The organism is Dyadobacter beijingensis DSM 21582, assembly GCF_000382205.1.
Taxonomy (GTDB): domain Bacteria; phylum Bacteroidota; class Bacteroidia; order Cytophagales; family Spirosomataceae; genus Dyadobacter; species Dyadobacter beijingensis.
In genome coordinates, this window is sequence record NZ_KB907788.1 from 57,672 (window position 1) to 115,342 (window position 57,671).

Consider the following 57,671-nt stretch of genomic DNA (forward strand, 5'->3'; position numbering starts at 1 on the left):
CGACCCAAAAGGAATGGACCGCTCGGAGCGTCGGCGGATGCTCGACAAGCTGGCCAAACTCAACCAGGGGACTTTCGAGGAGTTCGGCGACCCGGAGGTGACGGCAAAGATCGAGCAATATGAAATGGCCTTTCGCATGCAAACGGCCGTGCCGGAAATCACCGATATGAGCCGGGAACCCGAATCGGTGCTGAAAATGTACGGCCCCGAATGCCTCAAACCGGGCACCTATGCCGCCAACTGCCTGCTGGCGCGGAAGCTGTCGGAGCAGGGCGTGCGCTTTATCCAGCTGTACCACCAGGGTTGGGACGGGCATGCGAGTCTGCCAAAGGAAATAGCGGGGCAATGCATGGACGTGGACCAGGCATCGGCCGCGTTGGTCACCGATCTGAAACAGCGCGGCTTGCTCGACGAAACGCTTGTGATTTGGGGTGGTGAGTTTGGCAGGACGAATTTTTGTCAGGGCAAATTCACGAAAGAGGACTACGGCCGCGACCACCATCCGCGGGCGTTCACGATCTGGATGGCCGGGGGCGGGATCAAGCCGGGGCTCGTATATGGGGAAACGGACGATTTCGGATACAACATTATCAAAGATCCCGTACATGTGCACGACCTGCACGCGACGATCCTCCATCAGCTGGGCTTGGACCATGAGCGGCTGGTGTTCAAGCACCAGGGCCGGCGCTACCGGCTCACCGACGTGGCGGGCAAGCTTGTCAAAGACATTATCTCTTAACCTAGCCATTACCGTGCGCCGCTATCTGTCTGATTGGAAGGGATTTGTATTGAATTCGGCCTTCTTCCTGAATGGCTTGCTGATTTTCCTGCTATTTTTCGAGGAACGGGTAGTTGCCCCGGCCTGGATGTTTCCCATCGGCCGGCTACACCCGGCGGTACTGCATTTCCCGCTGGTAGTGCTGCTGCTTTATGGTTTTTGGGTATTGATTGTCGAAAAAGAAGGGTCGGCGCGGTGGAACGCGGAGCTGGCCGATACGCTGCTTTTGCTGGGTGCGTTTACGGCCTGCACGGCCGCATTTTCGGGGTTTTTATTGTCCAGGGAAGAAAGCGATGCCTCTCAGACCCTGCAATGGCACAAATGGCTGGGCACCGGTACTTCCATCGGGAGCCTCGCATGGTATGCTGCTTCCAAATATCTGCCGGCGTGGCGGATACCGGCCAAATTCGTCGCAGCCGGGTTCTCCGCATTGCTACTGGTTACCGGGCATATGGGCGGGAATCTCACCCACGGCGAAGATTTCCTGGCATGGTCGCCGGCTGGCGCCTATGACCCCGTCCCGCTCGTCTCCATCGACCAGGCTGTCGTCTACGACCATCTCGTGCAGCCGGTGTTGCGGCAAAAGTGCTACGCCTGCCACAATGCCGACAAGGCGAAAGGCGGGTTGCAGATGCAAAGCGTGGCGCTGCTCACCAAAGGCGGCAAAAGCGGTATGCTCTGGGATACCACAAGCCCGGATTTGGGCCTGATGATCAGCCGGGTGCATTTGCCTTTGGAAGACAAAAAACATATGCCGCCAAAAGGGAAGGCGCAGCTCACGGAGGAGGAAATGCTATTGCTCTCCGAATGGGTGAAGCTTGGGCCGGATTTTACACAAAAAGTGAATGCATTACCTGCACAAAACCCGCTATCCCGCTATGCCGCGCAGGTACTCGGCGGCAACGAAGCCGCCGAAGCGTACGATTTCGAAGCGGCGGACGCAGCGAAGGTGAAGGAGCTGAATACCAACTACCGGGCGGTGCGGCATTATGCGGCTGGTTCACCGGCGTTGTTTGTGAACTTTTACAATCAGGCCGTATTCAAATCCGGGGACATCGGCGATTTGTTGCCTCTCAAAAGCCAGATCGTGGCGATGGATCTCAGCAAAATGCCGGTGAAGGATGAAGACTTGAAAACGATCGCGCAATTCACGGAACTGCGGAAGCTGGTCCTGAACTTCACGGATATCAAAGGAAATACCCTCGCGGAACTGGCGAAACTGCCCAAACTGAAAGAGCTCGCATTGAGCGGCACGGCGGTCGGTCGCGTGCACATGGAACCGCTTAGCCGCATGGCGTCGCTGCAAAAGGTGTACGTGTGGAGCACGGCGATGACGGCGGACGAACTGGCTGCATTGAGACAAGACAAAAAGATCCGTTTCGAAACGGGTTTTACCACTGACACCACCCTTACATCGCTGCGGTAATGTACATTGTAGCCATCGAAACAAAGGATAAAAGGTTCGATCTGGCCGATGGGGTCGGGTCGGATGCGACACATACCAACCCGCAATATGCCTATGCGGTATGCTGCCTGAAAACGGACGGGGCCACAACGGGCGTGGGCCTGGCATTCACCCTGGGCGCCGGCACGGACCTCGTTTGTAAGGCGATCACCTATCTTTCCGAATCGTTAGAGGGGCGCGAAATCGAAGAACTGATGGCGGATTTCGGTACGGTTTACCGCAAAATGGCCGATTCGCCGTCGCTGAGGTGGCTCGGGCCACATAAGGGTATCATACATCTGGCATTGGCGGCCGTGGTCAATGCCTGCTATGACCTTTGGGCGAAATCGCGCGGGGTGCCGCTTTGGAAACTGCTGCTGGACCTCACGCCGGAACAGCTATTGGATACCCTCGACCTTAGTTACCTGGAAGAAGTTCTCTCCCGCGAGCAGGCGCTGGACCTGTTACGGGCGAATTATGCCACGCGCGAGGCGCGCACGAACATTTTGCAAACGGGTTATCAAAGCTACGACACGTCCGTCGGCTGGTTCAATTTTTCGGATGAGGAAATTGTATCAAATACAAAGAATGCGATCGGCCAGGGATTTACCGCTTTGAAACTGAAAGTCGGGTCGGATGATCCGGCGCGCGACATCCGGCGTGCGGCTTTGATCCGCGAGGTGGGCGGAGACGATGTCAAAATCATGGTGGATGCGAACCAGAAATGGAACGTTCCGCAGGCATTGACCATCTGCCGCCAACTTGGCGGCATTAACCCCTTCTGGATCGAAGAACCGACGCACCCCGACGATGTAATCGGGCATCAAACCATCGCCCGCGCCATCGCACCCCTAAAAGTGGCGGCAGGCGAGCATATTCCGAACAAGGTCATTTTCAAGAATTTCCTCCAAGCCAAAGCCCTGGACTTTTGCCAGGTCGATGCCGTTCGGGTAGGAGGCATTTCGGAGTTTTTGACGATCAGTTTGTTAGCGAAAAGTATGGGCGTTCCCGTCGTGCCGCATATCGGCGATATGGGCCAGATACACCAGCACCTGGTATTGTTCAATCACATCGGCATGGGGCACGAGCATCTGTTTTTGGAGCATATCCCGCATTTGAGGCAGTTTTTCGTACATCCGGCGGAGATTGTCGATGCCTTTTACCAGGTTCCGCAGGTAGCCGGAAGCAGCAGCGATCTTAAGGGATAATAGCTGCCGCCAGGCAACGGGCAATTTTAATCATCATGGGAGTATTAAAAGGAAAGGTCGTATTCATTACCGGTGGTGCCTCGGGTATCGGCAGGAAATGCGTGGAAGCATACCTCGCGGCAGGGGCGAGCGTGTCGGTTATGGATAATGACCCGGCTGCGCTGGAAAGCCTTGCGGCAGCGCTTGCCGGAACGCCGCTCGTCGCTCGTGCGGGCGATGTGCGGGCGGGTAACGACGTAAAAGCAGCCATTGAAAACACCGTGGCCACGTTCGGCAAAATCGACGTCATTCATAACAATGCCGGCATTGCCAGTCCTTCGAAGCCGCTGGACGAAACTTCGGAAGCGGAGTGGGACAACCTGTTGGCCGTCAACCTGAAAAGTGTTTTCTGGACGACGAAATACGGGATCGGCTATCTGAAACAAACCCGCGGCTGCATCCTCCATACAAGCAGTCTCGTCGGGGAAATGGGGCAGGAAAACCATGCGGCGTACGTGGGTACCAAAGGCGGGATGAATGCGCTCACCAAGGCGATGGCGCTCGATTATGCGCCTTTCGGCATCCGGGTGAATGCGCTTTGCCCCGCGGGCGTGTGGACGCCCATGCTCCGGAAATGGTCGGAAGAGCAACCGGAGCCGGACCGTATTGCTCGGTACCTGGACGATATCCATGCGCTGGGCTATTGCCCGGAAGGCGACGTCATTGCCGACGTGGCCGTGTTCCTCCTTTCGGAAGCGGCGCGGTTTGTGACGGGGTGCATCATGCCCGTCGGCGGCGGTGCGGAGCTGGGTTACCGGAGATAGAGAGGCTCAGCCCTTACGCCGGTTCCGCGTTTCTAGTGAATCGCGGAATTCTTTAGGCGACATTTTATTGATTTTCTTGAAACAGCGGTTGAAATACGAAATGTTGCTGTAACCGCATTCTAGGGCGATCTGCGTAATCGGGAGATCGGACTGGTGCAGTAGTTTGCAGGCGTAGCCGATGCGCACGTCGTTCAGGAATTCCGAAAATGTGCGGTTGGTCAATGCCTTGAAATACCGGCAGAATGCGTGGATTTGCAATCCGGCCACCGACGCGGCGTTTTCCAGGCTGATATCTTCCTTGAAATTCTGATGGATATAGTACATCAGCTTGGGAATCCTTCCATGCGGCTTGATCGAATAGGTGGAGATCGGGTCGGGCGCATTGAGGTAAGTGAGCTCTTCCGGGTCGGACAGGTGTGCGAGGATGCGCAGGAAGGACGATAGCAGATGGATTTCCTTCTGTTCGAGCATTTCCTGCAAAATATCGACTACCTGCTCCTTTTTATTTCCATGAATTTTCAGTCCGCGCTGCGATTCGTTGAAAAAGCCCTGGACTTTTTTGACATCCACCAGCCCGCTCATCTGCTCGCACAACAGCTCGGAATCGATGTAAAGCGCCAGCGAAATAGCTTCCAGCGTCTCCGGATTCCCCGATTCCGACTCACTGTACCAGACGTGCGGGACATTCGGGCCCACGAACGTCAGATCGCCTTTTTCAAACCTTTCGACCGATTGTCCGATAATGCGCACGCCCGAGCCGGAAACGACATGCACGAGCTGGCATTCCTTGTGAAAGTGGAAATCGGTAGAGAAGGACGAGCGCGCAATTTTCTTCACCACGAACGATTTCCGGGCATGGGCGAGGTCGGACAGTATCGCAAAGTTGGGCTTCATGATAAAGTTATTTGGGTTGCAAATATAGTACTACAAAATATCAACCTAAAATCATTTTTTTGAACTAAATCACTATTTATTTGTCTGAAAGTATGCCACTTCATCAGGGACCACATGCTCGGTCTATTTGTAAAAAAGTGATTTCCGCCCTCTTTAGTGATCAATTGCCCGTAATGACCATTCCCCTGATGACAGGTAAGCCGCCCTGCACATTTGGTATTAGTTGTCACCACTGCACAGTTCAACAGTTCCCACTTAAACCTCGGAAAATTTATGGATCAACTTTGCTATCCTGAGTCCCGGACGACATCAGGCAGTTGCCTTGCCCGGCACCTGCTATTCGTCGTCATTTTACTCATTTGCAGTACCGTTTCCCGGGCGCAGAACCGCCAGGTTTCGGGTACCGTTTTCGACAACAACGGAGCCCCGCTCCCCGGTGCCAGCGTGCAGCTCAAAGGCACCACCACCGGTACTATTACCGATAGCGAGGGTAAGTATGCTTTGCAGGTACAAGCCAACTCTGTACTGGTTTTCAGTTACATAGGGTATATCAAACAGGAAGTGCCCGCCGGTAACCTCGCCACCGTGGACGCTACGCTGAAAGCCGAGGAATCATCGCTTTCCGAGGTGGTGGTGGTCGGGTACGGAACGCGCACCAAGGCCAATTTGTCGGGGTCGGTCACGACGGTGTCCGGGAAGGAGCTCACCGAGCGGCCGGTACCCAATGTGCAGAACCTGCTGCAAGGCCGGGTATCGGGGCTGGACGTGATCCAGTCGACCGGCGAGCCGGGGCGCGATGATGCCGCGTACCAGCTACGGGGATTCGGTTCTTTCGGCGCGTCGAATGCGCCCCTGATCCTCGTAGACGGCATTATCGCGTCGATCAAGAACCTCTCACCGCAGGATATCGAGAGCGTTACCGTGCTGAAAGATGCCGCGTCCGCGTCCATTTACGGCGCGCGGGCTGCGAACGGTGTGATCCTGATCACGACCAAGAAAGGGAAAGCGGGCTCTTCGGAGATCGAATATGCGGGCAGCTATGGCCTCAGCGAAGCCACCCGCACCCCGGAGCTGATCACCAACTCGGTGCAGTATATGGAAATGTACAATTCCGCACGGGCCAGGAGCGGTCAGGCGCCGATTTACACCCAGGCGCAAATTGACCTGTACCGCAATAACCCGAACAGTAACCAGTACCCCAATTTCAACTGGCTGGATTATGTGCTCGATAAAGGCCCGATCCAGAACCACCACCTGGGTTTCAGCGGCGGTAATGAAAAGACGCTTTACAATGTTTCCTTCAACTACCTCGACCAGGAGAGTATTACCAAAGGCTATTTGTACAAACGCTACAACGGGCTGGTCGACTTCTCGACGCAGGTGCACAAGCGCGTACGTGTGGGTACAAACATGAACCTGTCGTACCAGAATGCGAAAGCGCCCTGGCTCGTCAACGACGACCTGCTGCTGCTCGCCTACGCTTCGGCACCCACATTTATGCCCTTCCTCCCCGACGGGAGCGGGCGCGTCACCAACCGTGATTTTGTGACCAATGGATCGGGCAACCGGAGCGTGGAGGAAGTGTACGCGACGGGCGGGCAGTTTACCAAAACCTATAATGTCAATGCGCAGGCCTTCGCCGAAATCGAGATTTTAAAAGGGTTGAAATGGCTTAACAAGGCGGGAATTACATTTTTGAACGAGCAGTTGAAAAACCGCCAGTTCGGCTCGCCGTCGTTTGCCTACCAGCCCGATGCTTCCGGCAATTACGTGCAGGTGGCGAATGGTAACCCTACATTCTTCGGTTTGCAGCAGCGGGAAGACCGGAGCATTACGAAAACGTTTTTCAGTACCCTGAACTACACCCGGCAATTCGGTACCAACCATAACCTCGGCTTACTGGCCGGGTTTGAGCAGCAGAATAACCTTACCGAACGCATTTCCGGCAACCGGTTCGACTTCCCCAACACGAGCATTATGGTGCTGGATGGCAGCGGGCCGAACAACCAGGCAACGGGCGGTACGGCCTCGGAATGGGCACTGCGGTCGTATTTCGGGCGGGTTAACTATGATTTCAAAGGTAAATATTTCCTCGAAGGGAACATTCGCCGGGATGGTACCTCGCGCGTGAGCTCGCGCTGGGGGACATTCGGGGGCGGCTCCGCGGCATGGCGGATTTCGGAGGAAGGTTTTGTTAAAAATTCGCTTTCCTGGATGGATAACCTCAAACTCCGGGCTTCCTATGGTGTGCTGGGCAACCAGGAAATCAACGTCGGTGCCGCCGATAGGCTCAATCTGTCGGGGAACTATCCCTACCAGGACATTCTCAGCCTGACGTCTTACCCGTTCACCAACTCGCTGAGCTCCGGTGCGCAGCTGACGCGCCTCGTTACCAAGGATTTGAAATGGGAAAAAACGGCCATGCTCGATTTCGGGCTCGACATCGATATTTACCGCGGCCTTTTCGGCGCGACGATCGACTGGTACCAGCGCAAGACTTCCGACATTCTCTCCACCCGCGCCGACCTGCCGAACAGCGTAGGGCTGTCCGCGCCGATCGTGAATGCGGGCGGGATGCAGAACACGGGTGTGGAACTGGAGCTGCGGCACCGGAAGAGCTTCGGGGAGTTTAACTACGGCGTCAACGTGCTTTTTCACCGCTATAAAAACAAGGTTACCAAACTGCTCGCGCCGACATTGGGTACCATCGAGGTAGGGCAGCCTTACAACAACTTTTTCGTGTACGACTGGATAGGCGTTTTCCAAAGCCAGGAGGAAATCAACAATTCGCCCAAACAGCCTTCTTCCGGCACCCTGAAGCCGGGCGACCTGAAAATCAGGGACGTGGATGGTAACGGGACCGTCGGGCCGGAAGACCGCATTCGAATCAGCCGTTTTCCGAAATACAACTACTCGTTCAGCCTGAATGCGGGTTGGAAGGGCTTCAACCTGAATGCATTCTTCCAGGGCGTGCAGGGCGTGAGTACCCAGGTGACGGGCTGGGGATATGAGCCGTTCCAGCAGGGATCGGCGCCGCCGAAACGGTTCCTGAATGCCTGGTCGCCCACGAACCCGAGCAACACCGTACCGGCGACTTACCTGACGGGCTACGCGGGCGTGGCGGGCTATTCGTCCACCTATTTCATTCAGGACGCGTCCTACCTGCGGTTGAAGAACCTGTATTTGTCCTATGCATTCAATGAAAAGATGCTCAGCAAGATCCGGTCGAAGGGGCTGACGATCTACGTCTCGGGCGACAACCTCCTTACCTGGACCAAATACGAAGGCAACGACCCGGAGCGGGCAGGTTCCGGCCGGTTTGCCCAGTTTCCCCAGCTGCGGATCTACACGGCAGGGCTGAGTATCAAGTTCTAAGCATTGGTTCAAGACCTATTCAAAACATCGACACGATGAATATCAGACATCAATCTATTTTCACCGCCATGCTGGCCGCCCTCGTATTGGGAGGCGCCAGTTCGTGCGACGACAGCTTTCTCGACAAGGAGCCGCTGCATGCCATCTCGGGCGAAACATTCTGGAAGACCCAGACGGACGTGGATATGGCGCTGGCCGGCGTTTACCGGAGATTGCAAAGTGCTGTTTTTGGTTATCGCAAGCCCTATCTGGACACTTATTCGGACAATGCGCTGGACCGGCACGGTTACTTCAATTTCAACAATGCGACGATCGGCGTGATTAACCCGTCCAATGTGAACACGTCGCTGTACAACGAACCTTATGCCGGGATCGCGGCTTGCAATTATTTCCTGGAAAATGTGGGTACGGTGGCGGTCGTACCGCAGGCGACGAAGGATCTCTATTCGGCGGAAGTGCGGTTCCTGCGGGCGATGTTCTATTTTGAGCTCGTGCAATTCTTTGGGGATGTGGTGCTGTACAAAACCGCGCCCAAAACGGCAGAGGATGCCAAAATCGCGAAAAGTCCGAAGGCCGATGTGCTGGCGTTTGTGATCGAGGACCTGGACGATGCCATTGCGAAGCTGCCCGCCACCGCGTACACGGGGCGCGCCGTGAAGGCGAGCGCGCAGATGCTGAAGGCGAGGGTGAGGCTTTACCAGCAAAACTGGGCCGACGCCATCGCACTGACCAGCGCGATCATGGCCACCAATACCTATTCGATTTTTCAGGGAGGTTATGCCAATCTGTTCCTCCAACCGACGCAGCAGGGGAACCCGGAAATAATCTTTTCCACCAAATACCTGGCACCGAACAATCCGCAGGGCGGCGAGGGAATGCTCGTCGAAATCGGTTGGTATGGCGGCATTCAGCCGTACAAGGGCCTGGTCGACGAGTATGAAATGACGAACGGAAAGATGATCACCGACCCGGCATCGGGCTACGATGCGAATAATCCGTACTTGAAGCGCGACCCGCGGCTGAAAATGACCGTCCTCGTGCCCGGCGACCCGTACATCAACCCGGATGGCTCCACGTTCGCCACCACCGATCCCATTCTGACGGGCTTTGTGCAAAAGAAATACATGGATATTTCCAAGCTGCCCTGGGACCGTTCGAAAATCACCGTCACGGATATGAATGTCGTGCACATGCGCTATGCGGAGGTGCTGCTGGCTTATGCGGAGGCCAAAAACGAAGCATCCGGCCCGGACGCGACAATCTACGACGCCCTGAACAAGATCCGTTCGAGAACCGGCGTAAACCTGCCGGCGGTGGAGCAGACCTTGTACAATACGAAGGAAAAACTCCGCGACTTCATCCGTCACGAGCGGCGCGTAGAGCTGGCGATGGAGGGCCACCGCTATTTCGATCTGAAACGGTGGGGAATTATGGCTGAAAAACTTGCATTGGTGAAAAATCCGGCGGGCGTAACCTTGTCATTCGGAGAAAAAAACAATGTGCTGCCGTTCCCGCAAGCCGAAATCGACCGGAACAAAAGCCTCGTGCAGAATACCGGTTATTAGTTTAAAATACCAATTCCTAAACCCTTTTTATGATTTACCGATTTCTCAGCATTTCGTCTGCCCGGCTTCGGCACGTGGGTTGTATCTGCCTTATTCCGGCATTGCTGGCTGCCCAGCCGAAGCCGGGGCATAACCTGCATTTTGAAAAACTGGCCAACACATGGGATGAAGGTTTGCCGCTCGGCAACGGCATTGTAGGTGCGCTGATCTGGGAAAAAGAGGGGAAACTGCGGTTGTCTCTCGACAGGGCCGATGTTTGGGACATGCGGCCGATGGCCGGCCTGCACCGGGCGGAATTCAGCTACAAGTGGGTGCAGGAACAGGTCCGCAAGAAAGATTACAAACCGGTGCAGCAGTACCTCGATGCGCCCTACGACCGTGAACCGGCGCCTTCCAAGATCCCGGCGGGAGCGCTGGAGTTCCGGATGCCGGACGGTGCACAGGTCAGAAGAGCGGACGTCGGGCTTGCCGATGCCACGGCGGTGGTGGAGTGGTCGAACGGGATGGTGCTGAAATCGTTCGTGCATGCGACGCGGCCGGTGGGTTGGTTTCGGTTCGAGGGCGTCACAGGTGATTTTGTGCCGGAAATGATGGCGCCGCAGTACGAGGGGAAAGTCGATCCGGGAGCGAAACCGAACCCGGTAGGCGGGGAAGACCTGGCGAGACTGGGCTACCAGCAGGGCGTCATCAAACGGGCCGGCAATAGCATCACCTATAACCAGGAAGGCTGGGGCGGGTTCCGGTACGAGGTGGCGGTGCGCTGGAAAACGGTGGCAAAAGGCGTCGTCGAAGGTGTTTGGAGCATTTCTTCCCACGAGGGAAAGGCCGTGAAGCACCCCGCTGCGGGCGATGTGACGAAGGCTGCATTAGCGGAAAACTACGCGTCGGCGCATGCCATCCATTCGGCCTGGTGGACCAAATTCTGGGCGAAATCGTCCATCCGCGTTCCCGATCCCGTCATCGAAAAGCAATGGTACCTCGAACAATACAAATTCGGTTCTGCGGCAAGGCGCGGCGCCCCGCCGATTTCGCTGCAAGCGGTATGGACGGCCGATAATGGTCGCATTCCACCCTGGAAAGGCGATTTCCACCACGACCTGAACACCCAGCTCAGCTACTGGCCGGCATACAGCGGCAACCACCTCGAAGAAGCACTCGGCTACCTCGATCACCTCGACGAAAACAAGAACAATTACCTCCGCTACACCCGCGATTACTTCGGCGTCGACGGCCTGGCCGTTCCTGGTGTGACGACCCTGGACGGTACGGAAATGGGTGGCTGGATTCAGTATTCGCTTTCACCGACGGTATCAGGCTGGCTGGCGCACCATTACTACCTGCAATGGCGCTACGGCATGGACAGACAGTTTTTGAAAGACAGGGCCTATCCCTGGTTCCGGCAGGTGTGCACGTTTTTTGAAAATATCACGATTAAAAATGCCACGGGGCAGCGCCAGCTACCGATCAGTTCGAGCCCGGAAATTCATAACAACAGCCTGGAAGCGTGGTTCTCCGAGACGACCAATTATGACCTTGCATTGATCCGGTTCGCCTTCGCGGCAGGCGCTGAGCTGGCGGCGGAAATCGGCGACAGCGTGCAGGCGAAGAAGTGGCGTGCGATCCTCGCAGAATTTCCGGACTATGCCAAAACGGCCACGCACGAGCTCATGTTCGCACCCGGGCACCCGTACAACGAATCGCACCGGCATTTCTCGAACGTCATGGCCATTCATCCGCTGGGATTGATCAAATGGGAGGACGGCGAAGAAGCCCGGCAGACGATCCGCAATACCCTGGCACTGCTGGACAAGATCGGCCCCGATTACTGGTGCGGCTATTCCTATTCCTGGCTCGCCAGCCTCAAAGCGCGCGCCAAAGACGGTGCCGGTGCCCGCGACGCGCTCGGCATTTTCGCCAGCGCATTCTGCCTGCCGAACAGCTTCCACGCCAACGGCGACCAGACCAAATCCGGCCTCTCGAAATTCACCTACCGGCCATTCACCCTGGAAGGCAACTTCGCCTTCGCGGCAGGATTGCAGGAAATGCTGCTCCAAAGCTACGCCGGCCGCATCCAGGTGATGCCCGCCATACCCGCCGACTGGCAGGACGCCGCATTTCATTACCTCCGGGCCGAAGGAGCCGTGCTGGTCAGCGCCGAGAAGAAAGCCGGGAAGATTGTCCATATTAGTCTCAAAGCCGAAAAAGCGGGAGAAACAGCCATTGAGCTGGATTCGAAAAGCTACAATATTACTTTTTCAAAAGGCGCGAGGAAGACCAGCGACGATGGCAAGCTGGTGAAATTCAGTTTAGCGGCAGGTGGAGAGGTGGAGTTTAATTTGAAATGAGGAAAGGCGCTCGGCATGAACCATTGGCTCAATGATTTTGCTTATAGGGTAACCGGCCGCCGGTGGATTCTGACGGACGCCTATTTCAACTTTTTGCTTAAAAAATGGCCGAAAAAAACGAGATCATTGCCGACTATCTGAGAAAGTTCGCGGGGCTTACCGATAAGGATATTGCTGAAAGTCAGCCGTTCTGGAAGCCGCGGAAGATAAAAAAGGGTGATTTTTTCAATATGCAGCGCATGGTTTGCAATGACCTCGGGCTGGTGATCAGGGGGATTTTCAGGATCTACTACCGCGACCCGGAGACGGAGCGGGACAAGAACCTCTTCTTTTTCTCGGAAAATCAATTTGTCGTCTCGTTCAGGAGCTTCATTTCACGCAATCCGTGCTGGTATTTTATCGAGGCGATGGAGGATTCCGAAATCGTTTTTATTTCATACAAAGACCTGAACGGCCTTTACGAAACCAATCCGAACTGGGGCAAATTCGGGCGGCTGCTGGCGGAGCTTTTCTTCTCCTATGCGCAGACGCGGGCGGAAGAATTCATGTTTTTCTCCAATGAAGAGCGCTATTTGCGGCTGCTGGAAGAACATCCCAACATTGTGGAGCGCATTCCGGCCTACCATATTTCATCCTACCTGGGCATTACCAACCCTTCGCTGAGCAGGATCAGGAAGCGGGTTAACAAATAGCGGCGGTGAACCGGCGTAATGAGGTTAGCCGCCGCATGAATTTACTCCAATGTGCCTTGATTGGCCGTTTTCGACAAGCGGAAGGCGGAAAGCAGGTAATAAAACGCCCCGAAAGCCGCGTAACCCGCCAGGCTGCTGATCCCCATCGTCGGGTCATGTGCGAGCAGGATGAATGAACTCCCGCCGATAACCGACTGGCCACCGCTGATGATCATCGGCCACTGACCGCCGAGCAACCTGCGACGGCGCACACCCAGAACGAGCTGGATCAGGCCAGTGAGAATGGCCCAGATGCCGAAAACGATCAGCGTTTCGGGAATCCCTTTCTGCAATGCAATGCCCACGGCGATGGTCGTGATCACGCTGATCACCGCATTCACATACTGCGGTATTTTCGATGCAGCGTGGCGGTGGGCACGGATATCGAGAATAGTACCTACCACATCCCAGGCGGGATAGATGACGAGCAAAATCGTAGCTATGCCCACCAACTGCCGGGCAAACAACGTGATCAGGATTACCCAGCATATTGAAAATGCTGCGCGGATCAAATAGAGGCTGCGTAACGAACGGGCGGTACTGACAGCCGGGGCGTCGATAGCCGTTCGGGAAAAGGATGGAGCTGACATGATTTGAAGTTTTAGTTGGTTTTGTCGCTCCAAAATTGTGCGGTCGCGCCGCGGGATTTTTTCACCTAAGTGAAAATCGGGAAAAATAATGTGAAAGGCCCGGCACAAATATGTCAAAACGCATTGCTCGCGAACTGAATGCCGAAATGTTGACGGCCCGAGCTAGTGCGAGGGCGGCGCCTGTTTTTGAAATAAAATCCGCAAGCTGCGCGGCGTGCTGAGTTCTAATGCATCGACGGCACCGTTTCGGGTTCTCTTGAAAACAACGCCTGCCTTGATTTCCGGTATCAGAAAGCGATCCCGGGCATAGCTTTCAAGTGGATGAATAGCGCCTGAGGCGAGTTTGATCTTCAACGCCTGGTCATGCTTCTGAATTTCGACGATACCTCCCACTTCTTCCGAAAAATATGCACCGGTATAATGGTCGAGCGGTGCATTGTCAGCCGTCGGATCGACTTGATAGTATTGCATCGGTTCGCCGGCCGGCGGGGTGATGGTCAGTTCACCGGCCCGGTCGAATGCTAATTTAATCCCGTAAAACCGGAATTGGCGCGCATTGACCGGCTCCAACGGCGTTTCCGACAGCATTAACCCTTGCGGCCCCAGTGTGATTTCCACGTCGCGGGCGGACTGTGCGCTTTTGTAAAAACCGGCATACGATTTCAGCGTCGCCGGATCGATTTTGACGGTATTTGCCGGCCTGGCCTTGTCGTCGGCCGCCTCATCGGGAAGCGTAAGCAAGTCGAATACCGCAGCGGCAGGGTCGATGCCGGTGCTATCGAGCATGGAAGTATTGCTGAGCCACGCAATGGAAAGGCCCTCGGCAGGGGAAGCAATCAGTTTGGCACGGTAGGCATTGGTAGCGCCGCCGTGGAAAAATACCGGCTTTCGGGCGGCGCGGTTGTCGATAAACAGTCCGGCTGCGTAGCTGCTTACGGTGCCGTCGCCGAGCGTGTCCAATGCGATTTGTTTTCGATACACGGTTTGCCCGCCCATTTTTTCGGAAAGGTAAAAGTCGTTCCATTTCAGCAGGTCTTCGGCCGCGGTGAATTGTTTGGATACTGACCCTGCTTCGATCAGACTTTCCTCTGTGAGCCGCACATTTCGTGGGAGGTCTGCCATGCCCCATGCTTTGGAATAAATCACTTTCCCATGCCGGCTCACCGCCAGCTGGCCGCCGGGCTTCTCAGCGGAGTAGAAAAGGAAAAGGCTGTCGATCTTAGCTTCCGGGCTTTGGGCATACACACTTCCGCATAGTAAGCGCATAATTAGCACGTGGACAACCGAAATGCAGGTACATAACTTCATGGAACGGGCGATTTTGGGGAGGGAAAATATACGCAGGTTTTACATGATGTAAATGCCGGTTACCCGATCAGTTGCAAAATATTTCCCCCGCGCAATTAAGGTCCCTCACTACGCACATATGGCTGAAACAGCTAGTTTTGTCTGCAGTAAGAATCACCAGGGCATGTACAGTTTCAAAAACGATTACAGCGTAGGGGCGCATCCCCACATTTTAAAGGCATTATCCGAAACCAACGATACCGTGCAGCCGGGGTATGGCGAGGATGCTTATTCGCGGCAGGCGGCGGACCTGATCCGGGAAAAGCTGCAAAGCCCGGCGGCAGGCGTGTACTTCGTTTCAGGCGGGACGCAGGCGAACCTGACGGTGATTTCGTCCGTGCTGAAACCCTATCAATCCGTGATCTCGGCGGCTAGCGGGCATATCAACCACCATGAAACGGGGGCGATCGAGGCTACGGGACACCGGATCGAGGCATTGCCGGCGGCGGACGGCAAACTGACGCCCGCATTGATCGGGGATTATCTCGGCACGGCGATGGAAGTGCATATGCGCATGCCCAAGCTCGTTTACATATCCAATTCCACGGAGGTCGGTACGCATTATACGAAGGCCGAACTGGCTGCGCTTTGGGAATTTTGCCGGGAGAAAAAGCTCTACCTGTTCATGGATGGTGCAAGGCTGGCGTCGGGGTTGGATGCGGGCGATATCGGATTTCCCGACCTGGCCCGGTATACCGACGTGTTTTACATCGGCGGCACGAAAAACGGTGCTTTGCTCGGTGAGGCGATTGTGATCAATAACCCTTCGCTCGATGAGGATTTTGCATATAACCTGAAAATGCGGGGCGCACTCCTGGCGAAAGGCCGCATACTGGGCATTCAGTTCGCGGAGCTGTTTAGGGATGATTTGTATTTCAAAATCGGCGCGCACCTGAACCGCACGGCCGCCCGGCTTACGGAAGGGATCAGGGCGCTCGGCTTCGGCTTCTCGACCGATTCAAAAACGAACCAGATTTTCCCCATCCTGCCTTTTGCCGTGATCCGTGAATTGGAGCGCAAATATGATTTCTACGTATGGGAAAAGCGCGACGACGGCAAGGCGGTGGTTCGTTTGGTAACTAACTGGGCCATTACCGATGCCATCGTCGAGCAGTTTATTGCCGATTTGGGCGAATGTGCTGCTACAACGTAGCCATTCCGCCATCGATCATCAGCTCGGTGCCGAGCAGGAACCGCGACTCGTCCGACGCGAAGTAGACGGCCGCGTTGGCAATTTCTTCCGGTGCGCCGAAGCGGCCTGCGGGGATCTGTGCGGCAATGCCTTCACCTACCTGCTTGAATTCCTCTTCCGAAATGCGCGTTGCTAGACGTGTTGAGGATAATGGAACCGCCGTCGTTCACGAGGAGCAGCAGCGCCTGGATCGTGAGATAGGCCCCTTTGAAATTGACGTCGAAAATCTGGTCGTAAAATCCTGCCGTTACCTGGTCGAGCGGTGAAAACCGGGCGATACCGGCATTGAGGAAGAGAATATCGACCTTCGGCGCCACCGCTTTCACCTGTGCTTTCAATCGCTGGATGTCTTCCAGTTTTGCTGCATCCGATACAATGCCGTGTGCCTGATTGCCAAGCGATTGCTCCGCTTCCTCATTGGCTTTCGCATTCCGACCGGTGAATACCACCGTTGCGCCTTTTACAGTACGGCGGTTTCATCGTATTTCTTGGGCCTGGCCATGATTATTTTGTATCGTTCGTTACAATAACAAAGGTAGTCGCTTTTTGTTTCCCGTAAAACGTTGGAAAATGCCTGACTGTACGTGGATTTGATGCTAAAAGGTGTAATTCCGCTTGATACCGAGCTTTTTCATTTTGGAGCCGAGGGTGGTAGGGGGAATGTTGAGGATGGCGGCGGCGCCGTCTTCGCCGCGGATACGGCCATTGCATTTTTGTAGCACCTGGATAATGTAATCCCGCTCGTTTTCGAATATCGTTTTCAGGCGCACCTCTTCGGTCTTTTCCGGAAGCTCTTTGGGTTTATTCACCGGCAGCGGGATCTGTTCGATCACATGGCCCTTTGCGAGGAGCACGCTGCGTTCGATCAGGTTTTCCAGCTCGCGGATATTGCCCGGCCAGTCATAGGCCATGAGGCTTTTGAGGGTTTTGTCCGAAACGCCGGAGATTTTCCGGCCTATTTTCCCGGCATAAACCCGCACGAAATGGTCGACGAGGAACGGGATATCCTCGCGGCGCTCGGCGAGAGATGGCAGGTGGATCGGGAAGACGTTCAACCGGTAGTACAGATCCAGCCGGAAACGGCCCTCCGCCACCTCTTTTTCCAGGTTCCGGTTCGTGGCGGCGATAATACGGATATTCACCTTCACCGGCGCCTTGCCGCCGATGCGTTCGATTTCCTTTTGCTGCAACACGCGAAGCAGTTTTACCTGTGTTTCCAGGGGCATATCACCGATTTCGTCGAGGAAAATAGTACCGTTGCTGGCTTGCTCGAACCGCCCTGTCCGCCGCTCGAATGCACCGGTAAATGCGCCTCTTTCATGTCCGAAAAGCTCGGATTCGATCAGGTTCGTCGGTAACGCGGCACAATTGACCTTCACCAACGGCTTGCCGCTTCTCGCGGAAAGCGCATGAATACTTTCGGCGACACGCTCCTTGCCGGTACCGCTTTCGCCGGTGATGAGCACGGAGGTATCCGCCGGCGCCACCTGGCTCACGAGGTCGAAAACCTCCGTCAGTTGCGGGCTATTGCCAATAATTCCTTCAAAAACAGCATTTTGGGAAGTGCTCGGAGGCGCATAAGCAGGCTTCTCCGTCGGCACATTTACCACCGGCCAGTGCAGGCTTTGGGTCGCGAGCAGCAGGAAAGGCCGCACGCGCCTGCCCAATGCCGCATGCTGCGCCGCGAATGCATCCGGGCGACGACTGTAAAATGAAAAGTAAAGCACCGGACCGCCCTTCGAAACGGCGGGAAGCGGGAGGTCCAGTACGGATTTCATGCTGAATACATCGGCGATCAAGCCCCGCAGGGTAGGGCCGCCCGGCATAGGCCTGGGATAAAGGTCGTTCCTGAACGCCACATCGGCTGGGGCGGTATGCCTGGCTTGCAGCGCCGTCAGCTCGTGGGGTTTGAGGTTGGCAATGATGGCGAACCCCTCTGGCGTAATGGTCTGGTATTCATTGAATCCAACTCTCCGCAAATGGAGCAGGTCGGTTTTCCCTTCTGCACCCGCGCAGGTCACGGCGGCAGTCACGAAATCGAAGGGGATGAATGGTTGCAGCACCTGCGCGATCATCAGCAGCTTTTGCTCGCGGCCGGCTGGCTCGGTCGTAATGTTGGCGAGTTGCGTTTGCAGCTGGGTTTCCTTGCGGAGCTGCGATTCCAGCCCGTTTTCGTGGTGATACTGGGCGATCTGAAGCGCTACCAGCAAGTCGTTCTCGCGGAATGGCTTCACGAGGAACCCGTTCGGGTGCGTCGCTTTGGCGGCATTCAGCACTTCCTCGTTGGAATTGGCCGATAGGTAAATGAAAGGGACATTCTGCTCACGCAGCTGCACGGCGAAGTCGATCCCCGTCTTGTTCCCGGCCAGAAATATATCCAGCAGCACGAGATACGGCTTTTCCTTTTCCAGCAATTCTTCCGCCTGCTCCACCGACCGCGCGACGCCGCACACCGTGTACCCGGCGCGCTGGAGCATGATCCGCAGGTGGTTGGCTTCTACAAACTGGTCTTCGACGATGAGTATATGCTGGTTCATTCCGGCAGGGCGGTTCTATGGGTGAATCGGGCTTGCGCCACGGTTGTCATGGCTTTATCATAAAGCGTACCACAAACGATCCCCGTTTCGGTTTACACGATACCTGGGGCTGTAAATGCGGAATTCGCCTGAAATACGATGGTAAATGAGATCGCCGCAAAAAAGCGAAATCCAACCGGAAACTAAAAGGCTTTTTTGCCGACGATATATCGTCGGACTAAGCGGTACGACAACGATATTCCGTTGGCAATAATAGTATTAGTTTCGTAATTAGCTGATTAACAGTGCTGTATCGACTGGTATCCTTTTAAGCCTGCATAGCCGGACTAAAAGGATAAAAGATGGGCGATCACGCGAAAACAATTTTGTTCATTACCGGTGCATTTGTGAGCAATGCCTGCTGGGACGAGTGGCGGCGGTATTTCGAAAGCAGGGGCTACCACACATTGGCTCCGCCCTGGCCGCATAAGCAGGCTTCCGCAGAGGAGCTGCGCAGCCGCCACCCCGACCCGGTAATCGCCTCGAACCGGCTGGCCGACGTGGTCGAACACTATGCAAACATTGCGGCTGACCTGCCCGAAAAGCCGATTCTGGTCGGCCATTCCATCGGCGGGCTTGTGACGCAGCTGCTGCTGCAAAGGCAGCTCGGCGAGGCGGGTATCGCCATCCATTCGGTGCCGCCGCAGGGGATTATGACGTTCCGGCTGTCGTTCCTGATCGCCGGCTGGGGGCCGCTGGGGTTTTTCACGCCGGTGAACGAGCCGTTTATGATGTCGTTCCGGCAATGGCAATACGCCTTCACGAACGGCCTGCCCATGGAAGTGCAGAAGGAAGGTTACTACCAGCTGGCCATTCCCGAGTCCAAACGTATTGTGCGCGACACGATTACGAGCGCCGCACGCGTCGATTTTCAAAAACCACACGCGCCGCTGCTGCTCGTCGCCGGCACGGCCGACCATACCATTCCCGATTCGCTCAATTACGACAACTACCGCAAGTACAAGTCTGACGGCTCCATTACCGATTTTAAAAAGTTCGACGGCCGCACGCATTTCGTACTCGGCCAGCCCGGCTGGGAAGAGGTGGCGGAGTATTGCCTCGAATGGCTGCAAACACTGGATTAATGCCCTTTGCCAAATAACCAATCTCAATGTTCCACCTTTAAATCATGCACAGATGAACACCCCATTCTACCCGAAAAACGACTTCCTGCACAACAGGAGATGGATCAAAATTCTGACATTCATCACCCTGCTGGCGACGGTGTTGGCATGTAATACCCCCAAACAGGAAGCGCAGGAGGCCGCTGCTGCGGATACTGCTTCAACTGCCCCCGCCGCGAAACCTGCCGATCCGCCTTCGAACTTCCGCCACGAGACGGCGAATGTGAACGGCGTCAATATCCATTACGTCGTCGGCGGAACGGGCGAGCCGCTGCTGCTCGTGCATGGTTTCGGGCAAAACTGGTACATGTGGAACCGGCTGCTCCCGGAGCTTTCCAAACATTTCACGGTGATCGCGCCGGATTTGCGCGGGGTAGGGGAGTCGGACAAGCCGGAGGGCGGTTACGACAAGAAAACGATGGCTACCGACCTGCACGAGCTGATGAAAAAGCTCGGATTTAACCACATTAACCTCGCCGGCCACGACATCGGGCTGATGGTGGCCTACGCCTACGCTGCGCAATTTCCTGCGGACGTGAAAAAACTCGCATTAATGGACGCCCTGCTGCCGGGTATCGAACCGGTATGGAGCCAGGTTTCGGCAGGCGCGTGGTGGTTCGGCTTTTTCGGCTGGCCGGCGTCGGGCAGCATTGTGGCGGGCCGGGAAAGGGAGTTCCTGACGAATTTCTGGCCGGTGGTAGGGCATGTCGAAAAGCCCTTCACGCCGGAGGAAACGGAAGAGTTTATCCGCGCCTATGCCGTGCAGGGCGGTACGACGGGTGCATTTCACTGGTTCGGCAACTTCCCGCAGGATGCGAGGGACAACAAGGAATTTGCCAAAACGAAGCTGACCATGCCGCTGCTGGCTATGGGCGGTGAGTATTTCGGAGCGGCATTCCTCAAAGACCATTCCAGGCTGGTGGCCACCAACGTGTCCGAAGCGAAGATCATGGGATCGGGGCATTGGGTCGTGCAGGAACAGACGGAACAGGTGCAGAAAGCCCTACTCGATTTCTTCCTCGGTAAGTGAAAATGCACTGTACTATGAAAGCTATCCAAAAAAATCAGCCATGAGATCGATGCTGACAGCCTGTTTCCTGCTCGCGGCAGTGCAATGCATGGGGCAATATGCGCCCTTCAAAATGCTCCGCTACGATGAGGATTATGCTTTTCTGAAAACGGACACGAGCAGGAACTTCTACCGGCGGATGAAATTCCTGCCGCTGACCAAAAACGGGGAAACCTACCTTAGCTTCGGCGGCGACGTCAGGTTTCAGTACTACCACGTGATCAACGAGGAATGGGGCGAGCAGCCCGACGGCAATTACGGCTACGTTTTCTCCCGTTACCTGGGCCACGCCGATTTTCACGCGGGCCGGCATTTCCGGTTTTTTACGGAATTGCAAAGCGGCATGGCCAATGCCAAAGCCAGCACGAGTCCGGCCGACGAAAACCCGCTCGATCTGCACCAGGCATTCTTCGATGTGAACTGGTTTCCCGAAAAAAAGACCAACCTGGTTTTCCGGGTGGGGCGTCAGGAGCTTTCCTATGGGTCACAGCGGCTGATTTCGGTGCGGGAGGGACCGAATAACCGGCACGCGTTCGATGGTGCCAAAGTGATGTTTTCAGGTCAAAACTTTCGCACGGACCTGCTCTATTCACATTATGTGGCTTCAAAAAAAGGCGTTTTCGATGACGGGTACAACAAGAATATCAAGCTATGGGGCGCTTATGCGGTGCTGAACGACGTGCCGCTGCTGCGGAATGTCGATCTGTATTATTTTGGTTTTGATAAAAAAGCCAACAGCTACGACGACGGCCGGGGCAAAGAGCTGAGGCATTCTGCGGGAACGCGGATGTGGGGCAAAAGCCGGGCGTGGCGTTACGACGTCGAAGCGGTATACCAGACGGGCGATTTCGCCAGCAAAACCATCCGCGCCTGGACGGCCTCGGCACACGTGGATTATATGCTTGGCGATTTGCGGTTCGAGCCCGAGCTGGGATTGAAAACCGAACTGATCAGCGGGGACAAGCGACTGGGCGACAACAGGATGAATACGTTCAATCCGCTGTTCCCGCGAGGCGGCTATTTCGGATTGGCGGCATTGATCGGCCCGGCGAACCTGATCGACGTGCACCCGTCGGTGATGTTGAATTTTACGGAAAAATTATCCGTGGATTTCGATTACGACGTGTTCTGGCGGTACAGCAGCCAGGATGGCGTGTACGGCCCGAATGCGGCCCTGATTTACGGCAGCTCGGGTATTTCCGACAAATTCATCGGCAGCCAGTACGCGATGGCGGCCGAATACGTGAGCAACCCGTTCGTCCATTTCGGCTGCGAACTGACCTATTTCGCTGCCGGTGATTTCCTGCGCCGCGCCGGGCCCGGAAAGAACCTGCTTTTTCTTTGCCTTACTACTGAATTAAAGTTTTAGCGGCTACCCATGCAACTCTTTAGGGTAGGCATAATGTCTGAGCAGTTACATCTCCGCCGCAGTGAAACGGGCAGTCCGTTTGACGGGCGGAGTGAAACTTCAAAGCCGCTTTCCCCATGAAATACCTGTATGCCGCCGTTTTGTGTTTGTTAATGTGCCAATGTAAAGAGGGCCGGACCGATTTACAACCCGCGCCCGACTCGCCTGATACGGGCAGTAAAACGGGGTTTAAGGCAGAGACGACGTTGATTTCTGCATTCAATGCGCTGGGAGGTGACGTGGCTGTGGATGATTCCAATTACGTTTATGTAACGGGGACTTTTTATGCAACCAGCCCGTTTGGCACAGCTGCGGGGAATGAAGATATATTTCTTGCCAAATACAAACCCAGCGGTGAGCTGGTGTGGTCGCGTACGCTCGGAGGGCCTGGTTACGATGAAGGCCGCGGGATCGATCTGGACAAAGAAGGCAATATTTATGTGACGGGTGATTTTGCCCAGACGATTTCCCTGGACGGGCATTCGGCAACCTCGCGCGGTAGTGAAGATGCCTTCGTTGCTAAGTTTGATCGTCAGGGCGGCTTGCAATGGCTGCGCAGCTACGGTAGCGATGGCGGAGAGCGCGGGCATGCCGTGGCAGTGGATGGTGAAGGTAATGTATATGCGACGGGAGAGTTTCAGGGAACGGGTTTCTTCGAAGGCAACCCGCTGCAATCGGCCGGGGAATTCGACGCCTTTCTTGTAAAGTATAACACCCTTGGCGACTTCCAATGGGCACGCTCAGGCGGAGGTGCGGGACGCGATACGGGTTACGGGCTCGCCGCCGACGTGCGCACGGGTGACGTGTACGTGACGGGCTACTTCACGGGCAATGCTTCCTTTGGCAGCGCCAATGTGACCGCCGCGGCCAGCGGGCCGGGGCAAGGGGACGTATTTATGGCCAAATATAGCCCGCAAGGCGCTTTCCAATGGCTGCGGCAGGCTGGAAATGGTTCTGCTGGCGGAGGCTTCGATGCGGCCGTGGATGGCTTGGGGGATGTTTATTTCCTGAAAAGGAATTCGACGGTGGGGTATTTGATCAAGTATGATGCGAACGGCGCTTCCAAATGGGAGCAAATGCTCCGATTTGGCGGCGACGGCATGGGTGTGGCAGCCGACCGGCTGGGTAATGCCTACGTAGTAACGTCCGGCGCCGCGATTTCGAAATACGACGCCAACGGCGTGCTGCAACAAGTGCAGATACCCCGCAGTACCGACGTATTATCAGCCACCGGCATCGCCGTCAACCAGAAAGGGAAACTTTTCGTGACGGGCAATTACCGCGGCACGCTTACATTCGGCGGCGTTTCCAAAACCGACGCCGGCTGGCTGAATATGTTTGCGATTGGCGGGGATTTGTAGCGCAAACAATTAAAAACCTTCAACTGTTCATGCCATGAGATACACATGCCTGCTGACGATAATGCTATTGTCACACGTCGCCAATGCGCAGAATGATGCATTTGTGATCAACGGGAAGTTGCTTTATACGAGAGCCGATAAGATTCACCTGTACATTGCGGATGTAATTACGAACACCATGCGGGTCGATTCCACGGTGGTGCGTGACGGGATTTTTACATTCAAAGGCCATGCGCCAACGCCATTGAAAGCGATCCTCTTTTCATTTCCGGACAACAACCGGCTGGACTTTTTCGTGGAACCGGGCAAAATGAGCGTGGAAAGTAAGGATTCCCTCCACGCGGCCGTCGTGCATGCGGGCAAGCTGAACGCCGATTATGTTGCATTGAAGGCCATTACGGATGTGATCGACGCCGATATGCGCCAATATAACAAGGCAATGCAGGCTGCGGTCGCCGCTTCGCCGGAGAAAGCGAAGGATGCGGAGTTTCAAAAGAAATGGAATGAAAAAAGGGAGTCCGTAACCGGGCAGCTTGCCAAAGCCAACCTCGACTTCGCGCAAAGCCATCCCGACAACATCGCAGCCGTATACGCGATCGCGAATGTGAGCCAGCAGACCGACCTGGCCGTTGTGAAGCCGCTTTTTATGGGACTGAGCGAAACGGTACGGAACAGTCCGCTGGGTAAAACATACGGGGCAAAAATCGCTAAACTGGAAGGGTTGAACGTCGGTGCGCTGGCACCCGAATTTACCCAGGCCGACACGGCGGGCCGCAACGTTTCCTTGAAAGATTTTCGGGGAAAATACGTGCTGGTCGATTTTTGGGCAAGCTGGTGCGGGCCCTGCCGGGCTGAAAACCCGAACCTGATCAAAGCCTATGAGCGCTACAAAGGCAAGAATTTTACCGTTCTCGGCATTTCCCTCGACCGGCAAGCGGCACGGACGGCGTGGCTGAATGCGATCAGGAAGGACGGCCTTCCCTGGACGCAGCTGTCCGACCTGAAAGGTTGGGACAACCAGGTAGGCAAAATGTACGGCGTCGAAGCCGTACCGAAAAACTTCCTGATTGATCCCGACGGGCGGATAGTCGCCAAGGACCTTCGCGGAGAAATGCTCAATGAAAGACTCGCGGAGATATTGGGAAACTAGGATAAACAAGCATTAAAGGCTAATTTCGGCCTTTTTGTTTATGCCTATCTGCTTATCCCAGACCCGACAACCTCAGCGAACGCACTAACCGGCACCAAGCCGCATTACCAGATACTCGACGGCCTGCGCGGCGTGGCAGCCTTGACGGTCGTGTGTTTTCACGTGTTCGAAGCCTTCGCTAGCAGTCATTTAGATCAGCGGATCAACCATGGATACCTGGCTGTCGATTCCTTTTTCCTGCTTTCCGGTTTCGTGATCGGCTACGCGTACGACGACCGGTGGGAAAGGATGACGGCGAAAGAATTTTTCAAGCGGCGGATCATTCGTTTACACCCAATGGTAGTGATGGGCGGGGTAATCGGCGCGCTGATCTTCTACCTGCAAGGCTGCGCCACCTGGGACGCATTACCCGTTCATTTACTGGTATTATGCCTGGGTCAAAAACGAAAAGCTGACCTTCGAACAATCGCTTCCCGAAGCGGCGGCACTCGTTTTCGGTTCGGTGGCATTGGCCTGCATTTGTCTCAAATGGTACGACGAATTGTCGCGGAGCGGAGGGTCAGGCACGAAGAATTCTTCCAGTACCATAGTATCCGCGGGTAATGAATCGATTGTAGCGGCGTTCATCGGCTTGCGGCGGGAGCAGGCTGTCATCGCGAACGCCGCTGCGATGAGGCAGAGAAAGGATTTTGAAAAATTCATAGTATATATAATTTTCTTAAATATAACATCAATTTAACGTTTAACAAATAGCACACCCGCACATTCGTAATTTTCAACACTTACCAATCGCCGGCACGAGCCATATGAAAACCGGGCGGGATGAATAGCAGAGAAAATTGATATATTTAACGGACGATCCTTTGCGGATAACTCTGTTGACGGCAAAACCTTGTTCCCTTGAAAATGCATAACGCGGGCCAGGAACCACTTTTTTTGAAAAATGCTGGTGAAATGGGCCAATTAATCCTTCAATACGATTGGAGCGCTTCTCCGCTCGGCCCCCTGCACGAATGGCCCGCTTCGTTGCGCCTCACCCTGGGGATCATGCTGCACTCCGCATTTCCGATGTTTCTGTTCTGGGGACCTGAGCGGGTCTGTTTCTATAACGAAGCTTTCAGGCCCAGTCTGGGCGTAACCGGCAAGCATCCGGCCATTGGTAAACGGGCGACCGAGGTTTGGCCGGAAATATGGGAAACCACCGACGCGCTGATCAACCAGGTGTATGCCACCGGCAAGCCGCAATGGTTCGAGAACCGTCTGCTGCCCATTTACCGCAACGGCAGGCTCGAAGATGTGTACTGGACATTCAGCCATAGCCCCGTGTACGGTGAAAACGATGTGATCGAAGGCGTGCTGGTCACTTCCATGGAAACCACGCCGACGGTAACGGCGCGCATGGAGATCGAACACACCGTGGCGCAGCGCACGCAGGAATTGAAACAGGCCAACGGGGCGATCATCGAGGCGAACAACTATCTTCAGGACATTATCAACTCTTTCAAACAGCCACTCCAGGTGCTGGAACCGGTTTACGAAGGGACGGAAATTGTTGATTTTCGCTTCAAATTGACCAACCAGGCCTACGCTTCTTACGCCAATACCACACCCGGTGCGATCCGCAACAAAAAGGTGAGCGAAATTTTTCCGGGCTATCTGAAGACCACCAGTTTTACCAATGTCGCCAGGACATTCCTGTCCGGAGTAACCGATACCTGGATGATCCATTACGACCAGGACGGTCTGGATTTGTATAATGAAATGACGGCCATCCGGATGGGTGACGAGGTGATCCTGCACTTTGCCGACTATACCAAACTGAAATACCTGGAATTTGAGCTGCTGCGCAAGATCGCCGAGCTGGAAAATTCCAATGAAAACCTCGAAGCCTTCGCACATGCGGCCTCGCACGACCTGAAAGAGCCGGTACGGAAAATCCAGATGTTTGCCAATGTACTGCAAGCCCAGCTGGGGGATAAATTGTCGGAACAAAACCAGGCGATGTTCCACAAAATCACCGCGGCGGCTAAGCGGATGGGAAAGCTGATCGACGACCTGCTGCTCTATTCGCAATTCAGCCTGGTACCTCCTGCGAAGGAATCAGTCGACCTGAACGATACTGTGCGGCAGGTGGCTGAGGATCTGGAAGTTACAATTCAGGAGCATGGCGCGTCCCTGGTTCTGGCGGACCTGCCCGTTGTGAACGGGTATGGCAGGCAGCTCTACCAAATGTTTCAGAACCTGATCGGCAATTCACTGAAATACCGCGACCCGGCGGTGCCGCCCGTTATCGAAATTTCCGCCACACGCACGACCGACAATGGCCGGAGGTTTCACCAGATCCTGGTGCGCGACAATGGCATCGGTTTCGAGCAGCAGTTCGCGGAGAATATTTTTCAGCTTTTTACCCGACTTCAGAGCAGCGGTTCGGGCAGTGGTATCGGGCTGTCTACCGTCAAGCGAGTCGTTGATAATCACCTGGGTATGATCCATGCGGAAAGCCAGCCTGCACGAGGGGCGCTTTTCAGGATCTGCCTTCCAGCCGGCAGCGATGAAGCCGACGTCTAATGATTCCCCCGTGACAGACTCACCGCGACAGCGGCTCCCATTACCGGGCATGGTTTTTTAAGCTTTCCCACAAAGGAAATTAATTTCCGCAGCTCACACCTTGTTTATTTTGGACCTACATTTCGGTATTGACAATGAGTTTCGAACCCTCAGAATCAAGAGACAGATTTAAAACACTCAGCAAAGCGCAAACCGGTATCCGCGGGTTGGACGAAATCACCGCCGGCGGTTTGCCTGCCGGCAGGCCGACGCTCATCTGCGGCGCCGCAGGCTCGGGAAAAACGCTGTTTTCTGTCGAATTTCTCGTGCACGGCGCAATGGAGCATGGCGAACCGGGCGTTTTCGTAGCCTTCGAAGAAAAAGCCGAAGAACTGGGTGTCAACGTGGCGTCGCTGGGGTTTGATCTGGAACAAATGCAGCGCGACAAGCTCATACGCATTGACCATGTGCATATCGAACGCAGCGAGATCGAAGAAACCGGTGAGTATAACCTCGACGGGCTTTTTATACGGCTCGGCTATGCCATCGATAGTATTGGCGCGAAACGAGTCGTGCTGGATACGATCGAAAGCCTTTTCGCCGGACTGACGAACCTCGCGGTCCTGCGTGCGGAGCTTCGCCGGTTGTTTGAATGGCTCAAAGAGAAAAAGGTCACGACCATTATTACCGGCGAGAAAGGGGAGGCTACCCTTACCCGCCAGGGATTGGAGGAATACGTGTCCGACTGTGTGATCCTGCTCGACCATCGGGTCGAAAACAAGATATCCACCCGTCTGCTCAGGATCGTGAAGTACCGGGGCTCCGTGCACGGCACGAACGAATACCCGTTCCTGATCGACGAAGAGGGCATTTCGGTATTGCCCGTTACCTCGCTCCGCCTGAGCCATCCCGTTTCTTCCGAGCGGATATCGTCGGGTATCCCGGCGCTTGATAAAATGCTCGGCGGCAAAGGTTTTTTCAAAGGCAGCAGCGTGCTGGTATCGGGGACGGCCGGAACGGGGAAAACCAGCATAGCGGGCAGCTTTATCGACAGTGTCTGCAAGGAAGGTATCCGCGCAATTTATTTTGCATTCGAGGAATCGCAGCACCAGATTGTGCGTAATATGCAGTCGATCAATATCGATCTGCAAAGCCATCTGGACAAAGGGTTACTCCTTTTTAATGCATCCAGGCCCACGCTCAACGGGCTCGAAATGCACCTGATCACCATCACGAAGCTGGTCGAAAAGTTCAAACCCGGCGTCGTCGTGCTGGACCCGATCAGTAACCTCATCACGGTAGGTTCTACCAGTGAAGTGAAGAGCCTGCTCACGCGCCTGATCGACTATTTGCAGAGCAAACAGATCACCGTGATGTTTACGGCCCTGGCGCTGAACGAAAATAAAACCGAGCAAACCGACGAGGGCGTGTCGTCGCTCGTGGATGCGTGGATTCTCGTGCGCGACATCGAGTCCAATGGCGAGCGTAACCGCGGCTTGTATGTGATGAAGTCACGCGGGATGAAGCATTCCAACCAGGTAAGGGAATTTGTCATTACCGACGAGGGCCTCAAACTGGTGGAAGTATTCCTGGGCCCCGACGGCGTACTCACAGGTTCGGCACGGGAGACGCAGCGCTTACTGGAAAAAACGTCGGAAGCGATCCGCGACCACGCAGTATCGAGAAAAGACCGCGAAATCGAGCGCAAGCGACTTATCCTTGAATCGAAGATTGCGTCATTGAAAGAAGAATTCGAGTCATTGCAGGAAGAGCTCAACAAGAATTATATCGAGGAAGAGCTCAAAAAGAGCATCATGGACGATAACCGCAAAGAGCTCATCCGCAAGCGTGACGATCAGATTTAAATTTTGGTATGGAAGTAAACGATGAAATATGGGAGCTCAGGCTATACGTGGCCGGCAAAACAACCCGGTCGGTAGCAGCGCTAGCCAACCTGAAAAGATATTGTGAGGAGTATCTCAAAGATAAATACGTCATCGAAGTGATAGACCTGCTCGTACAGCCGCAACTCGCCGAGGGTGACCAGATCCTGGCCATTCCGACGCTCGTTAAAAAAGTACCTGAGCCCATCCGCAAGATCATTGGCGACCTCTCCAATGAAGAAAAAGTACTCGTAGGGCTCAATTTACGCCCGGCAAAATAGCTATCATGAACGACGGGATACACCAGGCGCAGGATTGGAATGACGATGACGGAATGGATGACCATTTCGAACTAAACCTGTATATAGCCGGTGCTTCTTCCAACTCGGTCAGGGCGGTAGCCAATGTGAAGGAAATTTGCGAGCAGTATATCAAAGACAGGTATACGCTGCGGGTGATCGATGTGCACCAGGAAAAATCGCTGGCTTCCCGCGAACAGCTCGTGGCGCTGCCGATGCTGGTCAAGTTAAGACCTCACCCCGAACGAAGGCTGATCGGGGATATGTCCGACACGAAGAGGGTTTTGAAAGGTCTGGGCGTTTCTGGCGAGCAATATGATTGATCACAGGACTTACGAGGAACTGCTCCGGGAGAACGCCGAGCTGACCCAGCGATTGGAGGAGGCGAGCGACACCATCGAGGCGATCCGCACCGGGCAGGTCGATGCGCTGGTGGTGAACGACTCCGATAATGGGCATCAGCTGTACACACTGAAAACGGCCGACCACTCTTACCGTATTTTCATCGAAAAAATGAATGAAGGGGCCGTTTCGCTGAACGAGGAAGGCGTGATATTGTATGCCAATTCCAAGTTCGCATCCATGCTCGGGCTGGGGTTATCCGACATCGTCGGCCATATTTTTGAAACTTTCGTGGCGGATGACGTTCGGGAGCAGTACCGCGAGGTGCTCGTCAAGGCCTGGGACGACGACATTCAGATCGAGGCGAACATTTGCAGAAAGACGGGGACCGTGCCTTGCAAGCTTTCGCTGACATCGATGCAGCTGGACGAAGGCCCGTCTCTGAGCATTATTATTACCGATCTCACTTTTCAGAAAAGCATCCAGGGGCTGCTGAAAGAAAATAACCAGCAGCTCACCATTGCCAATGCGGAACTGGAAGCAAGTAACCATGATTTGCAGCAGTTTGCATCCATCGCCTCGCACGACCTTCAGGAGCCGTTGCGGAAGATACTGATCTTTGCCAACATGCTCATGGACAAGCACGGAACGGAACTGCCGGGGGAAAGCCGCCGGTTTTTGGAAAAGATCATCTCCTCCTCGCAGCGCATGCGCTCGATGGCGTCGGATATCCTGAGCTATTCCGGCCTGTCGACGGCCGACAGCGATTTCGACCAGGTAAACCTCGAAGAGATCCTGGCCGAGATCCTCGATGATTATGAGCTGCGCCTGCAAGAGCAGAAAGTGTCGGTAATCGTGGGCGAGCTGCCGTTGGTGGAGGGCAACAGGGCGCAGATCAAGCAGGTTTTTCAGAACCTGATCAGTAATTCCATCAAATTTTCGAGGCCCGACGTGCCGCCTGTGATCCGCATATTCTGTGATCGGGGAAATATGAACGGTTCGCGCCAGGAGCCGGCTACGCATTGCCATATCACCGTTGCCGACAATGGCATCGGCTTTGAAAAGAAATACCAGGAACGCATCTTTTCGCTTTTCGAGCGGCTCAACAATAAGGACAAATACGAAGGCTCCGGGATCGGGCTGTCCATTACGAAAAAAATCATCGAAAGGCACCACGGCTGGATCACCGCAGAAAGCGCGCCGGGCGACGGCGCCCGCTTCACCATTACCTTGCCATTCCGGCAACCCGAAAAACAGTTCTGACCGAATGTTTCAACAGTGAAACGCCACGACGGTGCGTGTGGCGGCATTTTCATCCCGTCAATAACCCTTTTGATCTCCACGAGTTCCGGAAAGCCGTTGGGGAGGTATTTGTAAGAAAATGTGTCCACATGCTTCCTGCCCAGCGCATCGGAAAATTGCGCGTTCACGCTATGGCCACTTTGCTTGTCAGGAAATGTGGATTTTTTAGCTTAAAAACGCGGTTAATTCAGCCGTTTTGCTGACTTTTAAGGTTATGGCAACAAAACAAACTCCCGCAGCGGGTACGAACCCGGAAACGCTGCGTTCTACACAAGACCCGCTCATGAACCGAAGGACCATGCTCGGCATGACCGGTGCGGCCAGTCTCGCAGCGTTGACAGGCGTCGGTACCGGTGCCGTGGCGCATAGCGCTCCTAAAAAGCCGCGCATTGCATGCCTCGTTTCATACTGGGGCGCTACACGCTCGCATGCGGACTGGATCGTGACCAAGCTGCTCGACGGCTACTGGTGGGAGGGCGCACATACGCCTTCGCGCGTGGAGGTGGTAGCCGTGTACATTCACCAGTTCGAGACGAGCGGGCTTGGACAGAAGATATGCCGGTCCAAGAATATTCCTATATTCAAAACAGTAGGGGAGGCTGTTACGCTGGGCGGTAAAGAGCTCGCCATAGATGGCGTCGTGATCGTGGGGGAGCACGGGGAATACCCGACCAATCTGAAAGGACAATGGCTGTTGCCGCGCTGGTGGATTTATCAGCAGGTGATCAAGGTATTCGAAGCCAGCAAACGCTCCGTACCGGTTTTTAATGATAAACACCTCTCGTACAGCTGGGATGAGGCCAAATGGATGTTTGATAAGTCACGGGAACTGAACTTTCCGCTGACCGGCGGCTCATCCATACCGGTTTATTTCCGCAAGCCGGAGATCGAACTCGCTATCGATACGCCCATCAAAACATCCGTCGTGCTGGGAGGCGCGCCCGACGAGGGGGCGCTGTTCCATTGTGTGGACGTGCTCCAAGCCTTTGCAGAGCGCCGGAAGGGGGGCGAAACGGGAGTGAAATCGGTGCAATGCATCCGCGGGCCCGAAACCTGGAAATGGACCGAAGCCAATCCCTGGGCCGGCAAGCTGCTGGAAGCGGTGCGGGTGAAATTCGACCTGAAACCGGGGCATTTCCAGTCCATTGCCCGGCCGAACGTCTGCATTGTCGAGTACAACGACGGCACCAAAGCGGCCGTGTATTCCGCGCAGGACGTAGGCTGGACCTACGCCGCCGAAATCGAAGGGAAAAATGAGCCGACGATCATCTCCATGCTGGACTGGCCGGGGCCGTTTTCGCAATACCACGCCTCCAATTCCCAGCCGCATTGGATCACCGAGATGATGGTTACCGGCAAGGAGCCGTTCAACGCCGAACGGCTGCTGCTATCTACTGGCATTACGGCCTACAATATGGAATCCAACTGGGAAAACGGCCGGTACTCACCCGTAGGGCGCCGCATCGAAACGCCCTTTATGAACATGAAGTACCGCTCCACCCGCGGCGCGCAGTTCAGTACCGGCGAGCGCCCCCCGAACGTGCCCTATATGCGAGGTTTCGCAGATTAATTTTGAATGATTGAATGACTGAATGATTGAATAGCCCTTATTCTTTCAATCGGAAAAGCATTCAATCATTCGGTCATTCAGTCATCCAATCATTACTTTTTCATGAATCGCCGAAACGCTGTTAAAAGCCTGACACTCCTTCCGGCTGCCGGAAATATACTTTCTTTAAAAAACCTCTCAGCCGCGCCCGTACGCGTCCCGAATCCACTTAATGCATCCGACAAGCCGATGCCCGATCTGCACCGCGACGCGTTCGTGATGGATGGCCATACCCATGTGATGAGCCGGGAGCTGGTGCTGAAAACGGATATTGGCCAGCGGTACAAGGACGGGACGGTGGATCTGCCAAGGGCGAAGGAAGGCGGGCTGGACGCGATGTTCTTTTCGGTTTATACCCCTGAAAACTACTATCCCGGACGGTTTGAAACCAAAAACACCTTCCGCGTCGTGAACCTCGCATTGGACCAGATCCGGAAGAACAATGCGGTAATTGAGCTGGCGCTGAATGCTTCGGATATTGAGCGGATCAATAAAAAAGGCAAGATGGCCGCGTTCCTCGACCTGGAAGGCGGCTACGACCTCCACGGCGATCTCGACCTGCTGCGTGCCCTGTACAAGCTCGGCCTGCGCGCCATGCAGCTCACCGCCCATAGTACGACCAATGCATTCATCGATGCCTGCAACGACGTGTACACCTGGGGCGGGATCAACGACCACGGTAAGGCGGTGATCAGGGAAATGAACAACCTCGGGATGGTGATCAACGTCGCACACGCTTCCAACGACGCGATCCTTCAATCGGTAGCCGCGAGCCGTCACCCGGTGATTTACAGCCACGGCGGGTTTTACAAGATCGTAGACCACCCGCGCTGCATTTCCGACGAAGCCGCAAAAGCGATCGCTGCGAAAGGCGGCGTGATCGGCGTGCATTTCGGGAGCCTGTTCAACAACCCTGCATACTGGGCATGGCAGAAACCGAACAATCCCGTTAGAAAGCAACCCGTTCCACAGCCCAAAACACCACGCATTTTAGCGACCCAGGCTACGAACCAGACCATCGAAGATGTAGACAGGGAATTCGCCCGCGAACTGCCATTTACCTATAATCAAACCATTCCCGACGAATACTGGATGCACGTGGACCAGCTGGCCAGGGTGATCGATTACGGCGTCAACCTCGTCGGCGAGGACCACATCGCCCTCGGCTCCGACCTCGACGGCGGTCCCGAACTCCCCCGCGAGATCAAAGACATCAGCGACTACCCTCAAATCACGATGGCCCTGCAACGGTTGGGCTACACCGATCAGCGGATCAGGAAGATCCTGGGTTTGAACTGGCTGCGCGTGATCAGGGAGGTGACGGAGGGGAAATAAAGAAGGGGCCGCTATTTCCCGGTGAAAAAATCGACCGCGATCCGGCTCAGGACGTCGCCTTTTTCATCGGGCATTTCATGGCCTGTATTTGGGTAAATGCACAATTGCCCCTGTTTGAGCGCTCGGTACATTTCAATACTGTGTTCCAACCGGATCATATCGCGGTCTCCCCTGATAATCAGGACGGGAACGTTGATTTTCGAAAGTTTGTCATCGGGGACCTTAACTTCGCGCGCCCACATTTTCTGATTTTCTTCCCAAAACCGCACCCATTTTTCAGGATTCGGGTTCATACTTTGATAATGCTTTAACCAATCGCCGTCTTCTTTGACCGCTTCAATGGTATACGCTTTCAGAAGGTCGCGCGCTTCCGGCGTCAGTCCGCTGGCACGGGTGTTCGAGGCCCCGCTCACCACCTTTTTAACTTTATCCGGACGTTTGGCGGCCAGCAGCAACGCAGTGTTTCCGCCGGTGCTCCACCCGAAAACATAGGCGCTATCCAGGTGCAACGAGTCGATCAGGACGGAGCAATAATCGGCCATCAGCTCGCCGCTCAGACTATCGGCATGCTCCGACCGCCCATGTCCCGGGCTATCCGGTGCAATTACCCTGAAATGCTTCGCCAATCCAGGTATAACCCCGGCCAGGTTCTCGATTGACCCAAGCCCCTGATGCAGTACAAGCAGCGGCACGCCGGTCCCGTAGGTTTCATAGTAAATCCTCGTGCCGTAAATGGATACGTATTTTCCATTGTTGGAACCATAATGGATTTCTTTGACGACGCCTTCCTGTTTTTTGGCATCGGTACAGGAAAGTATTGTCAACGAAAGTAACAGGCAACAGAGCGATCGGTTCATTTGTTGGTTAGGGTTGAATGGAATGGCAGTTTTACGGCTCTTGTACCACAAACTCAATGTCTACCAGTCGTTTTTTACCGGGCGCTTTTGGCAATGGGTAGGGGTTGATCTTAACGCTGTCGGGATTGACGAGGCCGCTTTTAGCCAGTTTTTCCTGTGATCGGATAAGCAGCGACCGGTTGAACAGCTGGCCGTTTTTAACCTCAACGAATGACTTAATGTCTTCGGTCTGCGATTTGCCGCCGCTTTTGTTGGTCAATATCACATTGTTAACCCAAACCTGCTCGTCCTCCGAAATGTCGATGGTCAGTTCCATCCGGCCATTAACCAATTTTTCTTTGATGTCCGTGTAAAAGAACAAATAGCCATTGTCCATATAAAGACTGATCACTGATTTATCCAATGGACCTTTGTACAACCGCTCGTTGAAACGGGTCTTATCGTACGGCTCGCCTACCTTGATGCCCAGCAGCTGACCGAGCTCGGCATCGGAGTGCAGCCTGTTTCCGTTCCAGGTAATTTTGGAAATGACGGGGCCGGAAATAGACCTTTCGGTGGCGTGCTCAGGCGCCGCGGGCGCTTCGCGGGTAGAATCCATACAGGCAGAAATGAGCAGCACGGCGGCGCAGGCTGGGACTAGTAAAAGCAGTTTGAACCTTTCCATGGCTTTCGTTTTGGGTTTGTTTAACATGACTATCCGACGTAAAAATTGCGAATCCGAGAAGGGGTGTGCGATGCGGTAAGCGGGAGTACTGGTGGCTAATGCAACCAATAATTCCTGATAAGCTGTACTATTCTGCCGGGCGTGTGCAGCCTGGCGATCAGCTAGGAACTCGTGTACATCCCGCAGGTGGCGGGACAGCTTTTTTGCAAAAGGATTGAACCAGAAAAAGGCTGTTATGATTTCAAAAAGTGCATTATCAACGGTGTGCCATTGCATGACGTGAACTTCCTCATGACGCTGTATGCTGGCCAGCTGGTCAGGCGCTAACGACAGGGCGTGAACGTTCAGAAAAATGTCTTTGCCAAACGAAAAAGTAGGCAGCTGGTTTTGCACCCAAACGTTCGCAATCTCCCCGCGACTCAGCATTTGTGACCGCATTCGGATTTTTCTTAACTGTACCAATGCACGAGCCGACCGCACCAGCATGGCCAAAACACCCGACCAGTACACGACTGTCATGGAAAACCACAGCCACTCAGCGGCTTGCGGCGCACTGGCCCCATTCATCGGAGTGTTCAGGGTTGCCTGCCATACGGGCATGGGCTCGATCGCAAAACGCAGGTTTGTGACAGGGCTTTCGGAAACAAACTGGCCGCCCAGGAATAGTGCCGGCGTGATCGGGAGCAGTAAACAAATACCGGTGCCGCCCAGCAAAATCCAGCGGTTCAGTGTGAAAAACGTCCATTGTCGAAAGCAATACGAATAAGCAGCCCACAGAATGGCCATTGCCAACGAGGCACTAAGCAGCCAGGTGAAGAAATCAGGGTTACTCAATTGCACTGTCATCGGTTCTGTTTTTGTTGATTTCTGCCACTGCCTTTTCGATTTCTTCCGGTGAAATATTTTCCTCTTCGAGCATGAAAGACAGCACATTTCCGGAAGCGCCGTCAAAATAATTGGCTACGAAATTTCTGAATGTGAAACTGCGATAGGAGAGTTTCGAAATCAATGGGAAGTATTCATGCGTTTTACCATACGCCCGATGGCCCACAAAACCCTTCTTTTCGAGAATGCGAATCAGCGATGATATCGTATTATACGGCGGCGCCGGCTCGCCCAGCTTATCGATCACGTCCTTCACAAATCCACTTTTCATGTCCCAGATGATCTGCATGATCTTCTCTTCGGCTTTTGTCAATGTCTCCATGCCCAAACATATAACGTATTTTTCAGTTTTACAACTAAATTATAAGTTTTATAACGGAATATTCAGTTTTTGGTATTCAAATGAAATTGTAACTGTTTTCTATTAAATGTAACCATCAATGTAATTGCCGCAATCTCTCATCGTTAAATGGCAAAGCCCTGACACGTGTTCGCGAGATATTTGCTAGTTCTCCTTCTTTTTGCCTGCACCGTCGCTGCGGATTTACATGCTCAAACTGCGCTATACGCCGCCGCAGTTGCCCAATCCGCCGGCCTCGCCTGCCTTTGCAGGAATGCGGCCTGGCTGCCGGGTAAACAAATAATTGCCGCAATCCGGTGAAATGAATGCCCGTAACGGCTTTTAAGGATTATGCCGGGCAATGTGCGCCCATCACCTTTATTCAGGATCTTAAACAGACAGGCTATGCAAATCGAAAGACGCGATTTTTTGACCACATTATCCATGGCCGGGGCGGCTACATTGTTCTCGGGCAATCCGCTCATCGGGGCGACGGCGCCGAAAAAGGACAAACTCGGCATCGCGCTCGTGGGACTGGGCTATTACAGCACCGACCTCCTCGCGCCTGCGCTGCAACTCACGGAAAAATGCCACCTCGCAGGCATCGTGACGGGCACGCCCGCCAAAGCCGAGGCCTGGAAAGCCAAATACAACATCCCCGACAAGAATATTTACAACTACCAGAACTTCGACCAGATCGCGAAAAACCCCGATATCGACATTGTGTACGTGGTTCTGCCGCCATCCATGCACCGGGAATATGTGGTGCGGGCCGCGAAAGCCGGGAAACATGTGTTCTGTGAAAAGCCGATGGCGCCCTCCGTGGCCGATTGCGAGGCGATGATCGCCGCTTGTAAAAGCAACAAGGTGAAGCTGGCAATCGGCTACCGCTGCCAGCACGACCCGAATATCCAGGCCTATATGAAGGTCGCAAAAGAGCAGAAATTCGGAAAGGTGAAAATGATCAATAGTGCCGCGGGGTATTTCGACGCGCGTACCGATCACTGGAAACAAAAAAAGGCGTTGGGCGGGGGCTGCATGGGCGACATGGGCGTGTACGCATTGCAGGGCGCGCGCCTGGCCACGGGCGAGGAACCGATTAGCGTGATCGCGCAGGCCTCGACGACACGGCCGGAAATTTACAAGGAAGTGGAAGAAACGATGATGTTCATGCTCGATTTCCCGAGCGGTGCCCGCGCCGCCTGCCAGACTAGTTTCGGCATTAATATGAACTACCTGCAAGTGAATTACGAAAAAGGCTGGCTGAAAATGGAGCCGCAGTCGGGGTATAACGGGAACAAGGGCAGCATGTCCGACGGCACGCTCATCAACTTCCCGATCAAGAGCCAGCAGGCGAAGCAAATGGACGAGGATTGCCTGGCGATCATGAACAACACCGACCTCATCGCACCCGGCGAGGAAGGTTTGCGGGATATCCGTGTGGTGGAAGCCATTTACAAGTCCGTAGCCACGGGTAAGAGCGTGAAAATCTGAAAAGGCGACCCGTAAACGGGCAGCGAAACAATTTTAAAAGTCTTGAAGAAGGCCTGTTCGACAAATTGCTTGGGCAAAATGAGAACAGGCCTTTTTGCTATACCGTCGGATGGCTATCGCCGTACCGTCACTTTCAGGAACGTGGCCGGAATGGAGGTCGCGTTAGGATCGGTGCTTTGGTTCTGGCTTTGGAAAAGCGCTTCCAGTTCACGCTGGAGGTCGGCTTCTTTGCCGTTTTTCTCCGCGGCTTCGAAAGCGTTCATCGTCGGGCCGTAGTATTTCCTGAATGTATCCAGGAATACAGCGGGTGAGAATGGCGCGCGGAAAGTAAAAGTTTCCCTTTCGAAAGAGATATTCTCCTGTAATGCGCCGGCGGCGACGAAGCGCTCGGTCACGTTGGCCTCTACGCCCCAGAGCATGGGGCTCACGAACCCTTCCGGCGGCGCGGGGGTATAAGCCGAGCTCACTTTCAGGATCTGCGCCACGAGCGTCGGGTCGCCGGGAATCCAATTGCCCATCACGATTTTCCCGCCGGGACGTGTCACCCGGAACATTTCTTTCGCCACATCGAATGGCTGCGGAGCGAACATCGCGCCGAATATGCTTACCACGAGGTCGAGCGACTCGTCGGCAATGTCGTGGAGATTGATCGCGTCGCCTTCGCGGAACGCGATGTTAGTCAATCCCTCGGCCTTTACCCGGGCATTACCGGCTGCGACGAGGTTCCGGGCGATGTCTACACCCTGAACATTGGCACCCAGCCGTGCCGCGGGGATAGCTGTGGTACCGTCGCCGCAGCCGAGGTCGAGGACTTCCTGCCCTTTCGTGATCCCTAATTTCGCTACCAGGGCAGTGCCGCTCTCGCGCATGGTTTCTGCCAGACGGGTGAAGTCACCCTTTTCCCAAAGTGCTTTGTTTGCATTCATTTTATTTTTCATTTAGAGTTAATAGATACTGTTTTAAATTTTTGAGCGGTTTGCTTGCATATCGCGAAAGAGAGGAGCAGCGCGAGCAGCAGTGTGACATAATGAAAATTTTTCATGAGCTAATAGATAAATGAGGCTGCAAAATTGGGGTGGAATGAGGCCTTGAAACTTGTAATGGCGACGCATATCCAGGTAATTATGCGCCATCCGACCTATCGGCTACGGCCGAAGTGCCTTACAAGGCGGTGTACCGCTTTGTGAAACGGGTTCTTTAAATTTTGTGGCTAATCCTCTTTCGGGGAAACTCTGGCGGCGTATTCCGTGGGGGTTTCCCCGAATTCTTTTTTAAAGCTCTTGCTGAAATACGATTGATCGTTGAAACCCACCGCATAGCCGATTTGCGTGATTGTATCGGCTTTCTGACGGATCATTTCCGCTGCTTTTTGCAGCCGCAGGTCACGGATAAAATCGTTCGGGGCGAGGCCGGTAAGCGCTTTTAGCTTCCGCAGCAGTTGCGTACGGCTCAGGTTCATTTCCTCCGCCATTTTTTCGACGGAGAAAAGCACGTCTTCCATATTGGCCTCGACGATCTCCTTGGCTTTCAATAAAAACTTGTCGTCCAGCGACATTTCCTCCGCCGAGGTCACATGCACGCGAATGCGTTCGCGGTAGCGTTCCGCGAGTTTTTTGCGGAGTTCGATCAGGTTACCGACACGGACGGTCAGTTCTTCCACGGAAAAAGGCTTGGTCAGGTAGTCGTCCGCGCCCGTTTTCAGCCCGTCGATCCGCGATTCCTGGCCGCTTTTGGCGGTAAGCAGGATCACGGGAATATGGCTAGTACGCTCGTCGGATTTGATGAGGGCGGTCAGCTCCATACCGTCCATTTTCGGCATCATCAGGTCGGTGATGATCAGGCCCGGCAGCACCTTGCGCGCGCAGGCCAGCGCTTCGGCACCATCCGACGCTTTGAAAATCGTGTATTCGCTGTCGAGCAGCGAGGCCATGTACTCGCGCAGTTCCGCATTATCCTCGACGATCAGTACGGTTTCGCGGCTGGCCCCGGAACGCGCCGGTTTGGCGTTTTTGGGTGATATGGTATGAAAAGTGTGAGGTTCCGGTTCTGTGGGCGACAATGTAAATGCACGAGTTTCACTTTCAATGACCTGGTCGCTTTGATAGGAGGCCCGGTCAACCGGCACTTCAATGGAGAAGACCGAACCATTGCCCAATTCGCTTTGGAGGGTAATATTGCCGTTATGCAGCTTAATGAGCTCTTTGGCAAAAGCAAGCCCCAAGCCGGTGCCGCCGGCCTGGTTTTCTACGGTCTGGCGCGTTTGGTAAAACGATTCGAATACCTTTTTCTGCTCTTCGGACGCGATGCCGGGGCCGTTATCCGATACGGATAGGTGCAGTGCCGGCTTGCCGCTTTCTTCCGATATGTGCGCTGCGAACCGCACTTCCCCGCCCGCAGGCGTGAATTTGAATGCATTAGAAAGCAGGTTGATGATCACCTTTTCCAGCTTGTCGGCGTCGAACCAGAAAGCGCCGTCGGGCAGGCTGATTGTTTTGTCAAAAGCAATATCCTTGTGCTGGGCCAGCGAGTCGAAAGAAGAGGAGAGCACGGTCAGGAACTGCCGCAGCCCGCCTTTTTGGACTTGAAGCTCCATTTTGCCCGCTTCCAGCTTCGAGAGGTTCAGCAGCTGGTTAACCAGTTCCAGTAACCGGTTGGCATAACGCTTCATCATCAGCAGTTTATCCTGCTCGGCGGGCGGTTTTTGGCTCAATTCTTCTTCCAGCGGAGCCAGTATCAGCGTCAGCGGCGTGCGGAATTCGTGGGAAATATTAGCGAAGAAGCGCGATTTCATGCGGTCCATTTCTTTCAGCTCTTCGGTTTGCAGCATGATTTTCTCCGTCCGTTCGCGAACGGTATTTTCCAACGCGACCTTCTCCATTTGCAGTTTCCGCTCCCGGAACCGCACCAACATCACCGCCGCACCGCCCAGCAGCAGCGCGTAAATGGCCAACGCCCACCACGTGCGGTACCAGGGCGGCAGGATCGTAAATGCCAGCCGGTCTTCCGCGCCCAGGTGCCCGTACACGTCCGTCCCGCGCACACGGAACACGTAATTTCCCTCCGGCAAATTCGTGAAATCGACAAAAGACTCGCCGGACCAGGCCGACCATTGATCGTGAAAGCCTTCGAGGAAGTACTGAAATTGATTTTTGGTAGATAAATCGTAGCTCGGCAACGCATACCGGAACCGCAGCCGCTGACCGAAAGCGATCTCCGGAGAGGACCGGCCGCCGCGGAAACTGACGAGCGAGTCGGTGTTGATGGACACCTGCCGGATCAGCGTCTTGAATGGCTTAGTAATGTTCGTTTTCAGGTTTTTATCAAACAGAACCAGCCATTTGTTCGATCCGAAAACCAGGTAACCGTCGCCGTTGTCAAGCACTTTGGAAATGAGCGCATCGGATAACCTGCCCGAAACCGGCAGTTTTTGCAGCCTGTTCCCCGCATATTCGAAAACCTGGCTCTGATAATGATGGTACAGGACAAACCGCATGGTACCATCCGGGCCCGCGATGATTTCATTAATCCATCCGCCTTTGTAGGGTGCTACGCCTGCCGTCAGCACCGAATCGATCTCAAAAACACGCCTTTGGGGATTATACCGATGCATTCCCTCGTCGGTGGAAGCGTATACCGTGTTGCCTACGCGTTCGAGCCAGCGGATTTTGTTGGACGACAGGCCATTTTCCGGCCCGTGGTGGATCAGTTTGAACGGGTCGGCGAGCGTATGCGCCGGTCCGGGCGCCTGCCAGGCCACTTCGTAGATCCCGTCGCGCCGGCTGTTGATGAAAATCGTCCCGTCGGCCCCGCGCGCGAAGCTTTCGGAGTAAAACTTCATGTCGTCGCGCCGGCCTCCCTGCACCCATCTGCCCGCCTTGAAAATAAGTTCGGTAAGCCCGTTGCCTTCCATTCCCACTAGCAAATGCCCGGGTGCCGGTACCTGCCGCGACTCTTCCACGCGCACCACGTTCTCGCGCGCCACCTGCGTACGCGACCCGTCCGGCCCGAATACAAATGCGCCGTCGTAGTTGGACACGATAAGATGGTTGCCGAATACCTGGCAATTCATCGTGAGGTTGTCGATCCCGGCGATCTTCTTGAAATAAGGCTTCAAAACGCCTTGCGAAGACGTGCTGTTCAGTTCAAAAAGTCCTTTGCTGTTTGTCGTGAACAGCTTTCCGGCAAATACCGCTATGTCCATCGGGTTCTCGTCCAGGCCGTGGTTTTCGTTCAGCACCCGCAGCGGCGAGCTGATTTCCAGCCGGCTGATGCCATTGTCGGTCGCCAGCCACACATCTTTTTCCGCATCTTCGAAAACGGCATATACGGCATCGCTGGATAGGCCTTCCTTGCGGCAGATATTATTACGGATGTTTCCCTGGCGGTCCATGAGGTAAAAGCCCGAGCCCGTCGTGGCCAGTGCGTAATCGCCGTTGCTGAGCTGTGCGCCATGGTAAACGGCGTCCCTGATGCGCACCCGCTGCCCGTTTTGCATGAGCGGCGTCACCGTGGTGCCGTCGTAGACGAAAAATTCCTTGGTAAGGCCCGTTGCCAGCAGTTTTTGTCCTTCATAAGGCAGCAGGCCCGTGAGCCCCAGGCCCTTGAATGCCTCGCCGCCATGGACCATCACAAGCGTATCCTTTTCTTTTTTGAACAAACCCTTATCGCTCACGCTCACATACAACGTCCCGTGCACGAGCCAGGCAAAACCCAGCGTGCCGATCGTACTTTTCCAAACCTTGAATTTCCCATTTGCGTATTCGAGAATATGCAGGTCGCATACGAAATAGACGGAGCCTTTGTCGGCGAATGTAAACCAGACATTGCCAAAGTTCCGGTCGGAGCCGGCGAGCTGGTTATTCAGGGAATGGAAAACCATTTTATTCTGGCTGTTGGCTGCCAGGTAACCGACCTCGCCGGAGCCACCGACGTAAATACGGCCTTTTGCGTCCTTTGCGAGCGATCGCACCGGGTTCCGATCGGCGGTAGGGATAAGGTGCCATGAGCGGCCGTCGTATTCGAGCACGCCCGAATTGTTCGCCGCATACATCATGCCGTCGCCGCCCTGGACGAGCGCCCAGTTCTGAAAAGCGGCTTTGTAGTCGTTGGTGGAATAGTTGGTAATGAAAGGAAGGCTCTGCCGCCAGATCCCCGCCAGGGGTGATTCCGGCTTTTGCGCCGTTACATTCAGGGCTAATGCCAGGGCGACAAGCAGGATTATTTTTCTCATTCGGGAACGTCGCCAGCAGGGTGATGAATAGCTGGTTATGAGGGTGCAAACATATTGCATTTTGCAAACAGGCGCAATGAATGAGCAATCGGTAAGGGCGGCGACTTATCGAACGGGCAGGCGGCCAATCGGGCCTCCGGGAACCGCGAAAGAGCCTTTGTACGGGCTTGAATTTTTTCTACATTTTCAGATGCGAAATGTATCTGGGTTTCTGCTTACTTTTCAATGCGGATTTGCAGCCCAAGTTGCTGAATGACACTGGTACCCTGCTGAATGCATGGGCGCCAAAGCCTGCTGGTATTATTGATAATGCAGAAAACGATCCCGAAGCGATGAATAACCGGTCCAGCCTGACTTTAAACACTTTTCTACGCAGGGTAACTGTGCTCATTCTGGCTTTTACCGGATGTTTAACAGGTTGTAAAAAAGCGACGGAAAGCGATCACCACGCCCGGTTGAAAATGTGGGTCGACAGCCTGGACCGCAACGCCCGCAAGATCGGTATCCCCCGAACGATTGCCAGCCTCGACTCCGTGCTGGCCACTTTGGGTAAAAAAGACATTCAGGACAGTATTGTCTATTATAAATTCATGAAGGTGCTGAGTCACCGCGACACTACGATGCGGGACGACGCACTGGCCTATACCGACAGCCTGCTCGGCTTATTTAAATCTGCACGGGTGCGGGAGGAGAACGCCGCCGACTATTCCAAAGCGCTGCTGCTGAAGGGCGACGACCTGTTGAAGCAAAAGGAGTATTACCTTGCATACCGCAATTATTACAACGGGAAAGCATTTCTGACCTCGCTCGGCGAGATCTGCGAATGTGCGCGGTACAGCAGCCGCATCGCCAATATTTCTTTTAAGGAAGAAAACTACGACCAGGCCATCGAATACTGGGAGCAGGAACTCAAAGAGCTGGGCGAATGCAAAGGGACTGATTTTCAGTTACAATTTATTGAAAAGCAGGGTAGTATGCGTAACATCGGGATTGCCTTCCTGCGGCTGAACGAGCCGGACAAGGCGCTGGTCTATTTCCGTCAGGCATCCCGGTTCATCGACCAAATGGCGGCCCGGTTTCCCCGTGAGCAGAATTTTATCCGTTTTGCACGCATCGTTATTGTCAGAAACGAGGCCGAAGCGTTCGCATTGAAAGGGAACAATGCCCTCGCGGAAAAACTGATCCGCAAATGCCTCGAACACGACCCAGGTATCGAATGGTCCGTCGATGTCGAAAAGGAGTCGCGGCAGCTTTTGACCCAAATATACATCGACCAGAAGGCATATGCGAAAGCACAGGAGCAGCTCGACACGCTGCGGCATTTGCCCGGGGCGGAGGGCGACGTTTACCAGACGTTGCAAGCATCCGTTTTTCACGGGCAAGGGGAGTATCAGGCGGCCAGTCAGCTGCTGATGGCGCATTTGGACACGGAGAAAAAGCAGGCGTTAGAAAGGAGGGTCGAGAGCAAAAGTCACGTGGGGCAGCTCCTGCAGCAGATTCAACGGGAGCATGAGCAGGAGCTTACCGCCGAAAAGGATGCGCGAGAAAGCCTGGTGCTGAAATTTGCAATACTGATTTCCCTCGCGCTGAGCGTGATCGTGTACCTGATCTGGCGGAATGCACGCAAGAATATCGCCAACCTGCGCGCCGTGACGAAACTGAACGATGAAATCACGCAAAGCAACATCGCGCTGCAAGACACGGTAAATGCATTGGAACAGGCGGAGATTGAGAAAGAAGAGGTGCTGAAAATCGTTGCGCACGACCTGAGAAACCCCATTGCCGCGATGGTATCGGGCTCGGATATGCTCTTCTGGGAACAGGTGCCCTCCGACGAACAAACCATGATCGTGGATGCCATTCAGCAGTCGGGCCGGCTGGCATTCGGGCTGATCGGGCAGATACTGCAGTCGAGCCCCGACCGCGAGAAGATCAGCAAAAACAAGGAGGACCTGGCCGAAATCGTGCGATCGTGCATCGATATGCTGACCTGTAAGGGAAAGGAGAAAAAACAGACGATTTATTACGACTACGAGGAAGCGATGGTATTGGTGGACCGCGAGAAAATCTGGCGCGTGTTCTCGAATCTGCTGAGCAATGCGGTGAAATTTTCCCCGATGGGAAGCACGATCCAGGTCAGCCTGCGTAAACACGCCGATACCATGCTGCTGAGCATTCGGGATAGCGGCATCGGGATTCCCGAAGACCTCAAAGGGCAAATCTTCCTGCCTTCCAACAATGCGCGGCGTATAGGGACGGCCGGGGAGGAATCTTTCGGGATCGGGTTATCGATTTGCAAGCAGATCGTCGAGGCGCACGAGGGTAAGATCTGGTTCGAATCCGTCGACGGAGCGGGGACGACGTTTTTTGTGGAACTGCCTGTCGGACTGGGCGAAACAGCCTTGGTGCCGGCGATTTGACAACAACTACCATTCATTTGCCATTGACGCGCCCGTGCCTTGCGGATACATTTGGCATATGCCGTTGCATTGCCTATCTTAATACGTCAATACGTCCTGCTCGCAACCTATGAAAAACTTCTCCGCAGCCTTGCTACTGGTGTGCGTCCTGGTAGCTGGTTACGCTGCCGCGCAGGACGAGTACCGCGACCTTGCCTTGTACCAATCGCAGTTTCGCCATGCGACCTCGCCCCTGGAACGGGGGAATGCCCTGCTGGCGATCGGTTTCCATTTTTTGCTCAAACCGGGCGAACGGCCCAACGACCTGAAGGCGGCGAATGCCTATTGCTCCGCGGCGGCGGGCGTGGCCGGGAAGCTGCCTGCCGATAGTTTGCAGGCCGCATCGCTATTCCTGTTGTCGCAAATACAGCGGGAAGGCGGCGACCGGGCAGCGGCTTTGAAAACGCTCGACGAGGCGATCGCGAAGTTCCGGCAGGCGGGCGAGCTGACGGGCGAGGGGAGCGCATTGATGGAAAAAAGGCACTATTTCCAGATTTCGGGCGATGAACTCACAAAACGCATTCAACTGGTTACGGATGCGCGCGATGTATTTAAAAAGGCGGGGGACAAGCGCCGGCAAGCGGACGCTTTGCAGGAACTGGGGGATTTGTACGGCAACGACGGCAAGACCCTCGAGGGCATCGACTATCTCACGCAAGCCGCGCAACTGTATAAAGAGGCGCATTTCAAGCGGGTGCAATACCTTTACAGCACGCTCAATATCGCCCATACCGTAAGCGGCGACTATCGGAAAGGACTGCAATACGGCCTGGATGCAGAGCGTATCGCATTGTCGCTGGGCGATTCGAGCATTACGTTGTGTACCATTTACAACCGCATCGGGATGACCTACTACTATCTCGGCGACCTGGAAAATGCGTTGATTTTTTTTCGGAAAGGTCTCGCCAACGCGATCGCCAACAAGTACCAGGATGGGGTGATTTATTTGACTTCCAATATTATCAATAAGATTTTGGTGAGAAATAAAAAGCTCATCGGCACCATGCTGCCCGATCTGGACCGTGCATTGACGGCGGGCCCGACGGAAATTTTCAGGGCGGTTATTTATTCCGAGATCTGCAAGACTTACCTGCTGGTAGGGAATACCGAGCGGGCAAAGTTTTTCCTGGACAGGCTATTCCTGTTTCAAAAGACGAATCAGCTGAACGACCCTGAAAATATATACGTCTATCGGGCCGCATTTGAATATTATTTCCAATTACGGGACTTCAAAACCGCCCGCGGTTTTCTGGAAAAAGAAACCGTCCTGGCCGAGCGCGTCGAGGACATCAGAAGATTACAGGCTGTTTACCGCAGCGCGTATATGCTCGATTCCATCAGTGGTAATTTTTTGTCTGCATTTAATAACTATAAGAAATTTAAGGTGATGAGCGACTCGCTGGCCGCCAATAATACGCGAAGCGAATTGCAAACGCTCACCGTGCGCTATCAACTGGAAAAGAAGAACGACGAAATCAAATTGAAGTCGGATAATATCCAGCTGCTTACACGGGACAACAAGGCACAAACGGCGCTGCTGCAACGTGCCGACACCATCCGCAATATCACCATATTTGCCGTGGCGGTGCTGGTACTGCTGCTGGCAGCGCTTTACAGCCGCTGGGCGGCCAACCGGAAGAACAGCGCCATTATTGCCGGAAAGAATACCAAACTGGAACAGCTCGTGCGGGAAAAGGACTGGCTGGTGAAGGAAATTCACCACCGGGTCAAAAACAACCTGCAAACGATCATCAGCCTGCTCGAAAGCCAGGCATTGTACCTCAAAGATGGCGCCCTGGAAGCGGTACTGGACAGCCAGCACCGGGTTTTTGCCATGTCGCTCATTCATCAGAAGCTGTACCTGGTCGAAAATTCCTCGACCATCAATATGCAGGTGTACATCGAGGAACTGGCAGGTTACCTGAACGAAAGTTTCGGTACGCGGGGTAAGGTGTTCATTTCCACGCGCATCGACGAGATCAGCCTGGATGTTTCCTACGCCATTCCCGTGGGGCTGATCGTCAACGAAGCCGTAACCAATGCGATCAAATATGCATTTCCTGGTCATCGGGACGGGCAGCTGGTGATCGTATTCCGCCAGCTTTCGACTGGTACGGTCAGCCTGACGATCCGGGACGACGGCGTGGGCTTGCCGGCCGACGTGAATGTATGGGAGGCGAAATCGCTCGGAATGCGGCTTATGGTCGGCCTGGCGAACGAAATAGGCGGGGAGCTGTCGATCGACGGCAGCAACGGCACGCTGATTTCACTGATATTCAGTTTGAAAGATATACCGATGGCGGCGCAATCATCTTTTTCAGCATTTGAACCAGCTGATGATACGTCAGCAGCCCGGTAGCCTTGATACCCCGGCCCTCGGTGGTGAATGTGATCGTCGGACAGCATACGATCTGATTGACGCGGATCTTGACCTCGTCGCTTTGCAATGCGCGGCGCGTGGAAGGGCTGCCGAAATCGCTACCGAATCTATGTAAATCGAGCACTTTACGATGGTTCCGGCTGATTTGCCTTGCCAGGTCTACGAGCAGTTGTGGCTCGGAAATGTCCCTGCCTTCGGTGAGCGCCGCTTTGCGGAGTATGTCCAGGTAGAGGTCCGCTGCCACCTGCGATTGAAGCGAGGCCGCCTTGACCGCCTGGGCCGCTTTGGTACCGGACGGTTCGCCGGCGGCGCCGAACGCGTTATTCTGCGCGGAAATGCAAAATTTGTAATTGATAACATCGCCGAACGTCGAAACGAATTCCCGCCAGGCATCCTGCATTTGAAAGCTTACCGGGCATAACGGATGGGTGTAGTAAACGACATTGATTCTCGTGAGGTCTGGTGTGGTCATTTTTTTTCCTGTTAAATCTCCCGCCGCCGGTCCTGCGAAGGTTTCCGGCTTGCTGAGACTAACCTTCCAGTACAAATGACATGCCGCAGGTGCCCCAAACGCCTGCGGCATCAAAGAGAATAGCCTCAAATTACAAGGGACCGAACTGATAACCCCGCCGTATCCCGTCCTGCCTGGCAGCTTCCGTCCAGCATATGTAGAGTTCCAGGGCCATATGCGACTCCCTGTCGGGCATGGAGAAATAAGTAACGTGGTAGCCAAGTTCCCTCAGGGTGGCTATCAGGCGTTCGGCCACTGGACGATCGAACTCTGCCGTGGGTAAGGTATAAATGAGGAATTGCTTACCGGTATTTTCTGATTCTGCGATTTCCGCAACGATTGATTTGACTACAAGTTCCTGTTTTTCAGTCGGCATAAAGGACTTTTCTGATACATCATTGGCGCCGGGAGCAAAATTCAACGTTCGTGCAGTAACTATGGTTGTAAATTGAGGCTAAGTTGCCGGGCGCATCCGGGTATAATAATTGCTGTGTCGGATCACAACAGACCCAAACCACAATGCGATATGTACATACCTGATGATGCCATAGAGAGGCTCTGGCACGTGTGCCTGCCCTACATTACCAGTATCAAAACCATGATCGCTCACAAGCACTACTGCTACAAGGTAGCCGTAAGTCTCGATCACAAAATCGAATGCCGCGTAGACGATTCCGATTACGAAGCCATGAGAGGCTTTATTATGAATAGCAATGCCTCTCACAAATGTATTTCTCCCGACGGGCCCGTCCTCAGCATCCTGATTGAACCGCAAAGTCCCTGGGGAAACAAAATCAGGGAAATACTGAACGGACGCGTATTCGTCCGTTTCGAAGAAATTATGGATGTCGGGAAACTGGGGCATATTCTGCCGGTCGACCACGCCGAACTGGGCGATATCGATCTGATCCCGCATATTTTCCAACTGATGTATACGATAACGGGCCTTGAAATCGAGGCGTCGGGCATGCTCGATCCGCGCGTGAGCCGCATTATCGATTATGTAGGCCAAAATCTTAAATCGGACATTACGAACGAGGATATTCTGAACCTCACGCATTTGTCCTTCCACCGCACCCGCCATTTGTTTGCCAGTGAAACAGGCATCCCATTGTCCAGGTACATTTTATGGCAGCGCCTGCGCGGCACACTCAAAACCGTCCTGGAAACGGGCGAGTCGCTGTCCAGGGTCGCTGCCGAATACCAGTTTACCGACCTCTCGCATTTTCACAAGGCATTCAAGAACATTTTCGGATTAAACCCTTCCACATTTCTGACGGAATGCCGGGTGGTGGTGGAGGATGACCGGGATGTGGAAGAATCCGTGTTGAATAGCGGTGACTTGTAAATTGGGGCTAATATTTCATTAAACGCCGGTTTTCTTCTCTCAAAAGGTTGTCGGGGAGGGACGTTTGTCTCATTTTAGCGTTCCCTTTTACTCGCACTGTCGGTTTCGGACCGAAACCACGCCCAACATGAATTAAACATTTTGAAAGAACCGGGTTAGCGCGTTTATGAAATTATCTGTTTCTGCTGATTCCCTGTCCAGGGAATTGCGGGATTGTAGTATCTCTTATATTGTCCAATCACTGAATCACGCTGTGCAAACGCAGAACAGGTATGGCGTCAAGATCGCAGTGGGTTTGGGTAGTACAATTGACTTGGAAATTAATGGCCTTTCCCAAAAAGGGGTCAGGGGTTTTATTATCGATCGCAATGTGCGGCATCGCTGCATTTGCGAGGGTACCATCCTGTTTATCAGTCTCATCGAGCCAGCGAGCCGATGGGGCCGCGACCTGCGGTTGCAGCTGTCGGGAAGGGAGTTTTGCGTGATCGAGGAGGTTATCGCGCTGGGGGAAATCGATGCGATAATGCCCGTCGGCGTGGAGCAAATGGAGCCCCGGGAGGTGGCCCGGCGTGTGCAGACTTTCTTCATGCGGATATTCGAAAAAGTGCAGCGCTCCCAGGCGAGGACGATGGACGACCGCATGGAACGGGTAGTGGCATACATCGACAGCAACCTGACGAAAAACATTGAGCTATCGGAAGTTGCGAACCTGGCCTACCTGTCGCCGCACCGTTTCCGTCACCTGTTTACCGAGCAGGTGGGGCTTCCTTTCACTCAATACATTATCTGGCAGCGCCTGAAAAAGTCCGTGCATGCCATCGCGACGGGCGATATGACGCTGGGCGAAGCGGTGGAGAAATTCGGGTTTACGGATCAGGCGCATTTCAGTAATGCATTTAAAAAGATGTTCGGGGTTTTCCCACGGGCTTTTTTACAAACTTCCCTGATCGTTTTGCCCGCGCCGGGCCATAAAGAATAGCCTTAATTTACAATGGGGCAATGTTTGGGAAACGCTAATTTTGAAATGAGTAAAAGGGGATTTATTCAAATAATGCCCATGCGAAACCCGATGAACGATCGTTCTGAGGGTTTTTTATGTCCGCTCCCGCGCCCTGCGCGACAGTTCAGGTTTTCTGCTGTTAAATTTTTGTAACCGATACGCGATTTGCCGTGTATTCTGTTAACTTTGTATATAGGTATCCCAAAAAAGTATAGCCGGCACCGTTCTTCTGCTGGCACCCGCTCGACGTTCCTGATGCATTTTCTTTCAACTCTTCTGACGACGCTATGAAAAAATGTCTGCTTGCATTGCTTTGCTTTTGCTCGATCCAGCTGTTTGGCCAGGGAACACTCGAAAGCGACCGGCTCGCGCTGGTAGCTATCTATAATGCGACAGCCGCCGGCGGCGGCGGTGAATATTATAACGACCTGAGCGATTGGGTCGTGCCGGGAGCGCCGGGGGATAATCCGTGCGGATGGTCGGGCGTGACGTGTACGGGCGGCCGCGTGACGCGCCTCGATTTCAGTAACGCGGAAATGCAGGGACCGATCGCACCTGAAATTGGTAACCTCTCGGCACTGACTTACCTGAATGTACAGGGATCGGGCGAAGAAATGTCCCACCTCGTGGGGGAAATTCCCTTGACATTAGGCAACCTCACGAACCTGGAATACCTGAATCTCAGCGGTAATGTGTTTGAATGGACCAATGTGGCCGTGATCGGAAACCTGATCAATCTGAAAGAGCTGATCATGGATACGCGCGGAAACTACCCGGCGGCATTTGGAAACCTTGTCAACCTGGAAAGCTGCACGCTGGGGGATTATGGCCCCTGGAGGTTCAGTAACACCCAGTTTCCGGAGGCCATCTATCAATGGACGAAAATCAAGCATTTGAAGCTGGGCGGCCTGGTGTTTACCACACCCATTACCGATCAGATCGGGACGTTGAGCAACCTGGAAACACTGGAACTGGGCGCATTGACAGGCAACCTCCCTGCCGGCATTGGCAACCTTTCAAAACTCACGCGCCTTGCCATCGAGGGCCACTACATGGTAGGCCAGCCGCGGACGATCCCTGCGGAAATTGGGAATCTGACTAACCTGACCTATTTGCAGTTCATCAACAGCGGCCTGGTGGGGCCGATACCGTCCAGTTTGACAAACCTGACGAATCTTACGGAATTGAATTTGAGCGGGAACAATTTTTCAGGCAGTATTCCTGGCTTTTTGGGCCAGATTCCCAGCCTTCGTAATTTAAACCTGGGACAAAATGAGTTCTCCGGCGTTGTCCCTGCTGAGCTGACCAACCTTCCCAATCTGGTAAATCTCAGTTTATTAATGAACCGCCTCACGGGTCCCTTGCCGAATTTCTCTGCTTCTCCGGCCAATTTGAAGATCAACCTGGTATTCAATGCATTCACTTACGCCGGATTGGAAGAGAACCTGGCGAAGCTCGACGGGTATTTCTGGCAGTCGGATGTGGCGATGTATACCAATGGCGTGAAAGCGAGCCAGACGTCCGGCCCACCGGCGATGCTGTCGGTCAATGTGGGAGGAACGCCCGCCAATAACACATATTACTGGTACAAAAATGGAATTTTACAGGCTACCAATGTCGGCAACCCGAATTTTCAGGCGAATGACGAGGCTCGGTATCACGTCGTGATCACGAACAAAGTGCTCACGAAGCTGAACCTCCAGAGCGTCAGCTACACGATTACGCGCCTGCCTGTCACGCTGGTGAGCTTTGACGGCTTTCATGAGAACGGCCGCAGCAAACTGGAATGGAAAACTACGTCGGAAACCAATAACAAAGGATTCGAAATCCAGCGCAGCGCCGATGCGCGGACTTTCGAGAATATCGGCTTTGTAGATGGCAACGGCGATACGGAAGACGACAAAACCTATCATTTCACCGATCTGAACCCGTTTGCAGTTACCTATTACCGGTTGAAGCAGCTCGACCACGACGGGAAATCTGAATTTTCGCGGGTGATCGCCTTGAAGAGCGACGCGGCGGTCCTCAAAATTTTTCCTAACCCCGCACAGGATTTCCTGACCATTTCCGGCATGCTTACCAGGCAGCGCATTTCAATCGTAGATCCCAATGGAAGGACGGTTTTGAAACGCGAAGTGTCGGATAAAGAGCCGGTTAGCATTAGCCGATTGCCTTCCGGTCTTTACACCGTCGTCATTGGTTCCGAGGTTAAAAAGCTGTTGATCAGCAGATAAATGCGTGCCCGGCCTGTATCATTATGGCAGCCGGAACGCCATTACCGAGCCTGACGGGTTCTCTTTCGTCCCGCCTACCGACAACGCCACGTACTGTTTGCCACCGCTCATGTAGGTGCAGGCGGTGGCGTTGGCTATACCCGGGAGCTGCGTCTGCCAGAGAAGTTTGCCTGTCTTTTTATCGAATGCGCGGAGCTGGCGGTCCTGGGTACCGCTGATGAAGATCAGCCCGCCCGCCGTGACGATCGGGCCGGCTGAGCCTTCCTGGCCGGTTTCGGGAGCACCTTCTGGCTGGCGTTTTTCGTCGTTGCCGAGCGTCACCTGCCATTCGTATTCACCCGTGCTGAGGTTGATCGCATGGAGCGTACCCCAGGGCGGGCGCAATGCCGGGTTCCCCTGCGGGTCGCGGAAATGGCCGTATGCGGTAAGGTTCAGGTATTTGTCGGCGCCTTTTTGAGTTTGCCCGGTTTCCTGCTTGGTCACTTTCGCCGAGTTTTGCGGGCGGTCGAAGAGGAACGCGATCATGCCTTTTTCCTTTCCCTTGATGGCCGAAGCGAATGCGGGCATTTTACCGCCGCCTTTTTTGATCTTGTCCAAAGCCGCCTCGCGCGTCATGCGGTTGCGCAGGCCGATGAGCGACGGATAATTAGGCTCGTCGCCGTTTTTGTCCTTGCCGTGGCAGGCTACGCAATAGGTCATGTACAGTGTTTTTCCCTGATCGTATACCGTTTGGTCTTTGGCTTCCTGTTCCAGGTCCACCTTTTTCATCGACTGTATTTCCGGCGAATCATTGGATTTTACAAAAAGCACCGTCGAAGCCGGGTCATAGGCCGCACCGCCCCATTCTGCCCCGCCGCGTGTGCCTGGGAGCATTAGCGTGCCTTTCAGGTCGGGTGGGGTGAACAGGCCTTCATAGCGCATCGAACGGAATTTTTTCACGATCGAATCGTGCCCCGCGTCGGTGTAATGCGTGAGATCGGCCTCGGTCATCCATTGGCGGGCAAATGGCTTGGGTTTCAGTGGGAACGGCTGGGTAGGCGAGGCATATTCGCCGGGAATGTTGGAGGCCGGGACTTTGCGTTCTTCGATCGGGAAGAGCGGCTCGCCCGTTTCGCGGTTGAACACAAATACGAACCCGTGCTTGGTAACCTGCGCCACGGCGTCGATTTGTTTGCCGTCGCGGTTTACGGTGACCAGGTTCGGCGGGGCGGGGAGGTCGTAATCCCACAAATCGTGGTGTACGAGCTGATAATGCCATATGTATTTGCCCGTGGCGGCGTCGAGGGCCACCACGCTGTTGCCGTAGAGGTTATCGCCCTTGCGGTCGGCCCCGTAGAAGTCATAGGAAGGCGAGCCGGTGGCGAGAAATACGATCCCGCGTTTCAAATCGATGCTCATGCCGGCCCAGTCGTTCACGCCGCCGGCATATTTGTAGGCATCCTTCGGCCAGGTTTCGTAGCCGGGCTCGCCAGGCAGGGGAATGGTGTGAAATGTCCATTCGAGCTTGCCGGTTTTGCAATTGTAAGCACGGATATAGCCGGGCTGGGCACCATATAGTTCCGAAACTTCGGCCCCCATGATCAGTAAATCCTTGAAAACAATGCCGGGTGACGTCGGGATGACGGAAATCGTCTCCGGGTCGTCGCGCAGGCCGACATTCATGCTCACGCGGCCGTTTTTGCCGAATGTCGGGATGGGCTTGCCCGTTTTGGCGTCGAGCGCGAAGAGGTTGTCGCCGCCTGTGAAGAGAATGCGCCTGTCGGGTTCGCCGGAGGGCGTGGTGCCTTCCCAGTACGTCACGCCGCGGCTCACCCCGCCGCCTTCCGCCCCGTCGAACGGGTCGAATTGCCAGAGCTCCCTTCCCGTTTGGGCATCGATGGCATAGGCCCAGTGTTTGGCGGAAGTGGTGTACATCACACCATCGACGATGATCGGGTTGCATTCACTGCTCCCGCCGCGGCTGCCTTCTTTCATGTCCCTATACTCGTGCGTCCAGGCGGGTTGCAGCTGGCTCACATTGGATGCATTGATCTGGTCGAGACCCGAGTAGCTCGTACTCGCGGCGTCGGCTTTGTAAACGCTCCACGAACGGTCTTCGGTGCTGCGGGTCTGGTAGGCGGCAAGCCCCGCGAATGCGGCAATAGCGGGTATGACGACCAGGTTTTTGTGCAAGCGTCGTTTTCGAAATTTGTCAATTCCAATCATAAAAGGGTTTTCTCGAATAAAGGGTCAGGGATGAAGCAACGCGCGGGTGCATTTGGGTTACAAAAGTCCCGAAAACGTCCGTTTTACTATGCTGTAAGCAGCGGCGGCATGCAATCTGTCCGATGCATGCCGCCGGGTTCAACACCGTGGTTCTGCTAGTTCCAGTCGTTGGCGATATCCGCCCCGAGCGCCTGGTTGGAATTACGTTCCGCGATCGGGATCGGAAGCAATACGTGCTTATCGAGAAACGGCTCCTGGCCGGGACCTGCCGGGTGTTCGGCATTGAGTGTTTCCTTGGCAATGCCCCAGCGGTTGAGGTCGAACCACCGCGATTGCTCTCCCGCCAGCTCGATCCGCCTTTCGCGGCGCAGTGCGGTGCGCGCGTCGGCCTGGGCCAGTGTGGTCGGGTAATTTTTGGCCATGACGCTCGGGCGGTTACGGACCTGGTTCATGTAACCAATGCCCTTCGCAATATCCGCGCCGCCTTTTTCAATATGGCTTTCCGCGAGCATGAGGAGCACATCCGCGTAGCGCATAACGTGCGTGTTAATGCCGCTCATCGGCGCCTCGGTGTATTTCTGAAATTCGTAAGGCTCGTATTTGCGGTAACGATTGCTGTAAAAATCGAACGGGAAAGGAATGGGCCCGGCGGCACAATGGTCGCAGTACTCGGTATCGCCGCCATTCGTCGCGCTGCCGTAGAAAGTCAGTGCGGCGCGGGGATCGATGTAGCCCGCGGCACCGGTAGCCGGGTCGTTATATTTGTGTGCGGCGACCAACGCATTCGAAATCGTTACGTTTTCCCAGTCGTTGAAGCCGTATTCCTGCGCGCGTCCGGTGTGGAATGTCTTGCCGTCCTCGCCTTCCCAGCCGCCGAACATGTAGTACTGCGTGTTGGAAGTGGTATAAGTGTGGTTTACGGCAAAAAGCACCTCGGGCGTATTGATATTGTCTTCCCCAAACAGATGATCGTAGCTGGGGTCCAACGCGTAGGTGAAAGGTGCGGCGGTCAGTTTGGTGAGCTCGGTAATGGCCTGGTCGTATTTCTTTTGGAATAAATAGGTACGGCCCAGGAAGCCGATCGCGGCACCTTTGGTGGCCCGGCCGAGCTGGTCGGCGGGATATTGCACAGGCAGGTCGGGGATGGCGAGGGAAAATTCGCTTTCCACCACTTTCCAGATTTCTTCCACCGAGGCACGCGGTGTTGCGTTGACTTTGGATTCGTCATAAGTCATTTTCAATGGCACGCGGCCCCAGTTGGTCACGAGATTGAAATAAGCAAATCCGCGCAGCCAATGCGCTTCGGCAATGTATTGCTTTTTCAATGTTTCTTCCGACGCGTCGGCCGGCGTCCAGGTTTCCATTACTTTCAATGCGAGATTGGCCCGGAAAACCATGCGGTACAGCGACGACCACAATGCGACGATATCTTCATTGTTGTTGGTGAAACTGTAATCCGTCAATTGCAGCTCCGTACCCACGAGTGCGCTCGATCGCTCGGCCTCGTTCGCGAGCAGGTCGAAAATAAAGTACCACTCGCGCGACATCATGCCCATGTGGCTGAACACCGTGTAGGTGGCGATAATGGCTTCGTTGAACTGTGTTTTGGTTTTGAAATAGGTTTCATCCGTGTAGGTATTCTCGTTCTTCACGTCGAGCAGGCTGTCGCTGCAAGCGGTCAGGAGCATTGCCGTACACAGAAATAGCTTTATCCTTTTCATGTCTTTCTGTTTAGAGAAGCTTAAAATGTTGATCTAGAAGCCGAGTTGAAGCCCGAGCATGAATGT

43 protein-coding genes and 1 pseudogene (2 of these 44 cut by a window edge) are annotated in these 57,671 nt (G+C 54.4%); 28 read left to right on the top strand and 16 right to left on the bottom strand.

The features are described 5' to 3' along the window. The 4 genes in view from H144_RS0114025 to H144_RS0114040 are tightly spaced (at most 35 nt apart) and all read left to right on the top strand, a layout consistent with a single transcriptional unit that may run on beyond the window. Positions 1 to 739, top strand: partial view of a DUF1501 domain-containing protein gene (locus tag H144_RS0114025; protein ID WP_019942705.1) — the 3' portion only. Its footprint begins 719 nt before the window's first position; only the last 739 of its 1,458 coding nucleotides appear in the window; the start codon falls outside the window, past its left edge; it ends in the stop codon at positions 737 to 739. Positions 740 to 752: 13 nt separating this feature from the next. Next, entirely contained in the window at positions 753 to 2,204 is a 1,452-nt protein-coding gene (locus H144_RS31820; protein ID WP_169409391.1) for a c-type cytochrome domain-containing protein, read from the top strand. Next, positions 2,204 to 3,430 carry an enolase C-terminal domain-like protein gene (locus tag H144_RS0114035; RefSeq protein WP_019942707.1) on the top strand — a complete coding sequence of 409 codons (1,227 nt, stop codon included), beginning with the start codon at positions 2,204 to 2,206 and terminating at the stop codon, positions 3,428 to 3,430. Before H144_RS31820 ends, H144_RS0114035 begins: the two co-directional genes overlap by 1 nt. A gap of 35 nt (positions 3,431 to 3,465) precedes the next feature. Beyond that, positions 3,466 to 4,233: an SDR family NAD(P)-dependent oxidoreductase gene (locus tag H144_RS0114040; protein ID WP_019942708.1), complete on the top strand. Its 768-nt coding sequence runs from the start codon at positions 3,466 to 3,468 to the stop codon at positions 4,231 to 4,233. A 6-nt stretch (positions 4,234 to 4,239) separates the two neighbouring features. Here the strand turns inward: H144_RS0114040 and H144_RS0114045 are convergent, their stop codons facing one another. Then, positions 4,240 to 5,127: an AraC family transcriptional regulator gene (locus tag H144_RS0114045; RefSeq protein ID WP_019942709.1), complete on the bottom strand. Its 888-nt coding sequence runs from the start codon at positions 5,125 to 5,127 to the stop codon at positions 4,240 to 4,242. 273 nt (positions 5,128 to 5,400) lie between these two features. Here H144_RS0114045 and H144_RS0114050 point away from each other — a divergent pair, with 273 nt between their 5' ends. The 4 genes from H144_RS0114050 (at position 5,401) to H144_RS0114065 (ending at position 13,104) form a co-directional block, all read left to right on the top strand. Next, positions 5,401 to 8,502, top strand: a complete 3,102-nt coding sequence (locus tag H144_RS0114050; RefSeq protein ID WP_019942710.1) for a SusC/RagA family TonB-linked outer membrane protein — start codon at positions 5,401 to 5,403, stop codon at positions 8,500 to 8,502. Between the two features lie 35 nt (positions 8,503 to 8,537). Continuing rightward, positions 8,538 to 10,067 carry a RagB/SusD family nutrient uptake outer membrane protein gene (locus H144_RS0114055; protein WP_019942711.1) on the top strand — a complete coding sequence of 510 codons (1,530 nt, stop codon included), beginning with the start codon at positions 8,538 to 8,540 and terminating at the stop codon, positions 10,065 to 10,067. Positions 10,068 to 10,096: 29 nt separating this feature from the next. Next, positions 10,097 to 12,412, top strand: a complete 2,316-nt coding sequence (locus H144_RS0114060) for a glycosyl hydrolase family 95 catalytic domain-containing protein (protein ID WP_019942712.1) — start codon at positions 10,097 to 10,099, stop codon at positions 12,410 to 12,412. Positions 12,413 to 12,516: 104 nt separating this feature from the next. Further along, the gene (locus H144_RS0114065) at positions 12,517 to 13,104 is read left to right on the top strand and encodes a Crp/Fnr family transcriptional regulator (RefSeq protein WP_019942713.1); all 588 of its coding nucleotides are present in this window, start codon (positions 12,517 to 12,519) and stop codon (positions 13,102 to 13,104) included. A gap of 41 nt (positions 13,105 to 13,145) precedes the next feature. Here H144_RS0114065 and H144_RS31825 read toward each other — a convergent pair whose 3' ends face one another. After that, positions 13,146 to 13,733 carry a hypothetical protein gene (locus H144_RS31825; RefSeq protein ID WP_033402677.1) on the bottom strand — a complete coding sequence of 196 codons (588 nt, stop codon included), beginning with the start codon at positions 13,731 to 13,733 and terminating at the stop codon, positions 13,146 to 13,148. A 162-nt stretch (positions 13,734 to 13,895) separates the two neighbouring features. After that, positions 13,896 to 14,999: a serine hydrolase gene (locus H144_RS0114075; protein ID WP_033402679.1), complete on the bottom strand. Its 1,104-nt coding sequence runs from the start codon at positions 14,997 to 14,999 to the stop codon at positions 13,896 to 13,898. A gap of 205 nt (positions 15,000 to 15,204) precedes the next feature. On the opposite strand from H144_RS0114075, the gene H144_RS0114080 reads away from it, so the two are divergent. Continuing rightward, positions 15,205 to 16,233, top strand: a complete 1,029-nt coding sequence (locus H144_RS0114080) for a threonine aldolase family protein (protein WP_019942716.1) — start codon at positions 15,205 to 15,207, stop codon at positions 16,231 to 16,233. Between the two features lie 131 nt (positions 16,234 to 16,364). Here H144_RS0114080 and H144_RS0114085 read toward each other — a convergent pair whose 3' ends face one another. Next, positions 16,365 to 16,721 (bottom strand): SDR family NAD(P)-dependent oxidoreductase, encoded by a 357-nt coding sequence (locus tag H144_RS0114085; RefSeq protein ID WP_019942717.1) that lies wholly within the window; start codon positions 16,719 to 16,721, stop codon positions 16,365 to 16,367. 147 nt (positions 16,722 to 16,868) lie between these two features. Beyond that, positions 16,869 to 18,809, bottom strand: coding sequence for a sigma 54-interacting response regulator (locus H144_RS0114090; protein ID WP_019942718.1), 1,941 nt, complete (start codon positions 18,807 to 18,809; stop codon positions 16,869 to 16,871). Positions 18,810 to 19,150: 341 nt separating this feature from the next. Here H144_RS0114090 and H144_RS0114095 point away from each other — a divergent pair, with 341 nt between their 5' ends. From H144_RS0114095 to H144_RS34850, 6 genes and pseudogenes are all read left to right on the top strand, one after another. Then, positions 19,151 to 19,933, top strand: a complete 783-nt coding sequence (locus H144_RS0114095; RefSeq protein ID WP_019942719.1) for an alpha/beta hydrolase — start codon at positions 19,151 to 19,153, stop codon at positions 19,931 to 19,933. Between the two features lie 52 nt (positions 19,934 to 19,985). Beyond that, positions 19,986 to 21,002 (top strand): alpha/beta fold hydrolase, encoded by a 1,017-nt coding sequence (locus tag H144_RS0114100; RefSeq protein WP_019942720.1) that lies wholly within the window; start codon positions 19,986 to 19,988, stop codon positions 21,000 to 21,002. Between the two features lie 40 nt (positions 21,003 to 21,042). Next, on the top strand, positions 21,043 to 22,410 hold the full coding sequence (locus H144_RS0114105; RefSeq protein ID WP_026350688.1) for an alginate export family protein: 1,368 nt from the start codon (positions 21,043 to 21,045) through the stop codon (positions 22,408 to 22,410). Between the two features lie 116 nt (positions 22,411 to 22,526). After that, positions 22,527 to 23,810, top strand: a complete 1,284-nt coding sequence (locus tag H144_RS0114110) for an SBBP repeat-containing protein (protein ID WP_019942722.1) — start codon at positions 22,527 to 22,529, stop codon at positions 23,808 to 23,810. A gap of 34 nt (positions 23,811 to 23,844) precedes the next feature. Next, positions 23,845 to 24,960: a TlpA disulfide reductase family protein gene (locus H144_RS0114115; protein ID WP_019942723.1), complete on the top strand. Its 1,116-nt coding sequence runs from the start codon at positions 23,845 to 23,847 to the stop codon at positions 24,958 to 24,960. Between the two features lie 162 nt (positions 24,961 to 25,122). After that, positions 25,123 to 25,284, top strand: a pseudogene (locus H144_RS34850) (acyltransferase family protein); the annotation flags it as partial. A 102-nt stretch (positions 25,285 to 25,386) separates the two neighbouring features. Here H144_RS34850 and H144_RS34855 read toward each other — a convergent pair. After that, the gene (locus H144_RS34855) at positions 25,387 to 25,662 is read right to left on the bottom strand and encodes a hypothetical protein (protein ID WP_019942724.1); all 276 of its coding nucleotides are present in this window, start codon (positions 25,660 to 25,662) and stop codon (positions 25,387 to 25,389) included. Between the two features lie 252 nt (positions 25,663 to 25,914). On the opposite strand from H144_RS34855, the gene H144_RS31835 reads away from it, so the two are divergent. The 7 genes from H144_RS31835 (at position 25,915) to H144_RS0114155 (ending at position 34,277) form a co-directional block, all read left to right on the top strand. Next, complete coding sequence (locus H144_RS31835; protein ID WP_211220691.1) at positions 25,915 to 27,528, top strand: sensor histidine kinase; 1,614 nt, start codon at positions 25,915 to 25,917, stop codon at positions 27,526 to 27,528. Positions 27,529 to 27,662: 134 nt separating this feature from the next. Further along, positions 27,663 to 29,372 carry a circadian clock protein KaiC gene (gene kaiC / locus H144_RS0114130; protein WP_019942726.1) on the top strand — a complete coding sequence of 570 codons (1,710 nt, stop codon included), beginning with the start codon at positions 27,663 to 27,665 and terminating at the stop codon, positions 29,370 to 29,372. Positions 29,373 to 29,380: 8 nt separating this feature from the next. Further along, a complete protein-coding gene (locus tag H144_RS0114135) occupies positions 29,381 to 29,671 on the top strand; it encodes a circadian clock KaiB family protein (RefSeq protein WP_019942727.1) in 291 nt (96 codons plus the stop codon). Between the two features lie 5 nt (positions 29,672 to 29,676). Further along, positions 29,677 to 30,012, top strand: coding sequence for a circadian clock KaiB family protein (locus H144_RS0114140; protein WP_019942728.1), 336 nt, complete (start codon positions 29,677 to 29,679; stop codon positions 30,010 to 30,012). Beyond that, entirely contained in the window at positions 30,005 to 31,294 is a 1,290-nt protein-coding gene (locus H144_RS0114145) for a sensor histidine kinase (RefSeq protein ID WP_019942729.1), read from the top strand. Before H144_RS0114140 ends, H144_RS0114145 begins: the two co-directional genes overlap by 8 nt. 253 nt (positions 31,295 to 31,547) lie before the next feature. Then, positions 31,548 to 32,903: a hypothetical protein gene (locus tag H144_RS0114150; RefSeq protein WP_019942730.1), complete on the top strand. Its 1,356-nt coding sequence runs from the start codon at positions 31,548 to 31,550 to the stop codon at positions 32,901 to 32,903. Positions 32,904 to 33,005: 102 nt separating this feature from the next. Further along, entirely contained in the window at positions 33,006 to 34,277 is a 1,272-nt protein-coding gene (locus H144_RS0114155; protein WP_019942731.1) for a dipeptidase, read from the top strand. A gap of 11 nt (positions 34,278 to 34,288) precedes the next feature. On the opposite strand, the gene H144_RS0114160 is transcribed toward H144_RS0114155, so the two are convergent. From H144_RS0114160 to H144_RS0114170, 3 genes are read right to left on the bottom strand one after another with little or no spacing between them, the layout of a single operon-like run. Continuing rightward, on the bottom strand, positions 34,289 to 35,134 hold the full coding sequence (locus H144_RS0114160) for an alpha/beta fold hydrolase (protein ID WP_033402683.1): 846 nt from the start codon (positions 35,132 to 35,134) through the stop codon (positions 34,289 to 34,291). 31 nt (positions 35,135 to 35,165) lie between these two features. Further along, a complete protein-coding gene (locus H144_RS0114165; RefSeq protein ID WP_169409392.1) occupies positions 35,166 to 36,644 on the bottom strand; it encodes a M56 family metallopeptidase in 1,479 nt (492 codons plus the stop codon). After that, positions 36,625 to 37,005 carry a BlaI/MecI/CopY family transcriptional regulator gene (locus H144_RS0114170; RefSeq protein WP_033402781.1) on the bottom strand — a complete coding sequence of 127 codons (381 nt, stop codon included), beginning with the start codon at positions 37,003 to 37,005 and terminating at the stop codon, positions 36,625 to 36,627. The genes H144_RS0114165 and H144_RS0114170 overlap by 20 nt, the downstream gene beginning before the upstream one ends. A 423-nt stretch (positions 37,006 to 37,428) precedes the next feature. Between H144_RS0114170 and H144_RS0114180 the strand changes: the two genes are divergently transcribed. After that, positions 37,429 to 38,517, top strand: coding sequence for a Gfo/Idh/MocA family protein (locus tag H144_RS0114180; RefSeq protein WP_019942736.1), 1,089 nt, complete (start codon positions 37,429 to 37,431; stop codon positions 38,515 to 38,517). 113 nt (positions 38,518 to 38,630) lie between these two features. Here H144_RS0114180 and H144_RS0114185 read toward each other — a convergent pair whose 3' ends face one another. Both H144_RS0114185 and H144_RS0114195 read right to left on the bottom strand, forming a co-directional pair. After that, on the bottom strand, positions 38,631 to 39,443 hold the full coding sequence (locus H144_RS0114185; RefSeq protein WP_026350690.1) for a class I SAM-dependent methyltransferase: 813 nt from the start codon (positions 39,441 to 39,443) through the stop codon (positions 38,631 to 38,633). Positions 39,444 to 39,727: 284 nt separating this feature from the next. Further along, the gene (locus H144_RS0114195) at positions 39,728 to 43,747 is read right to left on the bottom strand and encodes a response regulator (protein WP_019942739.1); all 4,020 of its coding nucleotides are present in this window, start codon (positions 43,745 to 43,747) and stop codon (positions 39,728 to 39,730) included. A gap of 197 nt (positions 43,748 to 43,944) precedes the next feature. On the opposite strand from H144_RS0114195, the gene H144_RS0114200 reads away from it, so the two are divergent. Both H144_RS0114200 and H144_RS0114205 read left to right on the top strand, forming a co-directional pair. Beyond that, on the top strand, positions 43,945 to 46,167 hold the full coding sequence (locus tag H144_RS0114200) for an ATP-binding protein (protein ID WP_019942740.1): 2,223 nt from the start codon (positions 43,945 to 43,947) through the stop codon (positions 46,165 to 46,167). A gap of 109 nt (positions 46,168 to 46,276) precedes the next feature. Further along, positions 46,277 to 48,565: a sensor histidine kinase gene (locus tag H144_RS0114205; protein ID WP_019942741.1), complete on the top strand. Its 2,289-nt coding sequence runs from the start codon at positions 46,277 to 46,279 to the stop codon at positions 48,563 to 48,565. Here the strand turns inward: H144_RS0114205 and H144_RS0114210 are convergent. Beyond that, entirely contained in the window at positions 48,483 to 49,058 is a 576-nt protein-coding gene (locus tag H144_RS0114210) for a DsbA family oxidoreductase (RefSeq protein ID WP_169409393.1), read from the bottom strand. The two genes, H144_RS0114205 and H144_RS0114210, sit on opposite strands and share 83 nt — an antisense overlap. Before the next feature lie 130 nt (positions 49,059 to 49,188). Beyond that, positions 49,189 to 49,518, bottom strand: coding sequence for a hypothetical protein (locus tag H144_RS0114215; protein ID WP_019942743.1), 330 nt, complete (start codon positions 49,516 to 49,518; stop codon positions 49,189 to 49,191). Between the two features lie 105 nt (positions 49,519 to 49,623). On the opposite strand from H144_RS0114215, the gene H144_RS0114220 reads away from it, so the two are divergent. The 3 genes from H144_RS0114220 (at position 49,624) to H144_RS33280 (ending at position 53,679) form a co-directional block, all read left to right on the top strand. Continuing rightward, positions 49,624 to 50,445 (top strand): helix-turn-helix transcriptional regulator, encoded by an 822-nt coding sequence (locus tag H144_RS0114220; RefSeq protein ID WP_084599954.1) that lies wholly within the window; start codon positions 49,624 to 49,626, stop codon positions 50,443 to 50,445. Positions 50,446 to 50,698: 253 nt separating this feature from the next. Then, on the top strand, positions 50,699 to 51,424 hold the full coding sequence (locus H144_RS33275; RefSeq protein ID WP_169409394.1) for a helix-turn-helix domain-containing protein: 726 nt from the start codon (positions 50,699 to 50,701) through the stop codon (positions 51,422 to 51,424). Positions 51,425 to 51,732: 308 nt separating this feature from the next. Beyond that, positions 51,733 to 53,679 carry a T9SS type A sorting domain-containing protein gene (locus H144_RS33280; RefSeq protein ID WP_019942746.1) on the top strand — a complete coding sequence of 649 codons (1,947 nt, stop codon included), beginning with the start codon at positions 51,733 to 51,735 and terminating at the stop codon, positions 53,677 to 53,679. Positions 53,680 to 53,700: 21 nt separating this feature from the next. On the opposite strand, the gene H144_RS0114235 is transcribed toward H144_RS33280, so the two are convergent. The 3 genes from H144_RS0114235 to H144_RS31850 form a co-directional block, all read right to left on the bottom strand. Continuing rightward, a complete protein-coding gene (locus tag H144_RS0114235) occupies positions 53,701 to 55,851 on the bottom strand; it encodes an outer membrane protein assembly factor BamB family protein (protein ID WP_019942747.1) in 2,151 nt (716 codons plus the stop codon). A 188-nt stretch (positions 55,852 to 56,039) separates the two neighbouring features. Then, complete coding sequence (locus H144_RS0114240) at positions 56,040 to 57,605, bottom strand: RagB/SusD family nutrient uptake outer membrane protein (protein WP_026350691.1); 1,566 nt, start codon at positions 57,603 to 57,605, stop codon at positions 56,040 to 56,042. Between the two features lie 33 nt (positions 57,606 to 57,638). Next, positions 57,639 to 57,671 carry the 3' portion of a SusC/RagA family TonB-linked outer membrane protein gene (locus H144_RS31850; RefSeq protein WP_084599956.1) on the bottom strand. 3,465 nt of this gene lie beyond the right edge of the window, so 33 of the gene's 3,498 nt are visible here — the last part of the coding sequence; its start codon lies beyond the right edge, outside the window — the gene reads right to left on this strand; its stop codon occupies positions 57,639 to 57,641.

Excerpts from the sequence above, each read along its gene's own strand:
- H144_RS0114035 (WP_019942707.1), top strand. The coding sequence starts at position 2,204 with ATGTACATTGTAGCCATCGAAACAAAGGATAAAAGGTTCGATCTGGCC.
- H144_RS0114040 (WP_019942708.1), top strand. The coding sequence starts at position 3,466 with ATGGGAGTATTAAAAGGAAAGGTCGTATTCATTACCGGTGGTGCCTCG.
- H144_RS0114045 (WP_019942709.1), bottom strand. The coding sequence starts at position 5,127 with ATGAAGCCCAACTTTGCGATACTGTCCGACCTCGCCCATGCCCGGAAA.
- H144_RS0114050 (WP_019942710.1), top strand. The coding sequence starts at position 5,401 with ATGGATCAACTTTGCTATCCTGAGTCCCGGACGACATCAGGCAGTTGC.
- H144_RS0114055 (WP_019942711.1), top strand. The coding sequence starts at position 8,538 with ATGAATATCAGACATCAATCTATTTTCACCGCCATGCTGGCCGCCCTC.
- H144_RS0114060 (WP_019942712.1), top strand. The coding sequence starts at position 10,097 with ATGATTTACCGATTTCTCAGCATTTCGTCTGCCCGGCTTCGGCACGTG.
- H144_RS0114065 (WP_019942713.1), top strand. The coding sequence starts at position 12,517 with ATGGCCGAAAAAAACGAGATCATTGCCGACTATCTGAGAAAGTTCGCG.
- H144_RS31825 (WP_033402677.1), bottom strand. The coding sequence starts at position 13,733 with ATGTCAGCTCCATCCTTTTCCCGAACGGCTATCGACGCCCCGGCTGTC.
- H144_RS0114075 (WP_033402679.1), bottom strand. The coding sequence starts at position 14,999 with ATGCGCTTACTATGCGGAAGTGTGTATGCCCAAAGCCCGGAAGCTAAG.
- H144_RS0114080 (WP_019942716.1), top strand. The coding sequence starts at position 15,205 with ATGTACAGTTTCAAAAACGATTACAGCGTAGGGGCGCATCCCCACATT.
- H144_RS0114090 (WP_019942718.1), bottom strand. The coding sequence starts at position 18,809 with ATGAACCAGCATATACTCATCGTCGAAGACCAGTTTGTAGAAGCCAAC.
- H144_RS0114095 (WP_019942719.1), top strand. The coding sequence starts at position 19,151 with ATGGGCGATCACGCGAAAACAATTTTGTTCATTACCGGTGCATTTGTG.
- H144_RS0114100 (WP_019942720.1), top strand. The coding sequence starts at position 19,986 with ATGAACACCCCATTCTACCCGAAAAACGACTTCCTGCACAACAGGAGA.
- H144_RS0114105 (WP_026350688.1), top strand. The coding sequence starts at position 21,043 with ATGAGATCGATGCTGACAGCCTGTTTCCTGCTCGCGGCAGTGCAATGC.
- H144_RS0114110 (WP_019942722.1), top strand. The coding sequence starts at position 22,527 with ATGAAATACCTGTATGCCGCCGTTTTGTGTTTGTTAATGTGCCAATGT.
- H144_RS0114115 (WP_019942723.1), top strand. The coding sequence starts at position 23,845 with ATGAGATACACATGCCTGCTGACGATAATGCTATTGTCACACGTCGCC.
- H144_RS34855 (WP_019942724.1), bottom strand. The coding sequence starts at position 25,662 with ATGAATTTTTCAAAATCCTTTCTCTGCCTCATCGCAGCGGCGTTCGCG.
- H144_RS31835 (WP_211220691.1), top strand. The coding sequence starts at position 25,915 with ATGGGCCAATTAATCCTTCAATACGATTGGAGCGCTTCTCCGCTCGGC.
- kaiC (WP_019942726.1), top strand. The coding sequence starts at position 27,663 with ATGAGTTTCGAACCCTCAGAATCAAGAGACAGATTTAAAACACTCAGC.
- H144_RS0114135 (WP_019942727.1), top strand. The coding sequence starts at position 29,381 with ATGGAAGTAAACGATGAAATATGGGAGCTCAGGCTATACGTGGCCGGC.
- H144_RS0114140 (WP_019942728.1), top strand. The coding sequence starts at position 29,677 with ATGAACGACGGGATACACCAGGCGCAGGATTGGAATGACGATGACGGA.
- H144_RS0114145 (WP_019942729.1), top strand. The coding sequence starts at position 30,005 with ATGATTGATCACAGGACTTACGAGGAACTGCTCCGGGAGAACGCCGAG.
- H144_RS0114150 (WP_019942730.1), top strand. The coding sequence starts at position 31,548 with ATGGCAACAAAACAAACTCCCGCAGCGGGTACGAACCCGGAAACGCTG.
- H144_RS0114155 (WP_019942731.1), top strand. The coding sequence starts at position 33,006 with ATGAATCGCCGAAACGCTGTTAAAAGCCTGACACTCCTTCCGGCTGCC.
- H144_RS0114160 (WP_033402683.1), bottom strand. The coding sequence starts at position 35,134 with ATGAACCGATCGCTCTGTTGCCTGTTACTTTCGTTGACAATACTTTCC.
- H144_RS0114165 (WP_169409392.1), bottom strand. The coding sequence starts at position 36,644 with ATGACAGTGCAATTGAGTAACCCTGATTTCTTCACCTGGCTGCTTAGT.
- H144_RS0114170 (WP_033402781.1), bottom strand. The coding sequence starts at position 37,005 with ATGGAGACATTGACAAAAGCCGAAGAGAAGATCATGCAGATCATCTGG.
- H144_RS0114180 (WP_019942736.1), top strand. The coding sequence starts at position 37,429 with ATGCAAATCGAAAGACGCGATTTTTTGACCACATTATCCATGGCCGGG.
- H144_RS0114185 (WP_026350690.1), bottom strand. The coding sequence starts at position 39,443 with ATGAATGCAAACAAAGCACTTTGGGAAAAGGGTGACTTCACCCGTCTG.
- H144_RS0114195 (WP_019942739.1), bottom strand. The coding sequence starts at position 43,747 with ATGAGAAAAATAATCCTGCTTGTCGCCCTGGCATTAGCCCTGAATGTA.
- H144_RS0114200 (WP_019942740.1), top strand. The coding sequence starts at position 43,945 with ATGTATCTGGGTTTCTGCTTACTTTTCAATGCGGATTTGCAGCCCAAG.
- H144_RS0114205 (WP_019942741.1), top strand. The coding sequence starts at position 46,277 with ATGAAAAACTTCTCCGCAGCCTTGCTACTGGTGTGCGTCCTGGTAGCT.
- H144_RS0114210 (WP_169409393.1), bottom strand. The coding sequence starts at position 49,058 with ATGACCACACCAGACCTCACGAGAATCAATGTCGTTTACTACACCCAT.
- H144_RS0114220 (WP_084599954.1), top strand. The coding sequence starts at position 49,624 with ATGTACATACCTGATGATGCCATAGAGAGGCTCTGGCACGTGTGCCTG.
- H144_RS33280 (WP_019942746.1), top strand. The coding sequence starts at position 51,733 with ATGAAAAAATGTCTGCTTGCATTGCTTTGCTTTTGCTCGATCCAGCTG.
- H144_RS0114240 (WP_026350691.1), bottom strand. The coding sequence starts at position 57,605 with ATGAAAAGGATAAAGCTATTTCTGTGTACGGCAATGCTCCTGACCGCT.